Origin of the sequence: Yoonia ponticola, from assembly GCF_014199395.1 — a bacterium.
GTDB classification, from domain to species: Bacteria; Pseudomonadota; Alphaproteobacteria; order Rhodobacterales; family Rhodobacteraceae; genus Yoonia; species Yoonia ponticola.
The window spans coordinates 1-56,128 of the sequence record NZ_JACIJM010000002.1 but is presented as its reverse complement, the minus strand read 5'-3'; the positions used below and the strand labels follow the sequence as shown (position 1 = coordinate 56,128).

General features: G+C 56.5%; 55 protein-coding genes, 1 tRNA gene, 1 other RNA gene and 1 riboswitch (1 of these 58 cut by a window edge). Of the genes, 34 read left to right on the top strand and 23 right to left on the bottom strand.

The window, feature by feature from the left end; all coding sequences use genetic code 11:
- The 5 genes in view from FHS72_RS03190 to FHS72_RS03170 are tightly spaced (at most 21 nt apart) and all read right to left on the bottom strand, a layout consistent with a single transcriptional unit that may run on beyond the window.
- Nucleotides 1-648: the 5' portion of a dipeptidase gene (locus tag FHS72_RS03190; protein ID WP_343042654.1), read on the bottom strand. 519 nt of this gene lie to the left of the window's left edge; only the first 648 of its 1,167 coding nucleotides appear in the window; the start codon lies at nt 646-648; its stop codon lies beyond the left edge, outside the window.
- Nucleotides 642-1,805 carry a lytic murein transglycosylase gene (locus FHS72_RS03185; RefSeq protein ID WP_183525497.1) on the bottom strand — a complete coding sequence of 388 codons (1,164 nt, stop codon included), beginning with the start codon at nt 1,803-1,805 and terminating at the stop codon, nt 642-644. The genes FHS72_RS03190 and FHS72_RS03185 overlap by 7 nt, the downstream gene beginning before the upstream one ends.
- A gap of 21 nt (nt 1,806-1,826) precedes the next feature.
- Nucleotides 1,827-2,723 (bottom strand): adenosylcobinamide-phosphate synthase CbiB, encoded by an 897-nt coding sequence (cbiB, locus tag FHS72_RS03180; RefSeq protein WP_246414457.1) that lies wholly within the window; start codon nt 2,721-2,723, stop codon nt 1,827-1,829.
- Nucleotides 2,720-3,664 carry a threonine-phosphate decarboxylase gene (locus FHS72_RS03175; RefSeq protein WP_183525491.1) on the bottom strand — a complete coding sequence of 315 codons (945 nt, stop codon included), beginning with the start codon at nt 3,662-3,664 and terminating at the stop codon, nt 2,720-2,722. The genes cbiB and FHS72_RS03175 overlap by 4 nt, the downstream gene beginning before the upstream one ends.
- A complete protein-coding gene (locus tag FHS72_RS03170; RefSeq protein WP_183525488.1) occupies nt 3,661-4,044 on the bottom strand; it encodes a DUF1636 family protein in 384 nt (127 codons plus the stop codon). The genes FHS72_RS03175 and FHS72_RS03170 overlap by 4 nt, the downstream gene beginning before the upstream one ends.
- Before the next feature lie 209 nt (nt 4,045-4,253).
- Here FHS72_RS03170 and FHS72_RS03165 point away from each other — a divergent pair, with 209 nt between their 5' ends.
- Nucleotides 4,254-4,646 (top strand): response regulator, encoded by a 393-nt coding sequence (locus FHS72_RS03165; RefSeq protein ID WP_183525484.1) that lies wholly within the window; start codon nt 4,254-4,256, stop codon nt 4,644-4,646.
- Here FHS72_RS03165 and FHS72_RS03160 read toward each other — a convergent pair.
- Nucleotides 4,643-5,620, bottom strand: coding sequence for a glutathione S-transferase family protein (locus FHS72_RS03160; RefSeq protein ID WP_183525481.1), 978 nt, complete (start codon nt 5,618-5,620; stop codon nt 4,643-4,645). The two genes, FHS72_RS03165 and FHS72_RS03160, sit on opposite strands and share 4 nt — an antisense overlap.
- A 312-nt stretch (nt 5,621-5,932) precedes the next feature.
- On the opposite strand from FHS72_RS03160, the gene FHS72_RS03155 reads away from it, so the two are divergent.
- From FHS72_RS03155 to FHS72_RS03120, 8 genes are all read left to right on the top strand, one after another.
- Nucleotides 5,933-6,148 (top strand): DUF6732 family protein, encoded by a 216-nt coding sequence (locus tag FHS72_RS03155; RefSeq protein ID WP_183525478.1) that lies wholly within the window; start codon nt 5,933-5,935, stop codon nt 6,146-6,148.
- Nucleotides 6,145-7,419 carry a sirohydrochlorin chelatase gene (locus FHS72_RS03150; protein ID WP_343042645.1) on the top strand — a complete coding sequence of 425 codons (1,275 nt, stop codon included), beginning with the start codon at nt 6,145-6,147 and terminating at the stop codon, nt 7,417-7,419. Before FHS72_RS03155 ends, FHS72_RS03150 begins: the two co-directional genes overlap by 4 nt.
- Nucleotides 7,420-7,446: 27 nt before the next feature.
- Nucleotides 7,447-8,115 (top strand): precorrin-8X methylmutase, encoded by a 669-nt coding sequence (locus FHS72_RS03145; RefSeq protein ID WP_183525475.1) that lies wholly within the window; start codon nt 7,447-7,449, stop codon nt 8,113-8,115.
- Nucleotides 8,112-9,314, top strand: coding sequence for a precorrin-6y C5,15-methyltransferase (decarboxylating) subunit CbiE (gene cbiE, locus FHS72_RS03140; RefSeq protein WP_183525471.1), 1,203 nt, complete (start codon nt 8,112-8,114; stop codon nt 9,312-9,314). The genes FHS72_RS03145 and cbiE overlap by 4 nt, the downstream gene beginning before the upstream one ends.
- Nucleotides 9,311-10,054 carry a precorrin-2 C(20)-methyltransferase gene (gene cobI, locus FHS72_RS03135; RefSeq protein ID WP_183525467.1) on the top strand — a complete coding sequence of 248 codons (744 nt, stop codon included), beginning with the start codon at nt 9,311-9,313 and terminating at the stop codon, nt 10,052-10,054. Before cbiE ends, cobI begins: the two co-directional genes overlap by 4 nt.
- The gene (cobJ, locus tag FHS72_RS03130; RefSeq protein ID WP_183525464.1) at nt 10,045-11,868 is read left to right on the top strand and encodes a precorrin-3B C(17)-methyltransferase; all 1,824 of its coding nucleotides are present in this window, start codon (nt 10,045-10,047) and stop codon (nt 11,866-11,868) included. The genes cobI and cobJ overlap by 10 nt, the downstream gene beginning before the upstream one ends.
- A gap of 52 nt (nt 11,869-11,920) precedes the next feature.
- On the top strand, nt 11,921-12,685 hold the full coding sequence (gene cobM, locus FHS72_RS03125) for a precorrin-4 C(11)-methyltransferase (RefSeq protein ID WP_183525461.1): 765 nt from the start codon (nt 11,921-11,923) through the stop codon (nt 12,683-12,685).
- 106 nt (nt 12,686-12,791) lie between these two features.
- Nucleotides 12,792-13,139 (top strand): hypothetical protein, encoded by a 348-nt coding sequence (locus tag FHS72_RS03120; RefSeq protein ID WP_183525458.1) that lies wholly within the window; start codon nt 12,792-12,794, stop codon nt 13,137-13,139.
- Here the strand turns inward: FHS72_RS03120 and FHS72_RS03115 are convergent, their stop codons facing one another.
- Nucleotides 13,140-14,309: a MalY/PatB family protein gene (locus FHS72_RS03115; protein WP_183525455.1), complete on the bottom strand. Its 1,170-nt coding sequence runs from the start codon at nt 14,307-14,309 to the stop codon at nt 13,140-13,142.
- Between the two features lie 109 nt (nt 14,310-14,418).
- Here FHS72_RS03115 and def (FHS72_RS03110) point away from each other — a divergent pair, with 109 nt between their 5' ends.
- The 4 genes from def (FHS72_RS03110) to fmt all read left to right on the top strand — a co-directional run bounded on the left by def (FHS72_RS03110) (nt 14,419) and on the right by fmt (nt 16,850).
- Complete coding sequence (def, locus tag FHS72_RS03110; RefSeq protein WP_183525452.1) at nt 14,419-14,940, top strand: peptide deformylase; 522 nt, start codon at nt 14,419-14,421, stop codon at nt 14,938-14,940.
- The gene (gene def / locus FHS72_RS03105) at nt 14,940-15,395 is read left to right on the top strand and encodes a peptide deformylase (RefSeq protein WP_183525449.1); all 456 of its coding nucleotides are present in this window, start codon (nt 14,940-14,942) and stop codon (nt 15,393-15,395) included. The genes def (FHS72_RS03110) and def (FHS72_RS03105) overlap by 1 nt, the downstream gene beginning before the upstream one ends.
- Nucleotides 15,392-15,886 (top strand): peptide deformylase, encoded by a 495-nt coding sequence (gene def, locus FHS72_RS03100; RefSeq protein WP_183525446.1) that lies wholly within the window; start codon nt 15,392-15,394, stop codon nt 15,884-15,886. Before def (FHS72_RS03105) ends, def (FHS72_RS03100) begins: the two co-directional genes overlap by 4 nt.
- Nucleotides 15,887-15,950: 64 nt before the next feature.
- A complete protein-coding gene (gene fmt, locus FHS72_RS03095; RefSeq protein ID WP_183525443.1) occupies nt 15,951-16,850 on the top strand; it encodes a methionyl-tRNA formyltransferase in 900 nt (299 codons plus the stop codon).
- A gap of 1 nt (nt 16,851) precedes the next feature.
- Here fmt and FHS72_RS03090 read toward each other — a convergent pair whose 3' ends face one another.
- Both FHS72_RS03090 and FHS72_RS03085 read right to left on the bottom strand, forming a co-directional pair.
- Nucleotides 16,852-17,475, bottom strand: a complete 624-nt coding sequence (locus FHS72_RS03090; protein WP_183525440.1) for a TRIC cation channel family protein — start codon at nt 17,473-17,475, stop codon at nt 16,852-16,854.
- A 23-nt stretch (nt 17,476-17,498) separates the two neighbouring features.
- Nucleotides 17,499-18,128: a ribonuclease T2 family protein gene (locus FHS72_RS03085; RefSeq protein ID WP_183525437.1), complete on the bottom strand. Its 630-nt coding sequence runs from the start codon at nt 18,126-18,128 to the stop codon at nt 17,499-17,501.
- Between the two features lie 129 nt (nt 18,129-18,257).
- Between FHS72_RS03085 and FHS72_RS03080 the strand changes: the two genes are divergently transcribed.
- Together FHS72_RS03080 and FHS72_RS03075 are read left to right on the top strand one after the other, a co-directional pair.
- Complete coding sequence (locus tag FHS72_RS03080; protein ID WP_183525434.1) at nt 18,258-19,025, top strand: DUF1013 domain-containing protein; 768 nt, start codon at nt 18,258-18,260, stop codon at nt 19,023-19,025.
- Nucleotides 19,026-19,136: 111 nt separating this feature from the next.
- Nucleotides 19,137-19,685: a DUF4453 domain-containing protein gene (locus FHS72_RS03075; RefSeq protein ID WP_183525431.1), complete on the top strand. Its 549-nt coding sequence runs from the start codon at nt 19,137-19,139 to the stop codon at nt 19,683-19,685.
- Here FHS72_RS03075 and recR read toward each other — a convergent pair.
- The 5 genes from recR to ffs form a co-directional block, all read right to left on the bottom strand.
- Nucleotides 19,682-20,275 (bottom strand): recombination mediator RecR, encoded by a 594-nt coding sequence (recR, locus tag FHS72_RS03070; protein WP_183525428.1) that lies wholly within the window; start codon nt 20,273-20,275, stop codon nt 19,682-19,684. The genes FHS72_RS03075 and recR overlap by 4 nt on opposite strands.
- 113 nt (nt 20,276-20,388) lie before the next feature.
- Nucleotides 20,389-20,733, bottom strand: a complete 345-nt coding sequence (locus tag FHS72_RS03065) for a YbaB/EbfC family nucleoid-associated protein (protein WP_183525425.1) — start codon at nt 20,731-20,733, stop codon at nt 20,389-20,391.
- A 69-nt stretch (nt 20,734-20,802) separates the two neighbouring features.
- A complete protein-coding gene (locus FHS72_RS03060; protein ID WP_281378235.1) occupies nt 20,803-22,590 on the bottom strand; it encodes a DNA polymerase III subunit gamma/tau in 1,788 nt (595 codons plus the stop codon).
- A 66-nt stretch (nt 22,591-22,656) separates the two neighbouring features.
- Complete coding sequence (gene rsgA / locus FHS72_RS03055) at nt 22,657-23,697, bottom strand: ribosome small subunit-dependent GTPase A (protein WP_183525419.1); 1,041 nt, start codon at nt 23,695-23,697, stop codon at nt 22,657-22,659.
- 173 nt (nt 23,698-23,870) lie between these two features.
- Nucleotides 23,871-23,969, bottom strand: an RNA gene (gene ffs, locus FHS72_RS03050) — signal recognition particle sRNA small type.
- Between the two features lie 285 nt (nt 23,970-24,254).
- On the opposite strand from ffs, the gene nudC reads away from it, so the two are divergent.
- On the top strand, nt 24,255-25,211 hold the full coding sequence (gene nudC / locus FHS72_RS03045; RefSeq protein WP_183525416.1) for an NAD(+) diphosphatase: 957 nt from the start codon (nt 24,255-24,257) through the stop codon (nt 25,209-25,211).
- Nucleotides 25,212-25,270: 59 nt separating this feature from the next.
- Nucleotides 25,271-25,738, top strand: a complete 468-nt coding sequence (locus tag FHS72_RS03040; RefSeq protein WP_183525413.1) for an SRPBCC family protein — start codon at nt 25,271-25,273, stop codon at nt 25,736-25,738.
- Nucleotides 25,739-25,744: 6 nt separating this feature from the next.
- Here the strand turns inward: FHS72_RS03040 and FHS72_RS03035 are convergent, their stop codons facing one another.
- Complete coding sequence (locus tag FHS72_RS03035; RefSeq protein WP_183525411.1) at nt 25,745-26,584, bottom strand: prephenate dehydratase; 840 nt, start codon at nt 26,582-26,584, stop codon at nt 25,745-25,747.
- A gap of 119 nt (nt 26,585-26,703) precedes the next feature.
- Here FHS72_RS03035 and FHS72_RS03030 point away from each other — a divergent pair, with 119 nt between their 5' ends.
- The 5 genes from FHS72_RS03030 to FHS72_RS03010 all read left to right on the top strand — a co-directional run bounded on the left by FHS72_RS03030 (nt 26,704) and on the right by FHS72_RS03010 (nt 33,142).
- On the top strand, nt 26,704-27,219 hold the full coding sequence (locus FHS72_RS03030; RefSeq protein WP_183525409.1) for a c-type cytochrome: 516 nt from the start codon (nt 26,704-26,706) through the stop codon (nt 27,217-27,219).
- 176 nt (nt 27,220-27,395) lie between these two features.
- Complete coding sequence (locus tag FHS72_RS03025) at nt 27,396-29,306, top strand: extracellular solute-binding protein (protein WP_246414456.1); 1,911 nt, start codon at nt 27,396-27,398, stop codon at nt 29,304-29,306.
- 21 nt (nt 29,307-29,327) lie between these two features.
- On the top strand, nt 29,328-30,407 hold the full coding sequence (locus FHS72_RS03020) for a microcin C ABC transporter permease YejB (protein ID WP_183525406.1): 1,080 nt from the start codon (nt 29,328-29,330) through the stop codon (nt 30,405-30,407).
- The gene (locus FHS72_RS03015) at nt 30,408-31,550 is read left to right on the top strand and encodes an ABC transporter permease (protein WP_183525403.1); all 1,143 of its coding nucleotides are present in this window, start codon (nt 30,408-30,410) and stop codon (nt 31,548-31,550) included.
- On the top strand, nt 31,547-33,142 hold the full coding sequence (locus FHS72_RS03010) for an ABC transporter ATP-binding protein (protein ID WP_183525400.1): 1,596 nt from the start codon (nt 31,547-31,549) through the stop codon (nt 33,140-33,142). The genes FHS72_RS03015 and FHS72_RS03010 overlap by 4 nt, the downstream gene beginning before the upstream one ends.
- 107 nt (nt 33,143-33,249) lie before the next feature.
- On the opposite strand, the gene FHS72_RS03005 is transcribed toward FHS72_RS03010, so the two are convergent.
- The gene (locus FHS72_RS03005) at nt 33,250-34,635 is read right to left on the bottom strand and encodes a D-alanyl-D-alanine carboxypeptidase family protein (protein ID WP_183526500.1); all 1,386 of its coding nucleotides are present in this window, start codon (nt 34,633-34,635) and stop codon (nt 33,250-33,252) included.
- 431 nt (nt 34,636-35,066) lie between these two features.
- On the opposite strand from FHS72_RS03005, the gene clpS reads away from it, so the two are divergent.
- Genes clpS through FHS72_RS02990 form a run of 3 tightly spaced genes read left to right on the top strand, consistent with a single transcriptional unit; the run spans nt 35,067 to nt 37,250 of the window.
- Entirely contained in the window at nt 35,067-35,408 is a 342-nt protein-coding gene (gene clpS, locus FHS72_RS03000) for an ATP-dependent Clp protease adapter ClpS (protein ID WP_183526497.1), read from the top strand.
- A 24-nt stretch (nt 35,409-35,432) separates the two neighbouring features.
- Complete coding sequence (locus FHS72_RS02995) at nt 35,433-36,407, top strand: class I SAM-dependent methyltransferase (RefSeq protein WP_183525397.1); 975 nt, start codon at nt 35,433-35,435, stop codon at nt 36,405-36,407.
- Nucleotides 36,408-36,443: 36 nt separating this feature from the next.
- Complete coding sequence (locus tag FHS72_RS02990; RefSeq protein WP_183525394.1) at nt 36,444-37,250, top strand: SDR family NAD(P)-dependent oxidoreductase; 807 nt, start codon at nt 36,444-36,446, stop codon at nt 37,248-37,250.
- A gap of 1 nt (nt 37,251) precedes the next feature.
- On the opposite strand, the gene FHS72_RS02985 is transcribed toward FHS72_RS02990, so the two are convergent.
- Entirely contained in the window at nt 37,252-37,635 is a 384-nt protein-coding gene (locus FHS72_RS02985) for a hypothetical protein (protein ID WP_183525391.1), read from the bottom strand.
- A 116-nt stretch (nt 37,636-37,751) separates the two neighbouring features.
- On the opposite strand from FHS72_RS02985, the gene hemF reads away from it, so the two are divergent.
- Complete coding sequence (gene hemF, locus FHS72_RS02980) at nt 37,752-38,642, top strand: oxygen-dependent coproporphyrinogen oxidase (RefSeq protein WP_183525389.1); 891 nt, start codon at nt 37,752-37,754, stop codon at nt 38,640-38,642.
- 85 nt (nt 38,643-38,727) lie between these two features.
- Here the strand turns inward: hemF and FHS72_RS02975 are convergent, their stop codons facing one another.
- Both FHS72_RS02975 and hemE read right to left on the bottom strand, forming a co-directional pair.
- On the bottom strand, nt 38,728-39,105 hold the full coding sequence (locus FHS72_RS02975; protein ID WP_183525386.1) for a hypothetical protein: 378 nt from the start codon (nt 39,103-39,105) through the stop codon (nt 38,728-38,730).
- Nucleotides 39,106-39,163: 58 nt separating this feature from the next.
- Nucleotides 39,164-40,195, bottom strand: coding sequence for a uroporphyrinogen decarboxylase (gene hemE, locus FHS72_RS02970; RefSeq protein WP_183525384.1), 1,032 nt, complete (start codon nt 40,193-40,195; stop codon nt 39,164-39,166).
- 93 nt (nt 40,196-40,288) lie between these two features.
- Here hemE and hemC point away from each other — a divergent pair, with 93 nt between their 5' ends.
- Complete coding sequence (gene hemC, locus FHS72_RS02965) at nt 40,289-41,230, top strand: hydroxymethylbilane synthase (protein WP_183525381.1); 942 nt, start codon at nt 40,289-40,291, stop codon at nt 41,228-41,230.
- 3 nt (nt 41,231-41,233) lie between these two features.
- Here the strand turns inward: hemC and FHS72_RS02960 are convergent, their stop codons facing one another.
- Together FHS72_RS02960 and FHS72_RS02955 are read right to left on the bottom strand one after the other, a co-directional pair.
- The gene (locus FHS72_RS02960; protein ID WP_183525378.1) at nt 41,234-42,643 is read right to left on the bottom strand and encodes an FAD-binding oxidoreductase; all 1,410 of its coding nucleotides are present in this window, start codon (nt 42,641-42,643) and stop codon (nt 41,234-41,236) included.
- A 399-nt stretch (nt 42,644-43,042) separates the two neighbouring features.
- Nucleotides 43,043-43,119: transfer RNA gene (locus FHS72_RS02955), tRNA-Met, on the bottom strand.
- 117 nt (nt 43,120-43,236) lie between these two features.
- Here FHS72_RS02955 and FHS72_RS02950 point away from each other — a divergent pair.
- The 4 genes from FHS72_RS02950 to FHS72_RS02935 all read left to right on the top strand — a co-directional run bounded on the left by FHS72_RS02950 (nt 43,237) and on the right by FHS72_RS02935 (nt 49,559).
- Nucleotides 43,237-46,812: a hydantoinase B/oxoprolinase family protein gene (locus tag FHS72_RS02950; RefSeq protein ID WP_183525375.1), complete on the top strand. Its 3,576-nt coding sequence runs from the start codon at nt 43,237-43,239 to the stop codon at nt 46,810-46,812.
- 162 nt (nt 46,813-46,974) lie between these two features.
- A riboswitch (glycine riboswitch) is annotated at nt 46,975-47,070 on the top strand.
- A gap of 33 nt (nt 47,071-47,103) precedes the next feature.
- Nucleotides 47,104-48,354, top strand: a complete 1,251-nt coding sequence (locus FHS72_RS02945) for a D-amino acid dehydrogenase (protein ID WP_183525372.1) — start codon at nt 47,104-47,106, stop codon at nt 48,352-48,354.
- 40 nt (nt 48,355-48,394) lie between these two features.
- Complete coding sequence (locus FHS72_RS02940) at nt 48,395-49,285, top strand: SPFH domain-containing protein (protein ID WP_183525369.1); 891 nt, start codon at nt 48,395-48,397, stop codon at nt 49,283-49,285.
- Between the two features lies 1 nt (nt 49,286).
- Nucleotides 49,287-49,559 (top strand): NfeD family protein, encoded by a 273-nt coding sequence (locus FHS72_RS02935; protein WP_183525367.1) that lies wholly within the window; start codon nt 49,287-49,289, stop codon nt 49,557-49,559.
- A 111-nt stretch (nt 49,560-49,670) separates the two neighbouring features.
- Here the strand turns inward: FHS72_RS02935 and FHS72_RS02930 are convergent, their stop codons facing one another.
- Nucleotides 49,671-49,880 carry an orotidine 5'-phosphate decarboxylase gene (locus FHS72_RS02930; RefSeq protein WP_183525364.1) on the bottom strand — a complete coding sequence of 70 codons (210 nt, stop codon included), beginning with the start codon at nt 49,878-49,880 and terminating at the stop codon, nt 49,671-49,673.
- 315 nt (nt 49,881-50,195) lie between these two features.
- Nucleotides 50,196-50,900 carry an orotidine-5'-phosphate decarboxylase gene (pyrF, locus tag FHS72_RS02925; RefSeq protein WP_183525361.1) on the bottom strand — a complete coding sequence of 235 codons (705 nt, stop codon included), beginning with the start codon at nt 50,898-50,900 and terminating at the stop codon, nt 50,196-50,198.
- A 538-nt stretch (nt 50,901-51,438) separates the two neighbouring features.
- On the opposite strand from pyrF, the gene clpB reads away from it, so the two are divergent.
- The 3 genes from clpB to msrQ all read left to right on the top strand — a co-directional run bounded on the left by clpB (nt 51,439) and on the right by msrQ (nt 55,794).
- The gene (clpB, locus tag FHS72_RS02920; protein WP_183525358.1) at nt 51,439-54,051 is read left to right on the top strand and encodes an ATP-dependent chaperone ClpB; all 2,613 of its coding nucleotides are present in this window, start codon (nt 51,439-51,441) and stop codon (nt 54,049-54,051) included.
- A gap of 213 nt (nt 54,052-54,264) precedes the next feature.
- A complete protein-coding gene (gene msrP / locus FHS72_RS02915) occupies nt 54,265-55,173 on the top strand; it encodes a protein-methionine-sulfoxide reductase catalytic subunit MsrP (RefSeq protein WP_183526494.1) in 909 nt (302 codons plus the stop codon).
- A gap of 15 nt (nt 55,174-55,188) precedes the next feature.
- Nucleotides 55,189-55,794, top strand: coding sequence for a protein-methionine-sulfoxide reductase heme-binding subunit MsrQ (msrQ, locus tag FHS72_RS02910; protein ID WP_183525355.1), 606 nt, complete (start codon nt 55,189-55,191; stop codon nt 55,792-55,794).
- The last annotated feature ends 334 nt before the right edge of the window (nt 55,795-56,128 follow it).

Below are 56,128 nucleotides of genomic sequence, written 5' to 3'. Positions count from 1 at the left end.
GTTATCGAAAAAGTGCTGTAAGCCGATCATCCGGTAGCCTGCGTTTTCAAGATGATCGAGGTTCGTGATGTCGCCTTCGAGCGGGTGCGCGCCTTCTATGCCGAGCAGTCCGCCGACGACCTGTTGACCTGCTGCGCGGTCTGAGAGCAGTTGTTCGAGGTCGGATTTCGTTGTGATTACGCGGAGTGCGTCGCTGTTTTCGGCGAAATTTTGTAGCTTTTCAGCTTGGTACATTGCCCGCTCGAACAGGCTATTCCATGTGCGTGGAGGCCAGAGCTGTGCGACGGCGAGCAGGGTGATGTTGTCGGCCGCGTCACTGTCGTTGCTGTGGTAGTTTTGGCCCGCCGGACTTTTCGTGACGGCGGTGAACATTTGCAGCGCAACGTTACCGGCGATGAGGCGCGGCACGTCGACTTGGCCGCGTGTCCCGTGAGCAAGCAGGTCGCGTTTCCACAGAAGTGAGTCCGCGTGCCAGTCGCCGATGATCAGGCTGTTGTGCAGTGATTGGGCGGCGTCACTGACTGTGTAGGGGGCGTGCGGGCGGACTGCGTTGCGTTCTGCTTCGACGTAGCCGGGGGCAAAGGTGAAAGCCGCGATGAGTGCGATGACGGCTAAGACACCGAACGCTTTCACGATCCGTTTCACAATGCGTTCAATAGGTTAAGTGTCGGCCATGCATCGGCAGGGAGGTCGAGGCGTTGTTGTTCCAGTTGCACCGCGTCGCGTGTTTTTGCGCCTAATATGCCGTCGATCCCGCCGACGTCGTGGCCGCGATTGATGAGCTTTTGTTGGAGCGATTGCATCTGTTCGCCGGAAAGGCCCGGTGCCGGATTGCCTGCGTTATAGGCTGGTCCACCTGCGATGCGTGTTGCGAAATAGGCGGCGGTTGTGACGTAGGTGAAGCTTTGGTTCCATTCGAAATAGACGTCGAAATTGTCGTAGGCAAAGAAGGCGGGCCCGTTGCGGCCCATGGGCAGGACAACGCGCGCGGTTAGGTGTGTGGGCGCTGTGCCGTCGCGGGATGTGACGCCGAGTGCGTTCCAATCGGCCACTGTTTTAGGGTGGTCGAGGCCCGTTTGTGTCCAATCAAGCGTGTCAGGGACACTGATTTCTTGTAGCCACGGCTCGTTTGGTTTCCAGCCTAAGCCGGATAGTACATTCGCGCCGGACATCAATGCGTCGGGGGCTGATCCTTTGAGGTCGATGTGACCGTCGCCATCACCGTCCAAACCGCTTTCGATAATATCGCCCGGTAGCATCTGGACTTGGCCGATTTCGCCTGCCCATGCGCCTGTGGTTGCATCGGGGTTAAAGTCGCCGCGTTGGTTGAGTTCAATCGCGGCGATCAGTTGCGGGCGGAACAATTCGGGGCGGCGGCAATCGTGGGCGAGCGTCACGAGGGCGTTGCGTGTGTTATAGTCGCCTTGGAAGCTGCCGTAGTCGGTTTCAAAGGCCCAGAACGCGAGGATGACTTCGCGGGGGATGCCGAATTGGGCTTCGATCCGGTCAAAGGTGGCGGCGTTGCGCTGGGCTGCGACGCGCCCGTTGTCGATGCGGTTTTGGCTGATCAGGGCGCGGGAAAAGGCGATGAAATCTTTTTGAAAGACGCCTTGGGAGCGGTCAGCGTTCAGCACGCGTTGGTCGATTTGGGCCCCGTTTAGGACGCGATCTGCGGCGGCGGGGGATAGCCCTTTTGCGACGGCTTCGGCTTTGACACCATTAAGGAAATCAGGAAGCGGCCCACCGCAGGATTGCGCCACGGCAGGGCTAGCGAGCAGGGAAAGGGCGAAAGCGAGGCGGCGCATGGCGGCTCCTGTAAGTGGTGGTTAAATCAATGCCACGATAACTGCTGCGGCGAGCGTAATCCACCACGCCGTCCAGAGGGTGGCGATTGTTGACGCAATATCGTGGGGGGCGAGTTGCTGTTTGCCCGCGCTGTTCACGTAGGGAAATTGGGTCATGACACCATCGTAGCTGCGCGGACCCGCGAGGGCGATGTCCTGTTTGTAGGCCATCGCGGATTCGGGCCAGCCTGCGTTGGGGGATTTGTGCAGGGCAGCATCTGTGGCGATTTTTGTCAGCGGCGTGCGTCTGTCGGTCAGCCAGATCAGCAGGGCGGTCAGGCGGGCGGGCACCCAGTTCAGCAGGTCGTCGAAACGGGCTGCGGCCCAGCCAAAGTCTTGGTGGCGCGGGGTTTTATAGCCGATCATGCTGTCGGCGGTGTTGGTGATTTTGTAGACCAGCAAGGCGGGGATGCCCCCGATGGCGAGCCAGAAGATCGGGGCGATCACACCGTCGCTAAAGTTTTCAGAACCGGATTCGATTGCACTGCGGGTGACGGACGATGCGTCCATGTGGCGCGTGTCGCGGCTGACGATCATGGCGACGGCACGGCGGCCTTGGGTCAGTGACATACGCAGGCCGTGATCGACGGCGCGGATGTGGTCGATCAAGGACCGTTGCGCGATCAGCATGGCCCCGAGGAAGACATCAGCCCAGATGCCGGGGATGGCTTGGATGATGAAACCGAGGATAAGGGCTGCGATTGCGAGTGACGCGAAGGCGAGCGTGCCTTTGGTTTTACGGTCGCGGCCTGTGTTATATGTCGTGTCGATGTAACCGACGGCGCGGCCCATCACGACAGCAGGATGCGGGATGCGCGACCAAAGCCATTTGGGTTCCCCGAAGATCGCGTCGAGGAACATCGCGAGGACGACGATCAAAAAGCGGCCTCTAGCTGGTCCCAACGGTCGGGGGCGGGTAAGCCGAGCCGCAACCATGTGTTGTCATAGGGGAATGTGCGCGACCAAACGTGCGATTCTGCGAGATGTTCTTGTGCGGCAAGCGCGTCGTCAACTTTGTAGAGGCGGAAAAGGTCGGTGCCGCCAAGCGTGATCGCACCTTGGTTTTCGAGCAGAGCGTCGAGGCGCTTGGCATCTTTTGCCAGCCGCGCTCGTGCTTCGTCGGCCCACTGGAAATCTGCGAGTGCTTCTGCGCCGATTTGCAATGCGGGGCCGGAGACTTGCCATGGGCCAAGCGCGTCTGCGAGGGGCGCCAAAATTTCGGGGTCGCCGATTGCGAAACCAAGGCGCAGACCTGCAAGGCCCCAAAATTTCCCGAAACTTTTCAGGACGACGGTGCCGGGTTTTGTGGCTTCGCTTAACAGGGATTGGTTTGGTGTGACGTCCGCAAAGCTTTCGTCGATGATCCGCAGGGTGCCGTTGATTTCGGGCGCGGTCCAGAGACGGCCATCGGGGTTGTTGGGATGCACCGCGACCATGGCGTCTGCGTTTGTCGCCTCGGATTGCCAGCCAGCCGCTGAAAACGCAGCGGCATGTTCATTGTAGGTCGGGCCGGGGATATTAACGGTGCCGGGGGCGATGATGCGCGGGAGCTGTGCTATTGTGGCGGACGCACCGGGGGTGGCGATGCAGGCAGCTGATTTCGGGATTGACCAGAACGAGCGGGCTTGGGCCACGATCAACGCAAAAGAGGCGCTGTCGGGCAGGGCCGTCCACGCGTCGTGCGTGAATTTGGGGATCGGGTAGGGGACCGGATTGATCCCAGTCGATAGGTCAAGCCAATCGGCACGCTTGCCGCCGAATTGCACCATGGCTGCATCAAGGCCGCCGCCGTGGTCTCGTTTTTCCAATACCAACGTCATTCGGATTGATCGTCGGATGGGATAGGTTGATGGCGCGTCACAAAGTGTCCTTTGATGGCTTGTGGCCAAGTCCGGTATGGCACTTGGCCTGTCTCTGATGCAGCGTGAGATGTCGCATAGGCGACAATTCCCTCAGCGGCGTCGGTGTCTGGTTCGAAGTCACCCAAGGTGTAGGCTAGTTTGCCGTGTGCTTGTATAGAGACGTTGCACCCGCTCTTGCAGCCCATCAAGCAGGACACGCGCCGCGTCTTCACATCGGCAAGGTCAACTGCTGCCGCCTCGACCATGGCCGCAAGGCGTTCGCCATCGGTCATGCCTGTTTGGGTTTCGGTCCATTCGGGGCGCTTGCAGGTGTCGCAAACCGTGATCCAAGTTGTCATAAACGCAGTGCCTCATCCAATTTTGATGCTTTTCAAGCTGATTTTGGCTCAGTCGGCAAGCGAATAGGCGCGAAGTCGCTAGTTTTGGTGTGTGCCTCGCAATCGGTTAACCATTCGTTAGGAATTAGGGGTCACAACGCGGACAGAGCCGTTAATGAGTGTCCTGGTACATATCTCGCTTTTATACTTAAATTTTAGGAGAGAGCGCCATGCGGGTACTAATTGTCCAAAGCAAATCTGAATTGGGTGCCCTGTGGTCGAGGCACTTGGAACGCCTACATGCGATGGTCACTGTTGTTGAAACGGGCGACGATGCGCTGATTCTACTGCAGAGTGAAACGTTCGATGTGATCGTGCTGGATCTGGTCTTGCGCGAGGGCAGTGCGCTGACTGTTGCGGACTTTGCTAACTTTAACCAACCACGCGCAAATGTCGTCTTTGTGACAGACACTACGTTTTTCTCGGACGGATCGATTTTTTCGCACAGCGCAAACGCCCGCGCCTTTGTTGAAACAAAAACGCCGCCAAGTGATCTGGCGGCGATTGTGCATCACTACGGTCAAACGGCGAGCCGCTTGTCGCGCACGGCGAATGCTGGTTAAGCGCCTCGTCCGTGCGGCGCATCAAAGTCGATGATTGGATTGATCGGGATGATCCGGTTCGGGTTAATCGTGTCGTGGCTGTAGTGATAGTGACGCACGATATGATCCATGTTCACCGTCTCTTTGACTCCAGGCCATTGATATAGCTCGCGGGTGAAACCCCACAGGTTCGGATAGTCGATGATCCGTTTGCGGTTACATTTGAAATGCTGGTGGTAGACCATATCAAAGCGGATCAGTGTCGTCCAAAGCCGCCAGTCGGCTTCGGTGATCGTGTCGCCCGTGAGGTAGCGGTTTTCAGACAGGATGGATTCGATCCAATCGAGGCTTTCGAGTAGCGGTGCGACGGCGTCGTCATATGCGTCTTGGGTTGTGGCAAAGCCGGATTTGTAGACGCCGTTGTTGACCGTATTGTAGATCCGGTCGTTGATCGGTTCGATCACATCGCGCTGGGCTTCGGGCCAGTAATCGTCGGTGTTGCCTGTAATGTCATCAAAGGCGCTATTAAACATCCGGATGATTTCCGAAGATTCGTTTGAAACGATGGTGTTTTGCTTTTTGTCCCACAAGATCGGCACCGTCACGCGGCCCGAGATTTCGGGGTCCGCTTTTAGGTAGATATCACGCAAGAATGGCAACCCGTAGAGCGTGTCACCCGTGGCCCCGTTGCCGTCTGTCTCGAAGGTCCAGCCATCCGAGAGCATGTGGGGATGCACAACTGACACATCGATATGATCGGTCAGGTCTTTGATTGCGCGGAACACCATGGTGCGGTGCGCCCATGGGCAAGCGTTTGATATATAGAGATGATAGCGCCCGCTTTCCGCTTTGAAACCTGCGTCACCTGTTGGTCCTGCCAATCCGTTAGCGGTGATCCAGTTACGGAACTTTGAAGTGGACCGCACGAAAGCCCCGCCAGATTTCTTGGTATCGTACCAAGTGTCGTGCCAAACGCCGTCTACTAGCTGTCCCATTACAGGTCCCTTTCATTCGTCTTCGCTACATACCTAGGTGAAGAACTGTGGCGCACAAATACCTTTTCAAGCGCATGAATTGCGCGCAGATGCACAGGGCCGGCGTCGGTAACAGACCGCTGCTGCCGCATTGGACCATTGCGACCTTGGAAAAGGGTCCATATACCACCCCCAGACGAAGCCCGTTTGGGCCAGAGAGGTTGGTGATCCTGCCGGTTGACCCTAGAGGGGACCATCGGGTCACATCGTCAGACCTCCCCCACGTGTGAGCGCGGGGTTTCTGGTAGCTATGGGCAGAACTTGGAGGATCAGATGCGGAAAACTTTGACACTTCTTTTGGTGAGTGCTGGCACGGGGGCGCAGGCCCATCCGGGGCACTTGGCTGATGTTGCGGGCCACGACCATTGGGTTGCGGGTGCGGCGATCGGCTTGGCCATTCTGACGGGCATTTACGGTGCCTTGAAGGGTCGCAAAAAGACAGACAGCGAACCCGAGCTTGAACTTGAAGAAGAAGGAGAGGCCGCGTGAAAACTGGTGTCATGATTTGCGGCCACGGATCGCGGAGCCAATCTGCGGTGGACGAATTTGCGACGCTGGCGGACAAGCTGCCCGCGCTGCTGCCTGACGATTGGATGACGGATTACGGCTACCTAGAGTTTGCCAATCCGGTGATCCGCGACGGTTTGGATCGCTTGCGCGAGGCTGGCTGCGACCGCGTTCTTGCGGTTCCGGGTATGCTGTTTGCCGCAATGCACGCAAAGAATGACATTCCAACGGTTTTGAATACCTATGCGGCTAAGCACGGGATGACCGTGTCGTATGGCCGTGAATTGGGCGTTGATCCCAAGATGATCGCCGCTGCGGCTGGCCGTATCCAAGAGGCCGTGGATCAGGCGAATGCTGATCTGGGTGACTTGCCTTTGGACCAGACCTGTTTGGTTGTGATCGGACGCGGTGCCTCTGATCCTGATGCGAACGGCAATGTCGCGAAAGTCGCGCGTTTGGTGGCCGAAGGCATGGGCTTTGGCTGGCACGAGGTTGGCTTTTCTGGTGTGACGTTCCCGTTGGTCGAGCCGTGTTTGCAGCATGTGACTCGGCTTGGCTACAAGCGCGTAATTGTGTTCCCGTATTTCCTGTTCTCAGGCATTTTGATTGACCGGATTTACGGGTTTACGGATCAAGTGGCCGCAGAGCACACGGATATCGATTTCGTGAAGGCTGGCTATCTGGGGGATCACCCGCAGGTGCTGGCGACTTTTGCGGAACGGATCATGGAACAGGATAGCGATACGCCGCCGCCGAATTGCGGCACGTGTCAGTACCGGACGCAGGTGCTTGAGGTTGGTAGCGGCGATGTCCGCCAGATCACACCAGAACAGCGCGAAGTTTTGGCGGCAGAGCAGGGCGGGTCGCATCCGGCTTTTGCAAAGGTGCCACCGCCGACATGTGTGCTGTGCAAATACCGTGCTGCTGTCGTTGGTTTTGAGAATGAAGTGGGGGCGGTGCAAGAAAGCCACCACCACCACGTTGAAGGCCAGGGTGCAAATGCGCCGGGTTCAAACGTCGCTGATTGTAACCTGTGTGAAGCGTTCTGCACAGGGATGTGTCGCCTGAAGCTGGCCGACGATCATCATCACGCGCACCATCATCATGACCACGACCATAGCCATGACCACAGTCACGGGCACGACCATGGGCATCACCACCACCATGATCACGACCACGATCATCACCACGCGGAATATCCTCATGCGAAACACCCGCATGGGCCTGAAAGCGCGCGGAAGGGTCGGGCTTGATGGGCGCGAATTTTCTAGAAAATTCGGATGATTTTTCGCGAAAAATCGGGTGCTGCATTGCGACCGTATGAAAAAGACCCAAGCGCGATTTATGCCGCGAGTTTTGCGACTGTGCGGCGTGAGGCAAAGCTGGATCGCTTCGCCCCTGCGATGCAGCCTGTTGTCACGCGGCTGATTCATAGCTGCGGGATGATCGAGATTGCAGATCGGCTTGCGTTTTCGCCTGATGCGGCCGCTGTCGGTCATGCGGCGTTGCTGGCTGGCAAACCTGTCTTGTGTGATTGCGAGATGGTTGGGGCGGGGATTATTCGCCGTTATTTGCCTGCCGAGAATGAAGTGATTGTCACGCTGAACGATCCGTCCGTGCCTGAACGCGCCAAGAACATCGGTAATACGCGCTCTGCTGCGGCAGTTGAACTCTGGGCGGACCATTTGGACGGCGCGGTTGTCGCGATTGGCAACGCGCCGACCGCTTTGTTTCACCTGCTGGAATTGATTGATGCGGGTGCGCCGAAACCTGCGGTGATCCTCGGGTTTCCCGTTGGGTTTATTGGCGCGGCTGAAAGCAAGGCAGAGCTGGCGGCAAATTCGCGGGGCTGCGAATACATCGCGTTGCGTGGCCGTCGCGGCGGCTCTGCTATGGCATCGGCGGCGGTGAATGCGTTGGCGGCTGGATTGCCAGAGGACAAAGTATGACGACACCTTGGTTACATGTTGTGGGGATCGGCGAAGACGGCTTGGACGGGCTTGTGCCTGCGACCCGCGCTGTTGTTGAAGCCGCCGAGGTGATCCTTGGCGGTGATCGCCACCATGAGCTTGCGGGCGCTGTGAGCGCCGAGCGGATTGCGTGGCCGTCGCCGTTTAACGCGATGATCGAGACGATACAGGGCTTGCGCGGGAAGCGTGCGGTGATTTTGGTCACGGGCGATCCGCTTTGGTTCTCTGTAGGTGCGCGGATTGGGCGGGCGATTGATCCGTCTGAGATCGTGTATCACCCGCAATTGTCCGCGTTCCAGCTGGCAAGTGCGCGCATGGGCTGGTCGTTGCCGGATGTTGAGACGTTGACGGTGCATGGGCGTCCGGTTCAGCAGATGATCGCGTTTATCCAGCCGGATGCGCGGTTGTTGGTTTTGACGACTGGGGCGGAAACGCCTGCGCAGATTGCTGCGTTTTTGACCGAACGCGGGTTTGGTCAGTCGCGGTTAACCGTGTTGGCTGCGATGGGTGGCAAGGACGAGCTGCGGTTTGATGGTGTGGCTGAAAGCTGGGACCATGTTGTGCCAGCGTTTAATACGTTGGCGGTTGAATGCATCGCGGCCCCTGATGCGGCTTTGTTGCCGCGTGTGCCGGGCTTGGCAGATGCGTTGTTCCAGTCTGACGGGACGATGACAAAGCAAGAAATTCGTGCGGCGACACTGGCAAAGCTGATGCCGATGCGCGGTGCTTTGCTGTGGGATATTGGTTGCGGTTGCGGGTCTGTCGCGATTGAATGGATGCGGGCCGCACGGTATGCACGTGCGATTGGTATTGAACCAAGGGCGGATCGGCGGGCCATGGCGGGGGCAAATGCGCTGGCGTTGGGCACGCCGAAGCTGGAACTGGTTGAAGGGTCTGTGCCTGAGGCGCTGGATGGCTTGGCCGCACCGGACGCGATTTTCATTGGTGGCGGATTGAGCCGCGAGACGTTTGACGCGGCTTGGGCTGCACTGCGTCCGCTGGGGCGATTGGTCGCGAATGCTGTGACCTTGGAAAGCGAAGCGGAGTTGATCGCGTTGCACCGTGAATTTGGTGGCGATTTGGTGAAACTGATGGTGCACCGCGCGGAGCCTGTGGGCCGATTGACGGGCTGGCGTCCGTCGATGCCTGTGACCCAGTTTAGCTTGGTGAAACGATGACTGGAGACGCGCGTGCGAGCACGACGCCCCTCCCGCCATCCCAAGGCACGTTATATGGTGTGGGCTTAGGGCCAGGTGCGCCGGATTTGATGACATTACGGGCTGCAAGGTTGATTGAGGGCGCAGAGATTGTGGCCTATCCGACTTTGGCTGGTGGCGAGAGTTTCGCGCGGTCGATTGCTGCGGATCTGATTAAGCCTGATGCCGTTGAAATCGTAATGGATGTGCCGATGTCGGTCGAACGGCAGCCCGCGCAGGATGCATATGATGCGGGGGCGCTTGCGATTGCGGATGCCTTGGAGGCTGGCCGCGACGTTGTGTGCCTGTGCGAAGGCGATCCGTTTTTCTACGGATCGTTTATGTATATTTTCGCCCGTCTTGCCGACCGTTTTGATGTGCAAATCGTGCCGGGAGTGACGTCTGTGACGGCCTGTGCCGCGTCTGCGCGGATGCCATTGGCTGCACGGAATGAGCGGTTGACGGTGTTGCCGGGACCATTGCCAGAGGACGAGTTGCGTGACCGGATCGCGGGCGCTGAAAGCGTTGTGATTATGAAGGTCGGGCGTCATTTGACCAAGATCAGAAGCGTGATTGATGCGCTGGGCTTGATGGATGATGCGGTCTATGTGGAACGCGCGACTTTGCCGACTGAAGTGGTGTTGCCGCTGGCGGATGCCCCTGAAAAGGCACCTTACTTTTCGATGATTTTACTGACTAAAGGGGCCGATCCATGGCTGTGAAACCTGTTGTTTTGGCGCTGTCCCGTTCGGGAGAAGCGACGGCCCATCGTGTGGCTGATGTGCTTGGGGCGCAGGTCCATGGCCGTGAGGGGCGTGTAGATCAGGCGGATGCGTTTTTTGCGAATGCGTTGGATCATACGCGGGATTTATTTGCGGCTGGCGTTCCGATTGTGGGCGTTTGTGCGTCAGGGATTTTGATCCGTGGTGTGGCGCCATTGTTGGCCGATAAAACGTCGGAACCGCCAGTGATTTCGGTGTCGGATGATGGCGCTGTTGTTGTGCCACTGCTGGGCGGTCATCGTGGCGCGAACCGTTTGGCGGCGCAGATTGCCGAAGCGCTGGGCGCTGTGGCTGCGGTAACGACGGCAGGTGATGTGGCGATGGGTGTCGCGCTGGATTCTCCGCCTGCGGGCTGGCGTTTGGTCAATCCTGCGGATGCGAAGGACGCGATGGCTGGGATGTTGTCATCGGGCGGTGCCTTGGTTGCCGAGGATGCGGCGTTTCCGGCGGAATGGTTGGACGCGGTGCCGTTCGCGGAAGACGGCACGCGGTTGTCTTGCACGACGGCTGTTTTGCCTGATTTGGGGCCGGATCACCTGCAGTTTGCGCCACAGGTTTTGACGCTGGGCGTTGGCTGCGCACGTAATTGCCCGCCAGAGGAATTGGCCGCATTGGTGCAGTCGGTGCTGGATGAAGCAGGGCTTGCGCCCGAGGCGATCCATTCGGTGAACACGATCACGTTGAAAGGCGACGAGCCTGCGATTATCGACTTGGCCGCTGATTTGGGCGTGCCGATGCGGTTGTTTGAGGCCGAAGCGTTAGAGGCAGAGACCCCGCGATTAGCGAACCCGTCTGATGTGGTGTTCGCCGAAGTTGGCACGCATGGCGTGTCAGAGGCTGCCGCCTTGGCCCAAGGTGGTGCGGATGCCGTATTGACCTATCCGAAACAGAAGACTGCGAATGCGACCTGTGCATTGGCGGTGTCGCCTGCGCCGCTGACCGAACTGCGTGGTCGGTCGCGTGGGCGGTTGTCGATTGTCGGGATTGGACCCGGGCAAGCAGCTTGGCGCACGCCAGAGGTGTCGCGGCTGGTGTCCGAGGCTGAGGAATTGGTGGGCTATGGGCTGTATATCGATCTGCTGGGGCCGTTGGCTGTGGGCAAAGAACGGTCCGATTTCCCGTTGGGAGGTGAAGAGGATCGGTGTCGCTTTGCGTTAGAACAGGCGGCGAAAGGCAAGAACGTCGCGCTGGTCTGTTCGGGTGACGCGGGCATCTATGCGATGGGCGCGTTGGTGTTTGAATTGCTGGATCGCTCGCCCGATCAGATGGGCGTGTCGGATGCGGCGCACCGTGTTGAAGTTGTTTGCTCGCCGGGTGTGTCGGCGTTGCAAGGCGCTGCGGCACGGGCTGGTGCGCCCTTGGGGCATGACTTTTGCGCGATATCACTGTCGGATTTGCTGACCCCACGTGAAGATATTGTGAAGCGGTTGAATGCTGCGGCTGAGGGCGATTTTGTGATCGCGTTTTATAATCCGGTGTCGATGCGCAGGCGCACTTTGCTTGCCGAAGCGCGAGATATTTTGTTGCAGTACCGCCCGCCTGAAACGCCTGTGATGTTGGCGTCGTCCTTGGGGCGGCCAGAGGAGCATGTGCGTTATCGCCGCTTGGACGAATTGGAAGTCGATGAAGTGGATATGTTGACCGTCGTGCTGGTTGGGTCGTCGCATTCGCGTCTTGCCCAGCTTGGCACGGGGCCACGGATGTTCACGCCACGCGGGTATGCTCGCAAGATTGATGGGGATTTGGCTGGGTGACGCTGTTGCTACGCAATGCGCCGCACCCAACCATCCCGTTTGGAGTTCTAAAATGACTGTTTATTTTATTGGCGCAGGTCCGGGTGATCCGGAATTGCTGACGTTGAAAGCTGCACGTGTGATCGGGGCTTGTCCGGTTTGTTTGTATGCGGGGTCGTTGGTGCCCGCTGAGGTTGTGGCCTGTGCGCCCGATGGTGCCCGTGTTTTGGACACTGCACCGATGACGCTGGACGATACGCATGCAGAGATTGTCGCGGCGCATGCGCGTGGCGAGGATGTGGCGCGTGTGCATTCGGGTGATCCGTCATTGTATGGTGCGATTGCAGAGCAAATTCGTCGGTTGAAGGACGAAGGTATTTCTTACGAGATTATTCCAGGTGTGCCTGCTTATGCGGCTGCGGCGGCAGCACTTGGGACCGAATTGACTGTGCCTGAAGTGGCTCAGTCGATTGTTCTGACCCGTATGTCGATGAAATCGACGGGGATGCCTGAAGGTGAAACGTTAGAGAATTTTGCACGGACGGGCGCGACGCTCGCGATCCATTTGGGCATTCGGGCGCTGCGCGAGATCGAACGCCAACTGATTCCTTATTACGGGATCGATTGCCCTGTGGCAGTGATCTACCGCGCATCTTGGCCGGATCAATTGATTATTCGTGGCACATTTGCGGACATTCGTGAAAAAGTGCGGGCCGCTAAAATCACGCGCACCGCGCTGATCATGGTGGGTCCTGCGCTGTCAGATAACCACGGTTTCCCTGATTCTGCGCTGTATGATGCGACAAAACCCCATGTATTACGCCCCAAGGTAAAATAAAAATCCTGAGCGTTTTGGCAGGGTTACGCTGCAATGCGGCGGACGTAGTCACTTGAAATTTACATTGTGAAGTCCATCCTATGGAAGAACGGGAGGAATCGGCGCCATGTTTCATATGCTACCGGATGAAGTTTACGAAGGGCTGAAACAGGCCCGTCAGCAATCGCTCAAGCGGAACGATAGGCTGTGTGTTCACGACGGCGATAAGGCGCATCGTATTTTGCGACTTTGGGATAATGGATTTGCTTTGGATGCTGCGACAGCGCCGCGTTTGCGCGGGCGCGTCGAGATTTATGATGGCGCGCGGCATCTGTACCAATGTCTGGTGATCGATTCCGAAGTGGACGGCACGGAGCGTGTGTTCGAGTTCAAGTGGGTCAGCACGATCCCTGACCGTCCGCCCGCGGATTTTGTCCGCGAGACGGATGCGCCGATTGCATTGCTGCCCCGCTAACTATTGAAGATCGCTAAAGGCTGATTTCAGGCGGGCCACTGCCTCTTCGATTTGTGCGCGTGGTGCGCCAAGATTGAAGCGCAGGAACGTTTCGCCGCCTGTCCCAAAGGTAGGGCCATGGTTGGCTGCGATTTTCGCTTGATTTTGTACCCGTGCCGTAAATTCGTCGCGCGACATGCCTGTGCCTGAGAAATCAACCCATGCGAGGTAGGTTGCGTCGAGTGGCATAGAGGCGAGGCCCGGAATTGAATTGATACCCGCGTCGAATATTTGGCGGTTTTCATCGAGGTATGCCTTTAGTGCATCGACCCATTCAGCCCCTTCGGGGGAATAAGCAGCGGTCGCCATGAACAGGCCAAAGCTGTTGGGTGATAGACCCAGTGCCCCCATGCGTTTCGCAAATTGTGCCCGCAAATCAGGATCTTCGATGATGACGTTGCCGGAATGGCTGCCCGCGATGTTAAATGTCTTGGTCGTCGCGGTCATGGTGATCAGGCGGTCGGTGATCCCGTCGATATGTGCGGTCGGGATATGCGTGTGGCCGGGCATAGTCAGGTCGTGGTGGATTTCATCGGACACAAGGATCAATTCGTGACGTTTCGCAAAAGCCGCGACACCTGCGAGTTCGGCTTTGGTCCACACGCGCCCGCCGGGGTTATGTGGTGAACACAGGATGACCATCCGTTCGTTGCCCGTCATTTGGGCGTCGTAGGCGTCGAAATCCATCTCGTAGCGGCCATTGTTGTTGACCAGCTCGCATTCCACGACTTTGCGGTTTGCTGCTGCAATCACACGCGCAAAGGCGTGGTAGACGGGTGTGAACAAGATGACGCCGTCGCCGGGGGCGGTGTAAGCGTCAACGCACATGCCGGTGCCGTTCACCAAGCCGTGGGTGGTGAAAATCCATGATGGGTCAATTTGCCAATCGTGGCGGGTGTCCATCCACCAGCGGATTGCCTCGCGGTAGGGGCCTTCATCGCCGTAATAGCCGTAGACGCCGTGATCGTGCATTTTCTTGATTGCGTCTTGTACGCATTGCGGCGGTTGGAATTCCATGTCGGCGACCCACATTGAGATGCCGTCATCAGGGGAGACGCCGTAAATGTCTTCCATGCTGTCCCATTTCACAGAGTGAGTGCCGCGCCGGTCGATTTTTTGGTCAAAGTTCATGGGTCTCTCCGCAGGGATGTTTTTCGTAAGGTGCTGCGATGGGCTGTGGGGTGCAAGTCGAAAACGGTCACACTTGCGGGAATGCAGACGAGAGGCTAGATGAACGCGCATGACATTGCGCAAAATCCTGATCCACCCCGACCCGCGGCTGAAAGCCAAATGCACCCCTGTTGTGGATTTCACAACGGACCTTGCTAAGCTGGCTGATGATATGTTGGAAACGATGTACCACGCGCCGGGCGTTGGCCTAGCTGCGCCGCAAATTGGCATTACCGAACGGTTAATTGTGCTGGACTGCGTGAAGGAAGAAGGCGGAACGCCTGAGCCGATCATTATGGTGAACCCCGAGGTCGTTTGGGAAAGCGAAGAGCGCAACGTGTATGATGAGGGCTGTCTGTCGATCCCCGAACAATATGCCGAAGTCGAGCGTCCGGCGGTTGTCGAAGTGAAATGGCAAGGCGTTGACGGCAAAGAGCGCAACGAGAAGTTTGACGAGCTGTGGGCGACGTGCGTGCAGCATGAAATCGACCACCTCGATGGGACGTTGTTTATTGATTATCTGAAGCCGCTGAAACGGCAGATGATCACCCGCAAGATGCAGAAACTAAAACGCGAAATGGCGCGCGGCTGATGGCTGTGATGCCGATTGTGCAAGCGCCTGATGCGCGATTGGCAGCGGTGTGTGCTGAGGTTGCTGTGTTTGATGATGCGCTGATTGCTTTGGCTGACGATATGCTGGCGACGATGTATGCAGCCAACGGGCGCGGGATTGCGGCCCCACAGGTTGGCGTTTTGCAGCGTGTATTTGTGATGGACGCGACGTGGAAAGAGGCTGATCCGCAACCGGTGATTTTTGTGAACCCCGAGATTGTGTCGGTGTCAGACGAGACATCCACGCTGGCCGAAGGATGCCTGTCGATCAGTGGTGATTTGATCGATGTGACACGTCCTGCGTCCGTCGTCTTGCGGTGGCGCGATGTGGATGGCGGGTTCTTGGAAGCATCGTTTGACGGGTTTTCGGCGGCTTGTGTGCAGCATGAAATCGACCACCTGAATGGTATTTTGATAACGGATAAACGCGCATGACCCGACCTTTTGTAATGTGGCCGCATAAGGCGTTGAAAACCGTCGCCGATGACGTGACCGAGATCACGGACGAGACCCGTGCGATCTGGGACGAGATGATCGACGCGATGGAAGCGATGCCGGGTGTGGGACTGGCTGCTGTGCAGCTTGGGATTATGCAACGGTTGGCTGTGGTCGATGCGTCTGAGGCGCGTGGACAGGCGGTGTGTATGGCGAATCCAGAGGTGCTTCATGCGTCGGTAGAGTTGCGCCCGCATGCCGAGGCGTCGCCTAATTTGCCCGGTCAGTCTGCATTGATTAACCGTCCGCGTGCTGTGACGGTTCGGTTTTTGAACCGCGATGGCAAAATGGAAGATCGCGATTTTGTCGGGCTTTGGGCGACGTCTGTGCAGCATCAGATCGACCACTTGGCGGGTAAGATGTATTTTGATCGTTTGAGTAAGATCAAGCGCGATATGCTGCTGCGGAAAGCGCGTAAATCAGAACGGTGACGAATTTTCGCGAAAATTCGATGCCTTCGGCGAGAGTTGTTTTGGCGAAATGAAGGGGAAACCGATGCGTGTGATCTTTATGGGAACGCCCGATTTTTCGGTGCCTGTTTTGGAAGCTTTGGTAAATTCGGGGCATGATGTTGTGGCCGTGTATTCACAGCCGCCGCGCCCTGCTGGTCGTGGTAAGAAAGATCGTCCGTCGCCGGTACAAGCCCGTGCTGAGGCGTTGGGATTGCCGGTTCATCATCCGGTTTCTGTGCGCAATGCTGAGGCGCAAGCTGTGTTTGCCAGACATGACGCGGATATTGCTGTGGTTGTGGCCTATGGTTTGATTTTGCCGCAAGTGATTTTGGATGCGCCGAAGTTGGGCTGTTTGAATATCCATGCGTCTTTGTTGCCGCGTTGGCGCGGTGCGGCACCTATCCACCGTGCGATTATGGCGGGGGATGCCGAGACGGGTGTTTGCATAATGCAGATGGAAGCGGGCCTAGATACGGGACCGGTTTTGTTGCGCGAGGCGACGCCGATTGGGGTGGCTGAGACGACGGGTGCGTTGCATGATCGCTTGTCGGCGATGGGCGCTGCGTTGGTGGTTGAGGCCTTGGCCCGTTTGCCGGAGTTAACGCCTGAGGTGCAGCCGGAGATTGGTGTGACTTATGCTGCGAAGATCGACAAGGCGGAGGCGCGGGTTGATTGGGATCGCCCTGCTGCCGAGGTTGCGAACCACATTTGCGGGTTATCCCCGTTTCCGGGCGCGTGGTGTGATGTCGCGGGAGAGCGTGTGAAGCTGCATGTCGCAGAAGTAATTGCAGGCGATGCGGCCGCTGGCACAGTCTTGGGCGGCTTTGATATTGCTTGTGCGACAGGTGCTGTGCGGATTACCCGCGCCCAACGTCCCGGTAAAAAGGTGATGGACGCGGCGGATGTGCTGCGCGGGCTTGATCTGGGCGATGCGGTCGCTTGATCTAGACCTTTGGTGGCCGTGATTTATAGACTGGAAGCTGCCAGCCGAGTGCCAACGATCCTGCGCGTAGGATAAAGGTAACGGCGGCGCAGGCGAGCGCGACTTGGGTTGACGGGAGTTCTAGCTCGCTGGCTATGACGGTTGCGACTGACCCTGCAAATGTGCAGGTCACGTAGAGTTCGCCTTTGACGAGAACCAGCGGGACTTCGTTCGAGACCACATCGCGCATTAGCCCGCCCATGCAGCCCGTGACCACACCCATCACGACGACGATGGGTGCTGAATGGCCAAGTGTTTGCGCGACGCCTGATCCCGCGGCAACCGCGATGGCCAATGCAAAAGCATCAAGCCAGAGCAGCAATTTGTAGCGGCTTTCAAACAGGTGCGCTGTGAGAAAGACCAAGAGGGCGGCGGCGCAGGCGACCCCGAGGTAGGCCGGATTTTCGACCCAGAACACTGGATGACGGTCAAGCAGCAGGTCACGCAGAGTGCCGCCGCCAACGGCTGTGAGGCACGCGAAGAAGAAAAAACCAACGATATCAAGCTGGGCGCGGCTGGCCACAAGTGAACCCGTCAGCGCAAAGACCAGCACGGCGCTGTAGTCGAGGAATGTAAAAAAGGTCACGTGTGCAGTCCTGTCTCGGTTGGTTAGCGCATTGGCTCAAACTGTGCGCTTTGCATGGTGCAGTCGCGGATCACGTCGGCGCCGCAATCGCGAAACGCGAGGTCTCGGGTCAGGCAGATGCGGGCTTCTTGGATGTAGCCTTGGCGGCAGGTGATTGTGATTTGGTCGGGTTCCAAGTCGGGGTTCGACTGGATAAAGGCGTCTTGGATGAGCGTTGCGGGTAGGGTTACCGGATCGGTGATTTTGCGGAGGACTTCGGGGCGGTTAACCTTGTCGTAGGCCGTGCGGGACAGGGCGTAGTAGTCGGTGCTGTCGAGGCCAGAGCAGACGCCGTGTTTGTTCCATTGGTGCCATGCGAGGCCGGATGTGCCCATAATATCAGTCATTTCGCTGGTCTGTCCGCGTGATGGTGCTGGATAGTTGGATCGGCAATCGGCGGGGAAGCCGCGTTCATATTGAGGCCAGAGGCCGTGCAGCACCCAGCCGTGATCGCGGGCCGGATCGCATTGCGGGGAATTGCGGTCGTCGCCTTCATAAGCGCACCAATTGGCCGACCATGACAGGGACAAAACATAGTAGTCAAATTCGCCTGCGGCGTCTTGTGCTTGCGCCATGCCGGACCACGCCAACAGCCCAAAAACCAATCGCCACATTTTGATCTTCCCTAAATTGCCTTGCATCCTTATATAGGGTTCAAGTTCCCCGACAATGCGAACCCGGCCCCAGCGGTCAGCCCCTTCAAGGGCGCGGGAAAGGCTTGTCATTTTGAGAGGAGACATTTGATGTCCGAAAAACCGATTATGGCAAAAGCCACAGCAGTTTGGCTTTGCGACAACACGACAATGACGTTCAAACAGATCGCTGATTTCTGTGGCTTCCACGAGCTGGAAGTACAGGGAATCGCGGATGGTGATGTGGCGACTGGCGTGAAAGGGTTTGACCCGATTGCCAACAACCAACTGACCCAAGACGAGATCGATGCTGCTGAAAAGAACCCGCTACATAAGCTGAAGCTGAAGTTCTACCAAGCCGCGCAAGGCGAAGAAAAACGCCGTGGTCCGCGGTATACGCCGCTGTCAAAACGTCAGGATCGCCCAGCGTCGATTTTGTGGTTGGTTAAGTTCCACCCCGAATTGTCCGACGGTCAGATTTCCAAGCTGGTTGGCACAACGAAACCGACAATTCAGGCGATCCGCGAGCGGACGCATTGGAACATCAGCAACATCGACCCGATCGATCCGGTTGCGTTGGGCATGTGTAAGCAAGGCGAATTGGACATGGCGGTTCAGAAGGCCAACGCTAAAGCAGCCAAAGAAGGCGGCGGCATGTCGGATGACGAGCGTCGCAAGCTGGTCAGCACGGAGCAATCCCTTGGGATGCCTGCCGAGCCGAAGATGCCAAGCTCGATTGCTGGTCTTGAAACATTCTCGCTGTCTGATGACGACGATGATGACTTGGAAACCAAGTCTGCGTCCTTGGATGTCTCTGACGCGGATAGCTTCTTTAATCTGCCTGATGATGCGGACGATAAAGAAAAAGACGAAGACTAAGGTCTTTACCACGTCAAAAAGTATGGAAATCCCGGCCTTTGTGCCGGGATTTTTCGTTTGTGGGGGTGGGTTTGGCTGCTTAGGTTGCAGCTATTGATATTGGAGATTTTGATGCGCGTTTTAATTGCAACTTTACTGATGCTGACCCCTTTGACTGCTGTCGCTGATCCCTTGTGCGAAGAGCTATGGTTGACGCGGAACACGGTATTTGATCGGGCTGGCTATTGTTTTGGGTCGCCTTTGGGTGAGGCTATATTTGACAATGGCGACTGCACAACGTCGCAACCCAAACTGAGTTCTGAGGGCACGCAAGTCGTTGAGATGGTACGGGAGGTCGAGGAAGAGTTCGCGTGTAAGGTCGATGCATCCGCCGTAAAATTTGAGTTGGATCACGTGTTCGAACGCTTGGTTTTGCAGGATTTACCTGTGCGGACCGGATATGAGAGCGCTTGTGTGGGCTATATAGGGCCTGCGCTGTTGCTGACGTCCGGGCGGCATCCTGACAGTCCGATCTCGGGCGAGATTTTGACGGGCATGGATATTATGTTCGAATATATTCCGGTTGATGGCATGGATTTCATCAACTTGGGCAAGGGTGAGATGGGCTGGGTCGCGACCTCGTTCATCACGCCAGCGGTTTGCACTGATATTGCAGGTTAAATGCTGCGCCGTGCATTCAGGGCGGCGGTGATTGTGCCGTCGTCGAGATAGTCGAGTTCACCGCCCACGGGCACACCTTGGGCCAGCGACGTGACAGTGATGCCGGGTAATTGGTCGGCGATGTAATGCGCGGTGGTTTGGCCGTCGATGGTGGCGGCGAGCGCCAGAATGACCTCGGTGACGTCTTCGGATTTGATCCGGTCGATGAGTTTCGGGATGCGCAATTCTTCGGGGCCGACCGCATCGAGGGCGGACAAAGTGCCGCCCAAGACGTGATAGCGGCCTTTGAAGACCTGACTGCGTTCCATCGCCCAAAGGTCGGCCACGTCTTCGACGACGCAAATCTGGCCAATCGCCCGCTTTTCACTGTCGCAGATGTCGCAAATATCGGTGGTGCCGATGTTGCCGCAGTTCAGACATTCGCGGGCGGTAGCACCCACGCGGTGCATGGCTTCGGCGAGCGGGATTAATTGCAGGCTGCGTTTTTTGATAAGATGCAGGACCGCACGGCGCGCCGATCGCGGTCCGAGGCCGGGCAGCTTTGCGAGCAGCGTAATCAGGTTTTCGAGATCATCAGTGCCAGTATTCATTGCGCGACCCCGCATTTTCGCGAAAATGCGTACGATTTTTCTAGAAAAACCGAGGTTAGGGGCCAGCCCCCAAACCCCCGGAGTTGTTTTGGCGAAATGAAGTGCACAGCCGGTTAGAACGGAAGGTTCATGCCAGCTGGCAGACCTAGTTCTTCGGTCATTTTTTGCATTTCGGACTGCGCCCGTTCGTTTGCTTTTTGCTGCGCGTCTTTGATGGCGGCGAGGATCAGATCTTCGACGACTTCTTTTTCGTCTGGGTCGAAAATGGATGGGTCGATGTCGAGACCTTTGAGTTCGCCCTTGGCGGTTGCTGTGGCTTTGACAAGCCCCGCGCCGCTTTCGCCAGTGACCATCATGTTTTCGAGATCTTCTTGCATCTGGGCCATTTTGCCCTGCATTTCCTGTGCGGATTTCATCATCTTGGCCATATCGCCAAGGCCGCCTAAGCCTTTGAACATCTGAGTTCTCCTTGCATTCGTTTGTTTAGAGATACGGCCCCGACCCTGTGCGGACAAGGGGTGTGCTGCTTATTCGTCGTCGAAGGGGTCCCATTCTTCGTCGACTTCGGGCAGGGCCCCTTCAAAGGCGTCTTGCGTCTTTTCGGCCTCGGTGCGGATGTCGGTGATTTTGGCCTTTGGGAAGGCTGCGATGACGGCTTGCACGAGCGGATGCGCTGCTGCTTCGGCTTTGACGGCATTCTCTGCTGCGTCGCGCAGTTCGGCGATTGTGTCTGCCCCGCCTTCGTCGCGCACGGTGATGACCCAGCGGTTACCAGTCCATGCTTGCAGCCGCGAGCCGAGCCGTCCGACAAGGTCACGCGCTGCGTCAGCAGTTGGTTGCACTTCGATCCGGCCCGGCTGGTAGGCGACGAGGCGGATGCCAGTTTCGACTTCGACGAGCAATTTCACATCGCGGTGGCGGCGGATCAGGTCGACGATATCTTCGAACGTTGCATAGTGTTGCAGCGCGTCGGTGGCGAGTGCGACGGCGGTTTGTGCGCCACCCGATGCGGAAGGGCCTGATGGGCCACTATGCGTTGGGGCGTGTGTGTTGGCCATGGCGTTGGTTGATCCGCCTTGCGGCGCGGGTCGTCCACCGCCGGATGGGCCTGCAGTTGGTGGTGTTGCGTCTTTGAGTTTGCGCACTAACTCGTCTGGTGTTGGCAGGTCGGCTACGTGCGTCAGGCGGATCACGGCCATTTCGGCGGCCATCATTGCGTTGGGGGCGGCGGCGACTTCTTCCAATGCTTTCAAGAGCATCTGCCAGAGGCGGGTCATGACGCGCATTGGCAATTGGTCTGCCATGGCTTGGCCGCGTGTGCGTTCATCGGGGCTGATGGTTGGGTCGTCGGCTGCATCTGGCGTAATTTTGATGACGCTGACCCAGTGGGTGATTTCGGCAAGATCCCGCAGGATAGCGAGCGGATCTGCACCGTCGGCGTATTGCGCAGAAAGCTCGGTCAGCGCCTGTGCTGCTTCGCCGCGCAGGATCATGTCGAACAGGTCAAGCACGCGGCCACGATCCGCGAGACCCAGCATGGCGCGGACTTGTTCGGCGGTGGTTTCACCAGCACCGTGGCTGATGGCTTGATCTAGTAGTGACGTCGCGTCGCGTGCTGACCCTTCGGCTGCACGGGTGATGAGGGCGAGCGCATCGTCGTGGATTTCTGCGCCTTCGGCCTTGGCGATCTTTTGCATCAGCGCGATCATGACTTCGGGCTCAATGCGGCGTAGGTCAAACCGTTGGCAACGCGATAGCACAGTCACGGGCACTTGCCGGATTTCGGTCGTCGCGAAGATGAATTTAACGTGCGCTGGCGGTTCTTCGAGTGTCTTCAAAAGCGCGTTGAACGCGTTTTTGGACAGCATGTGAACTTCGTCGATGATGTAGATTTTATAGCGGGCAGAGGCCGCGCGGTAATGCACCGAATCGATGATTTCGCGGATATCGCCGACACCTGTACGCGATGCGGCGTCCATTTCCATGACGTCAACGTGCCGCCCCTCCATGATCGCCGTGCAATGTTCGCATTCACCACAAGGTTCGGTCGTTGGGCCGCCGTTGCCGTCAGGACCGATGCAGTTCATGCCTTTGGCGATGATCCGTGCGGTGGTAGTTTTTCCCGTCCCGCGGATGCCTGTCATGATGAAAGCCTGCGCGATCCGGTCTGCCGCGAACGCATTTTTCAGCGTGCGCACCATGGCGTCTTGGCCGACGAGATCGACAAAGGTTTCTGGCCGATATTTGCGGGCGAGGACCTGATAGGCGGGGGCGTCGGGCATAAACGAACTTTCGGGTTTTGCGTGTTGGGTCAAACTATGCGCAAGGCTGCGCCGCGTCCACCGTTACGGGCGTGGTTGAGGCCACGCCCGTGAAGGTTATTAACGTTTCTTCTTTTTGACGGCTTTTTTAACAACTTTGGTGAACTTTTTGTTGCGAATGCGGGCTTGGGCCGTGGTTTCCGTGGCTATTGCGTCTTCGCGGCGTAGTTTTTGGAACCGTTTGAGCCGATCTGGTGTCACGTCACCTGCGGCAATGGCGGCGGTCACGGCGCATCCGGGTTCACCGTCGTGTTTGCAGTCGCGAAAGCGGCATTGGTGTTCGAGGGACGAGATTTCAGAGAAAACTTCGTTAATGCCTGCCACAACATCTGCCACGCCGAGGCCGCGCATGCCGGGGGTGTCGATTAGCCAGCCGCCTGAGGGTAAATGGTGCAAGCTGCGGCCTGTGGTGGTGTGCCGTCCACGGGCGTCGTCTTCGCGGATGCCTTGGGTCGCACCGTTTTCGCCGGTTAGCGCATTGGTGAGCGTGGTTTTTCCGACGCCGGATGATCCGGCCAGTGCAACGGTTTGGCCTTTGCCAGTCCAAGGGGTGAGTTTGGTGGTTTCGGTTACATCGCGGGCGTCGACTGCCACAACGGCGAGGTCCGGACCTAACGCTTGGGCTTGGTCGATGTAGTGTTGCTGATCGTCTGTTTGGTCTGCTTTGGTCAACAAAATAACAGGTGTCACGTCCGCATCATAGGCGAGTGCCAGATAGCGTTCGAGACGGGCCACGTTGAAATCCGCGTTGCAGGACGTGGTGATAAACAGCGTGTCGATGTTCGCGGCGATCAGCTGGCGTTCGCCGTGTTGGTAGTCTGATCCGCGTTGCAGCGTTGAAATACGGTCAAGACGGCGGATCATAAGCGCAGATTTCGGATCGCACAGCACCCAGTCGCCAATCGCGATTTCGGCGGTAGACATGCCGGGGTCAAGCGTCAGATCGGTTGTACCGTCTGTCGTGATGACCGAGATTTGGGTTCGGTGTACGCCGCGCACGCGAGCGGGTGTCGTGGTTGTCACCTCGTCGATATCGACTTGGGATTGGTAAAAATTCGTCCAGCCTAGATCGGCTAATGTTGTCTGTGTTGGGTTTGTCAAAGCGAAGTCCCTCGCAATAGATCATCACACATCAATGGCTGACGTGGATCTGTAAGGGAAGCGGGATCGCTCAGCGCTGCCCTGACGGGGTGGAGAAGGATACAGTCATGATGATCCTCCTTGGCTGAGGGATGTGTTTCGCAAACAGCGCTTTTGCGATGCAAAAGACGCTGAGGTGAGAGGCTGGACATCGACCCAAGTGGGGCTCGTTGTGGCTGCTTCCTTCCGGACCTGACCAGGTTGGCGAGGCACTTGCCCGCGCCAACCTCTCACCGTCTATATACGCGGGTGTTTTGCATCGTGCAAGGGCGGGTCAGCCACTGAATGAAAGTGTAAGGCCACGAAACCCGAAATCACCGCCGCCGTTGCCGGTGACTTGCGGATTTGTCGCTGTAAATCAGGCGCCGCGACGGGCTTTGGGCAAGCGAAATTGGCGGATTGTTCAATCTGGCACAGGGGCAAGAGGCACTCGATTTTACCTATTTAGGGCCGAATTTGACAAATCATCAGTCAGCTAGGAATTGAAATTGCACCGTTGACATGACATTGCAGCATTTATGAAACATGCAGAAACAGTAACGTTTGGCGGGTCTGGTCTAGATCGGGCTGCACATGAACGTAAAGTCGCCCGTAGGTTGTGGGATGATCCTGCATGTAGGGTGATTGTTCTATGGCGCGGCAAGCCTCTCGTTGAAAAAGATCGCGCGAGACTCGTTAGGGTTGCAACGGATGACAGCATGCTGGCCGATGCCGCGAGCGGTTATGTCTATCTTGGTCGTGATGCGGGCGCACCGATTTTTGCGGCTGATATTAGTGCTTGGTCGCCGGATGAACTGGACGAAACGATGTTGAACACGTTTCTTGATCCGTCAGAGCAGATTCACCCTGCCGCAACGAACGGTGCTATCTTTGCCGAATTGCGCGCGATCATGACAAACCTTTCGCCACGAGACGCCGAACTTGCAGCGACCGCGCGTGCGGTTTTCGGGTGGCACGAGACGCACCGTTTTTGTAGCAGTTGCGGGCAATTAAGCGCATTTAGCATGGCCGGTTGGCAACGTGATTGCCCGTCTTGTGGACGGTCACACTACCCGCGCACCGATCCGGTTGTCATTATGTTAATAACCAAAGACGACAATGTGCTGGTTGGGCGTTCGCCGGGCTGGCCTGAAGGCATGTATTCACTGCTCGCGGGCTTTGTTGAGCCGGGCGAAACGTTAGAGGCCGCTGTGCGTCGCGAAGTGAAAGAAGAAAGCGGGATTACGGTGGGGCAGGTGTCGTATCTGGCCAGTCAGCCGTGGCCGTTTCCGGCGTCATTGATGTTTGGCTGTATGGGCGAGGCACTGGACGACGACATTGTGGTTGATGCAGAAGAGCTTGAGGATGCGATGTGGGTGAGCCGCGCGGATATGCATATTGTTTTTGCGGGGCAACACCCCGTGATGAAACCCGCCCGACAGGGGGCGATTGCGCATTTCCTTTTGGACAATTGGCTGTCGAATACGTTGGAGTAGTTGAGTGATTCGGGGCGCAGGTTTGCGAATGCCCGCGCCCGATTTTGATTGGATGAGTAATGAAGTTTACCACGCATAAAGATATTGATGCCCCGATTGACTATGTCTTTCAGAAGGTTGCGAATTTCGACGGGTACGAGCGGCAGGCGCTGCGGCGTGGTGCGCAGGTTGATCGCGTCGATGGCATGGGCCCTGTTCGCGTCGGGTCCGCGTGGGATGTTGCATTCACATTTCGTGGAAAGAACCGCAATTTGCGTGCGACTGTGACGACGATTGCGGCACCAGAAGCGCTAGAGATTGATACCGTTGCGACGGGTTTGAATAGCGTGACAAAGGTGGACTTGATCGCTTTGTCGCCAAAGACAACGCGCGTGGCGGTGAGTGTGACAATGACCGCAAAGTCATTGTCGGCGAGGTTGTTGCTGCAGTCCTTGAAGTTGGCCAAGGGTAATCTGAACAAACGCTTTGCTGGCCGCGTCGACGATCAAGTCGGCGGCATTGAAGCGGATTATCGGCGCGGGAGCTGATCCCGATCAGGATGAATGGCGCCGCGTCGCAGCGGGATAGACGCCCATTAAACGCACCATGTCTGTGAAGTAATCCAACTCTTCTAATGCGAGTTTCACATTCGCGTCGTCGGGATGGCCTTCGATTTCAGCATAGAATTGCGTCGCTTGGAATGTGCCGCCGACCATGTAGCTTTCCAGCTTGGTCATGTTGACGCCGTTGGTCGCAAAGCCGCCCATTGCCTTGAAAAGCGCGGCAGGAATGTTGCGCACGCGGAAAACGAGGCTGGTCATCATGCCGTTGTCACCGCGCCGCGTATAGTTCGGCTCGCGAGCCATGACGATAAAGCGGGTCGTGTTGTTGTCTTGGTCTTCGATATTGCGGGCTAGCACGTCGAGGCCGTAAATGTCGGCGGCCAATTCGGAGGCAAGCGCGCCTTGCGTCGGATCGGTGCCTTCGGCCACATCGCGTGCGGCCTTGGCGTTATCAGAGCTGACGACACCGCGAATCGCGTGTTCGGTCAAAAAGCCAGCACATTGCGGAAGAATCACAACATGTCCGTGTGCGTCAGTGATTTGCGCTAAATCCGCGCCTTTTTGACCCAGAAGATTGATGTGAACCCGTACAAACGCCTCGTCAACGATGTTCAAACCGCTTTCCGGCAGCAGTGAATGCACGTCCGCCACGCGACCATAGGTCGAGTTCTCAACGGCGATCATACCCAACGCAGCATCGCCATTGCGCACTGCTTCGATGGCGGAATTAAAGGTGGGGCAGGGCAGCGGAGCGTAATCGGGGCAGGTTTCTGCACAGGCCTGATGTCCATATGCACCAAGTTCGCCCTGAAATGCGATTTTGCCATTCATTGTTAACACCTCCGCCACATGATACCCAAAAAGGGCAATTGGTCGCGGGACTATACCTTGCAACCAAGGTACGGAAGCGGATAGATAGCCGCAAAACTGCGAACGAATTGGAACGCGACATGTTCGACACAATGACTACGACAAAAGCCATCGGCGGCATCTGTGGCACATTTCTGGCCTTTTTGCTTGGCGGATGGGCTGCCGAGACGATCTATCACAGCGGTGGCGGCGGTCACGGCGACGAAGATCAGGCTTATGTGATTCCCGTTGCTGACGGCGCGACTGATGAAGTCGTCGAAGAAGGCCCGCCATTTGCAGAGATTTTTGCTACGGCTGATGCGGCTGCTGGCGAAGGTGCGTTCCGCCCTTGTGCGGCTTGCCACAAACTCGACGGGACAGACGGCGTTGGTCCTCACTTGAACGGTGTCGTTGAGCGTCCGGTTGGCTCTGTAGACGGATTTGGCTATTCTGGCAGCTTGGTTGCTGTGGCAGAGCAGTGGACGCCTGAAAATCTGAACGCGTTCCTTGAAAATCCGAAGGGCTACGCGCCGGGCACTGCAATGAACTTTAACGGTGTGCGTCGGATCGAAGACCGTGCAAACCTGATCGCATATTTGGCATCCGTTGGCGGCTAAGCCCGACTGATCGCTGCGTAATCAAGCCGTCCCAGTGTTTGGGGCGGCTTTTCTGTATCTAAGTGGTTGGAAACAGGCCGATCACGACGTGTTCACGCATTCTCAACTTGAATGTTCGATTTGTCTGGTTAGCTTTCGTATCAATGTCACGTTTGACACCCCCTTCGGAGAATAAGATGCAAAATCGCCACCAAAACCATGCCATTGCCCGAACTCATGACGTCACCGCGTCGCGCAAGGCGGTGTGGATGTCTGGTACTGCGATCTTGGTGGGGATGATGTTGCTGGCGGGTAAAGCGTTTGCGCAGGATAACGTGACGGTTAGCCATGCCTATAACGAATACGGCGATATTAAATATCCGGCGGATTTTGCACATCTGGATTACGTGAACCCCGATGCGCCGTTGGGTGGGGAGATTTCGATTTCCGCGAGCGGCACATTCGACAGCATGAACCCTTTTGCCACCCTCGAAGGGACCCCCGGTGCGTTGTCCTCGATCGTTTGGGAACGGTTGATGACTGCCACCTCGGACGAAGTTGGTACGATGTATTGTCTTGTTTGCGAAACGCTGGAGTATCCTGACGACCAAAGTTGGGTGATCTTTAATTTACGCAAAGACGTCGCGTTTTCCGATGGCCGTCCGATGACGGCAGAAGACGTCATTTTCACACATGAATTGATGCGCGAGCAATCGACGCCGTCATTCCGTCAGGGCATCGTTGCGTTGGTCGACACCTACGAGGCGCTGGACGACTACACGGTCAAATTCACGTTTAACCCTGACGCGCCGACACGTGGCCGGATCATCCAGATGGCCAACGCGCTGGTGATGCAAAAGGCGTGGTTCGAAGAAACCGGCGCACGGATGGATCAATCAGGGTTAGAGGCGTCGCCCGGCACGGCCGAATACGTCACCGCGTCGGTAGATCCAGGCCGTCAGATTATTTACGAACGCAACGCCGATTATTGGGGCAAGGACCTGCCGATTAATGTTGGTCGCGGGAATTTCGACAGCATTCGAATCGAGTATTTCGCGGATACGTCGGCAGCGTTTGAAGCATTCAAGGCTGGTGAATTCACGTTCCGCACCGAGACCAGTTCAATCAACTGGGCGACGTCTTATGATTTCCCAGCGATTGAAAACGAATGGGTCGTGCGTCAGGAATTCGAAGACGGGACATTGCCTGCGGCGACTGGCTTTGTATTTAACTTGCGTGACCCAAAGTTCGCGGATCGGCGTGTGCGGCAGGCGATAGGTCTCGTCTATAACTTTACGTGGACCAACGATAATTTGCAGTACGGGTTGTTCCAGCAACGCGAAAGCTTTTGGGAAAATGACCGTTTGAAAGCTGCTGGCTTGCCCACTGGCCGCGAGTTGGAAATCCTCGAAGCGTTAGGCGACAAGATTGACCCCGAGATTTTGACGACCGAAGCGGTGATGCCGCATAGGTCTGGCGACCGCCCACTTGATCGCGGCAATTTGCGTGCAGCCTTGGCGCTGATGGAAGAGGCCGGATGGGTCACGGGCGACGATGGTTTATTGCGCAATGCGGACGGTAAAACGCTGGATGTGGAGTTTTTAGAGACGCGCCAAAGCTTTGACCGGATTATCAATCCGTACATCGAAAACCTGAAACGACTTGGTGTGAATATCACGTATAATCGTGTTGATCCGGCGCAGTATCAGGCTCGGACCCAAGATAATGATTTCGAAATGTTGTTCGGCTACTGGGTCAACGGACTGCAAGAAGGCACTGGTTTCTCACAGAAATTTGGCTGCGAAGATAAAGACGACGTGTTCAATCCAGCTGGCTATTGTTCCGAAGCGATTGACGCGATCGGTGATCAGATCGCCGCGGCCGATGATTACGACGAGATGGCAGCTCTTGTGCGCGCCGCGGATCGGATCATGCGTCACGAGTATTTCATTGTACCGATTTGGTATCTTGGCAAGAACTGGGCCGCTTATTTTGATATGTATGAGCACCCAGAGAACCTGCCGGAATTCGGTCTTGGGCACCTTGATTACTGGTGGTTCAACGACGAGAAATTTGAGGCTTTGAAATCGGCTGGCGCGCTGCGATAAGCGGCCCAAAAGGAAGACCTCATGGGCGCGTATATCCTTCGCAGGCTACTGCTGGTGATCCCCACTTTGTTGGGGATTATGATCCTGAACTTTGCACTGACCCAATTTGTCCCCGGTGGGCCGATTGAGACTATTATTGCGCGCATGGAAGGCGGCGGTGACGTGTTCGAATCTATCGCTGGTGGTGGTGGTGATGCGAATGTAGGCGGCCAAGAAGATAGTGCTTATCCGGGTGCAAGCGGTCTATCCAAGGATTTCATCGCTGACCTAGAGCGCCAATTTGGCTTTGATAAACCGCCACTTGAGCGATTTTTGAACATGATGTGGAATTACATCCGGTTTGATTTTGGCGAGAGCTATTTCAGGTCGATTTCCGTAGTTGATCTGATCTTGGAAAAGATGCCGGTGTCGATCACGCTTGGCCTTTGGTCCACGTTGATCGCCTACGCCGTGTCGATCCCGTTGGGTATCAAAAAAGCGGTGCGAGACGGGTCGCGGTTCGACACTGTGACCTCGGCTGCGATTGTTGTGGCCTATGCCATTCCGGGTTTTTTGTTCGCGATCTTGCTGATCGTGTTGTTCGCGGGCGGGTCGTATTACCGCCTGTTCCCGCTGCGCGGTCTTACCTCTGCGAACTTTGAAGAATTGTCGATGATTGGCAAGGTGTTGGACTACTTCTGGCACATCACATTGCCCGTGCTGGCATCCACGATTTCGGCCTTTGCGACGCTAACCCTGCTCACCAAAAACAGCTTTCTCGACGAGATCAAAAAGCAGTACGTGATCACGGCCAAGGCCAAGGGATTGTCCGAGAAAAAAGTGCTTTACGGCCATGTTTTCCGCAACGCGATGCTGATCGTGATCTCAGGCTTTCCGGCGTTGTTCATCAGCGTTTTCTTTGGCGGTTCCTTGATCATTGAGACGCTGTTCTCGCTAGACGGCTTAGGGCGTCTGGGCTTTGAGGCCGCAGTTGCCCGCGACTATCCAGTCGTGTTTGGCACGCTTTTCGCATTCTCGCTGATGGGGCTGGTCGTGGGAATTTTAACGGATATTACCTATGTCTTTATCGACCCACGCATTGATTTTGAGGGGCGCGGTTAGATGACTACTCAAGCAATCGCAAAGCCGAAACGCAAACTCCTGTCGCCACTCAACCAGCGTCGCTGGCGGAATTTTAATCGCAATAGGCGTGCGGTTTGGTCGTTATGGATATTTTCGACACTGTTTATTTTGTCCTTGTTTGCCGAGTTCATCGCAAACGACAAACCGATCCTCGTGTCCTACCGCGGCGAATTGCGGATGCCGATCATGACGTTCTATTCAGAGCGTGACTTTGGCGGCGATTTCCCGACAGAGGCGGTTTACGGCGATGTCGAGGTGAAGTGCCTGATCGCGACGGGCGGGCTGGAGGATTGCTTTGACGATCCCGACGGATTGCTTGAAATGGTGGAAAGCGGTGGCAAGCCCGACATTGACGGATTCGCAAAAGGCTGGACGATCTGGCCGCCGATCCCATATTCTTACAATACGATTGTCGACGTGCGCGGCGTCGCACCTGCGCCACCGTCTGACACCAATATCCTCGGCACTGACGACACCAAGCGCGATGTTGCCGCTAGGATCATCTACGGGTTCCGTCTGTCGATCCTGTTCGCGGGCATGGTCACGATTGGATCATCGTTAATCGGCATCCTCGCAGGCGCTGTGCAGGGGTATTTCGGCGGCTGGACTGACCTGATTTTTCAACGTTTCATCGAGATTTGGACCGGCATGCCGTCGCTTTACGTGATTATCATCGTGTTTGCGATTGTGGGGCGAAGTTTCTGGCTGCTTGTGTTCTTAACCATATTGTTTGGCTGGCCAGCCTTGGTGGGGCTGGTGCGGGCCGAATTTCTGCGCGCCCGAAACTTTGAATATGTCCGGGCGGCCAAGGCGCTAGGCGTGTCCGATCGCACGATCATGTTCCGCCACATGTTGCCGAACGCAATGGTTGCGACCGTGACGATGCTGCCGTTTCTCGTGACGGGTGCGATTGGTGGCCTCGCGTCGCTGGACTTCCTGGGCTTTGGCTTGCCATCGTCGGCGCCATCTTTGGGCGAGTTGACGTTGCAGGCGAAACAAAACCTGCAAGCACCATGGCTCGGCTTTACCGCCTTCACCACCTTCGCCGTCATGCTGTCGTTGCTGGTGTTCATTTTTGAAGGCGTCCGCGACGCGTTCGATCCGAGAAAGACCTTTTCATGACCGCCTTGCTTGATGTCCAAAAGCTGAATGTCCGATTTCGCCAAGACGGGGAAACAACCCACGCTGTGCGCGCTGTTTCGTTTCAGGTCCACAAGGGCGAGACCGTTGCGATTGTTGGTGAATCCGGGTCGGGGAAATCGGTAACGGCGCTCTCGACGGTGCAACTGCTGGGCGATAGCGCGCATGTTGACGGCTCGATCAAGTATAATGGCACGCAGATGGTCGATGCGCCAGAAGCCGATCTGCGGCGGGTGCGCGGCAACGATATTAGCTTTATCTTTCAAGAACCTATGACGTCTTTGAATCCGCTGCATACGCTGGAAAAGCAACTGGCCGAGTCGATTGAACTACACCAAGGGCTGCGCGGGACTGCAGTCACGAATAAGATTGTGCAACTGTTGAACCAAGTTGGCATTCGCGACGCGGAAAGCAGGCTAGGGGCCTATCCACATCAGCTATCCGGCGGACAACGGCAACGCGTGATGATCGCGATGGCGCTTGCGAATGATCCTGAACTGCTGATCGCGGATGAACCGACAACGGCGCTTGATGTCACGATCCAAGCACAGATTTTGGACCTGCTTGCCGAGTTGAAGCAAAGCAAAGGGATGAGTCTGCTGTTCATCACCCACGACCTCACGATTGTCCGCAAAATCGCGGATCGCGTGTGTGTGATGAAGAGCGGCGAAATTGTAGAAACTGGCCCGACGGCCGAGATTTTTAGCAATCCGCAGCATCCCTATACGCAGATGCTGCTCGCTGCCGAATCGACCGGCACACCACTGCCCGTGCCCGCTGATGCGCCGATTGTGCTCGAAACTGATGCTGTCAAAATTTGGTTCCCGATCCATCGCGGCCTGCTGAAACGCACTGCGGGCCATATCAAAGCGGTGAACAACGCGACGCTAACGGTGCGCGCTGGCGAAACGGTCGGCGTGGTTGGCGAATCCGGATCGGGAAAAACGACGCTTGCCCTTGCGATCATGCGATTGATCCGGTCAGAAGGGGCGATCACGTTTCAAGGCAAAGAAATCCACGCTCTGAATCAAAAACAGATGCGCCCGTTGCGCAACGCGATGCAGATCGTCTTCCAAGACCCATACGGATCGCTGTCTCCGCGCATGACCGTCGCACAAATCATCGCCGAAGGGCTGTCGATCCACGAGATTGATCCCACTCGGGACCGTCGTGAAATGGTGGCCGAGATCATGGCAGAGGTCGGTCTGGATCCAGCGCTGATGGATCGCTATCCGCACGAATTCTCAGGCGGTCAACGGCAGCGAATCGCAATTGCACGGGCGATGATCTTGCGCCCCAAGCTGCTGGTGCTCGACGAACCCACATCTGCGCTTGATATGACCGTCCAAGTTCAAATCGTTGAATTGCTGCGCGATCTGCAACAGAAATACAAACTCGCCTACCTGTTCATATCGCACGACCTCAAAGTCGTCCGCGCGTTGTCGCATAAGGTCATGGTGATGAAGCAAGGCGACGTCGTCGAGGCAGGGGACGCCGATGCTATTTTTGACGCGCCCCAAACCGATTACACGCGCGCCTTGATGGCTGCAGCATTCGAAGGCCGCACAATTTAGGCACCACGCCGCCCTTCATTTCGCCAAAACAACTCACGGCACATCGTTACAAACAAAAAGGACGCCGCGATTTCTCGCGACGTCCTGTAAATACGTTTTCGGATGGATTAGCTATCAGAGCCGATCATAAAGCAGGACGTTCCGCGTGCCTGCAATCGGCGGCAGGCCAGATCAGCGCCTTCGCGGGTAAGACCCATGAAGTTGGCGTCGAACCCGCCAGAGCGTTGCACGACACGGCGCAATGACCCGTCGAGCGTTGTCATCTCGTTCAGTGCTACTTTCAGCAACACCCGTTCCGCCGCATAGCGCGATGGATACCGTCCGACGTTCACGCCCCAGTGACGTCCGCCGGACGTTGAGATGCGTGTGACGATTTCGGGTGTGGCTTCGATCTGTTGGGATGGTCCTTGTACGGATGCGGTGATCAGTTCTGCGGGACGCGCTTGTGGTGTTGGTGCTGTTAGAATTTCGGTGCTTTCAGCGGTTGGTGAGACTTCGTAGGCGCTTTCCGTAAGGACCGCTTCGCCGAGTGCTTCGCTCAATGCCGTATCGATTGATTCGGTATCGACGCTTTCTGCCAGAAGGCTGGCGATCAGGTCGGTGTTCACATCAAGCTGCGGCGCGTCGGCTGCGGGGCGTTGCTGCGGGCGCATGCTGGCCTGGACCAGACCTGTCACGCGAATCGTTTTCCCAGAGCCGCCGTTTGTTGCAGGCGACACATTGCCGGACACCAATTCATTGGCTGCGGGCGGTGTTGGTTCGTTGACGCGCACGTTGGATGGGGCACGTTGAAAGCCCATGTCCATGAGTTCGGCGATTCGTGCGTTCCGTGCGGCAGTGGATGATCCGCCGAAGACTGTCGCGATGATCCGCTCTTGGCCGCGTTGTGCAGATGCCACGAGGTTAAAACCGGCAGCGTTTGTATAGCCTGTTTTGATGCCGTCAGCACCTTCGTAAGAGTTCAGGAAACGACGGTTTGTGTGGGCCACACGAGCCACACCTGCATCTGCGCTGATCCGCGAAAACAGGTTATAATACTGCGGAAAGTCGTAGATCACATGACGACCAAGCACGGTCATATCACGTGCAGTCGACATGTGACCACTTTGGGTCAGGCCGTGGGCGTTACGAAATGTCGTGTTTGTCATGCCCATCGCAGCGGCGGTGCGGTTCATACGGGTCGCAAATGCGTCCTCTGAACCTGCAATGGCTTCGCCGATTGCCGTGGCAGCGTCATTGGCAGATTTGACGGCTGCGGCCCGCAAAAGGTAGCGCAGCTTGATCGTTTGACCGCTGCGCAGGCCCAATTTCGATGGCGGTTCTGAGGCCGCGTTCGCGCTAATCCGCACTTCGGTATCGAGCGTGATTTCGCCGCGCTGGATCGCTTGGAATGCGATGTAGAGCGTCATCATTTTGGTCAGTGATGCAGGGTGCAGGCGTGTATCGGCATTGCGTGAATGCAAAACCTCGCCGGTTCGCGCATCCATGACCATCGCCGCATAAGGTGCTGCTACGGATTGCACTGGTGCCACGACGGATACCAACACGGATAATAAGAAGAGTGTTACGCTGAACGCGCACTGCTTTAGACGACTTGCCACGTCGCTGCCTCGCTATTTTGATCTGCCTCGTGGTCCCGCTTTTTGACGCGGTGACCTTATTGATTGGAACGACGCTAGCACAGCGAATCCGATGTGGTAAAGAAACTGTTTTCAAAGACTTTCGTGGTGTGAATCCTGCCACACCGCGAGATGTTGTGGTGTGGTCAGGTGGGTCTCGCTAGATCAGCTATGGTATGCTAGATTGTGAGACCGAACCGCGCCTGAAACACTAACATTTTTTTGCCGATGCATGGGGGTTTTCTTGACCGCCACCTGTCTTATATAGAAGGGCAATGGCACTGCCCTTAGGAAACACCCGTAGCATGTTGAGTAACGTCACATTAATGGCCGATCGCAAAGACAACGACGACAATGATGTCGGCGTCGCACTTGACGTGAAACCAAAGACAAAGCGCCCGCCGCTTTATAAGGTGATGATCCTGAACGATGACTTCACGCCGATGGAATTTGTGGTCATGGTGCTGGAACGGTTCTTTGGGATGTCGCACGCACAGTCGTTCGAATTGATGCTCACAGTACACAAAAAGGGGCTCGCCGTTGTCGGTGTCTATAGCCACGAGATTGCAGAAACAAAGGTCGCCCAAGTGATGGATTTTGCCCAACGCCACCAGCATCCGCTGCAATGTACGATGGAGAAGGAATAACGGTTCGCCGTTACTCCGCCGCTGATGTCCGCGTATTCCCGCCTGTCCACCGCCCTGACCGAAGGTTCGCTAACGCTGCCTGACGGTCCCGTTCGTCTGATGCGTCCACCTTTGGACTATGACGTGAATGAATTGCCGCAAGATCGGCTGCACATCCAACATACATTTAAGCCTGATGCGGCTGGTTGGCTGAATGCCGGCTACCCCGTTTCTGATGATTTTGGTCAGGCCGAGACTGCGATTGTGGTTTTGCCGCGTGCTAAGGCGCTCGCGAAAGCCATGATTGCCGAGGCTGCGAGCAAAGCGAAACTGGTCGTCATTGACGGCACCAAGACTGATGGTGTCGATAGTATTTTCAAGATGTGTCGCAAGGCGCTAGGTGATCTGCCCTCGATCCCAAAGGATCATGGTCGGATTTTCTGGTTCGAAGCGACGGACGCCTTTGCTGATTGGACCGCCCCTGCGCCCGCCAAAGGTGACCATGGGTATATCACGACCGCTGGCGTGTTTTCGGATGGTGCGATTGACGCTGGGTCCAAGCTGTTGATTGAAAGCCTGCCTGCGAAATTGCCTGCGCATATGGCCGATGTTGGGGCTGGCTGGGGATATCTCGCTGGTCCTGTTTTGGGACGCGCTGGCGTGCAAAGCCTTGATTTGATTGAGGCGGAGGCGTTGTCGCTGAACTGCGCCCGCCTGAATGTCCAAGATCCGCGTGCGAAATTTCTGTGGGAAGATGCCACAAATTATCGCCCCGCAAAGGGCTATGATGGGATCGTGATGAACCCGCCGTTCCATGTGGGCCGCAGTGCTGACCCGTCGCTTGGGCGCACGTTTATCGCCTCTGCTGCAAAAATGTTGGCGGGGCATGGCAAACTGTGGATGGTTGCAAACCGTCACTTGCCCTACGAGCAAGCCTTGAATGACGCGTTCCGCAATGTTGAGAAAATCGCGCAGAATAACGCGTTCAAAGTGTTTCACGCCACGCGCCCGCTGCGCTGAATAAAGGCCGAACTGGCCTGATCGGAGAATCTGCAGATGTCATTCGCTATCGAAGGCAAAACCGCCATTGTCACGGGTGCGGCCAACGGTGTTGGTCTCGCGATTGCAAAACATTTCCTCAAGATGGGCGCGAACGTTGTGTTTGCGGACATGGACGAAGACCGCCTGAAAGCCGAGGTCAGCGATTATGCCGAGGACGACAGCAAGGCGCGCATTTTCTCGGGCGATTTGCGCCAGAAACTGACGATTGCGAACCTGCTCTCAGCGACGATTGATGCGTTTGAGCGTGTCGATATTCTGGTGAACGCATCGCGGCAGGTGCTGTTGTCTGATCCGTTGAGCGTTGATGATACATCCGTCGAAGATTTGATGGATCAAAACCTGATGACGGCCCTGCGGTTGTCCCAAGCGGTTGCGCGTCGGATGATCAAGCAGGCCGAAGGTAGCGATGAAAATGCCTCTGTCGGGTCGATTGTCAACCTCAGCTCGATTGCGGCACGTCGCACGCATCCTGAATTGCTAGCGTATTCGGTGAGTTCTGCCGCACTGGATCAGATGACACGCTCGATGGCTGTAGCGCTTGCGTCAAAGCGGATTCGCGTGAACGCCGTAGCTTTTGGGTCGGTGATGAGCGCGAGCCTGAAAGGCACATTGCGCGAGCACGATGAAATGCGCGCTGCGATTGTGCAAAGCACACCGTTGCACCGGATTGCCAGCCCGAACGAAGTCGCAGACGCGGTTCAGTATCTCGCTTCTGATGCGGCTGGTTTTGTGACGGGTCAAATTATCACGGTCGACGGTGGCCGGACGTTGATCGATCCGGCGGCCGTATCCGGGCATTAATTTACTCAGGGTATCGCGCAATGCACTGGGCGATACCCGATTCGGCATTCGAGATGTTTTGAACCTGACGCTGCTCAAGCGACACAAGCTTTGCCCGTTCCGCATTCAAATCAATCGCGACAGGAACGTTCCGTTTGATCGTGCTGGTTTTATCGCAGCGGAACCGGAACCGAGAGCCATCGCTGTTGCGGCCAGTACAGAATGTGCGCCGTGTGCGGACTTGCTGACGCTCTTCGACCGCAAAACCACGGGCCAGATTTTCGCGTGTTTCGCCGATCAAAGCGTCAAGAATACGGACTTCACGGTTGACGTCGTTCATGCAGGCCTCGCGTGGGGTCGCACAGGCCGTCAACAGAAGGGGAACAATAAATAAAGCGGTACGCATGAGAATATCCTTCGATTTCGTGACCACTTGGATTGATCTGAATCAAGGGTCTGTGGTCCGGACTATGGCATGCTATAGCACAGAATGTTATGCAATATCAGACTAAAGGAAGATGCATGTCAGACGAGATGAAAACCGAGAAAGAAACCGCTGCTGCGTGGTTTCGGACATTGCGCGACGAGATCGTCGCTTCCTTTGAAGATCTAGAAGATACGTTGACGGATGGTCCGACTGCGGACATGCCTGCGGGCCGCTTCGAGGTGTCTGAAACGACGCGCACAGCGGACGATGGCGGCGACGCGGGTGGCGGATTGATGTCTGTGATGCGCGGCGGTCGGGTTTTTGAGAAGGTCGGGGTGAACATCTCGACGGTCTACGGCAAGCTGGGCGATGCTGCGCAAAAAGCGATGGCAGCCCGTGGTGTGCCGGGCATGGACGACGACCCGCGCTTTTGGGCGTCGGGCATTTCGTTGGTAGCCCACATGCAAAACCCACATGCCCCCGCCGTTCACATGAACACACGGATGTTCTGGACCCCACATGCGTGGTGGTTTGGTGGCGGCTCAGATTTGAACCCGTGTTTGGAGTACGCAGACGACACCGCGCACTTCCACGGCACCCAGAAAAAGCATCTCGATTCGCATGGTGCGGAATTATATCCGGCGTTGAAAGAATGGGCGGACGAATATTTCTATATTCCGCACCGTAAACGCGCCCGAGGCGTCGGTGGCATCTTTATGGATGACCGCAACACGGGGGATTGGGCTAAAGATTTCGCATTGACGCAAGATATCGGGCGGGCATTTTTGCCTGCCTATGTACCTCTGGTCGAAAAACGTCGCGGAACCGATTGGTCCGAAGCCGACAAGAATGCCCAGTTGGTGCATCGCGGTCTCTATGCCGAATACAATCTGGTTTATGATCGCGGGACAAAGTTCGGCTTGGCTACTGGCCATGACGCCGACGCTGTTTTGATGAGCTTGCCACCGATGGCCAAGTGGGTGTGATCTGAGGCGCACGCGATTTTTCGCGAAAAATCGGTGTTGGGGGCCAGCCCCCAATCCCTCGGGATTTAGAGAAAGTCAAAGAAGCTTAATCGGTGCGCGCAGGAATGAACTTTGCGCCCGATTGCACAGATGGTTGCGTTTGAGCTGGGTTGCCGCTGACAGCGATTTGTAGTGCGAGTTGCAACTCGTCGCCTGACATGGCTGCACCAGATTGCTTTGCGATCATGTCGAACGTGCGATCAGTGCCGACGAGCAGCAGCAATTTTGTCATACGGTAATGCCGCAGCCCTTCGGCATCTGCGCTGGCCGTTTGGGGCAGATTGAATCTTGCGATTTCCGTCTCGGACGCCGGCAGAGCGACAATCCATATAGCTGCCACAAGTGCGATGCCGTAGATCGCGGATCTGATGGCGTTCAATACAAAGCGTATGCGCGAGAAGATGCGGCGTAGTGTGCGGAACATATTTGCGGTCGGGGCCTTGTCGTTATGGCCCCGATTATCTTTTGAGAACACGGCTGATTTATGACCGCAGCGTATCAATCATCAACTGTACGTTTTCCGGATCAGCATCGGGAGTGATGCCGTGTCCGAGGTTGAATATATGCGGACCGTTGGCGAACGCTGCTTTGATGCGTTTGACCTCATCGATCAGGTCCTGGCCGCCTGTAACCATGTGCGATGATTTCAGATTCCCTTGGGTGCAGCCGCCGGTTTGCAGGTTTGCAGCGGCCCATTCCGCTGTCACGCCGTCGTCAACTGCGATGCAATCTGCGCCAGTTGCTGCATGCAGGCCTATGTACCGTTCGCCAGCCCCGCGTGGGAAAGCGATGACGGGCACATCCGGGTGCCGTTCTTTGAGCGCTGCGATGATCTTTTGCGCCGGTTTGATCGCGTAGTTGTGGAAATCGTCGCCTTGCAGTGAACCTGCCCAGCTGTCGAACAGTTTCACGACTTCGGCACCTGCGTCGATTTGCATCGACAGGTATTCGATAGTGGAGGTCGTGAGAATGTCGATGATACCTTCGAAAGTTGCCCGATCCGCTGATTTGAGCGCATGTGCGGGCCCTTGGTCAGGCGTTCCTTTACCTGCGATCATGTAGGTTGCGACGGTCCATGGCGCGCCAGCGAAGCCGATCAGCGTCGTTTCCTTGGGCAATTCGCGTGACAGGATACGGACGGTTTCATAAACAGGTGCGAGGTGTTCGTGGATCGCGTCAGCGGGTTTCAGTTTCGCCAAGCCGGATGGATCTGTGATGGTCGACAGGCGCGGACCTTCGCCGGTGACGAACCATAGGTCAGCCCCAAGTGCTTGGGGGAGCAGCAAAATATCCGCAAACAGGATGGACGCATCAAAGCCGTAGCGCTTGATCGGCTGCAACGTGACCTCGGCCGCCAATTCCGAATTGTAGCACAGCGACAAAAAATCACCGGCCTGCGCACGTGTCGCGCGATACTCTGGCAGATACCGACCCGCCTGCCGCATCATCCAGATCGGTGGCGTCTCAAGCGTTTCACCCGCAAGCGCGCGTAGGATGGTTTTTTGTTGGGTCATAGCGGCGTCCTTTATATCTGCGGGTTGGTCCCAATTGGGGGCGTTGATGTCAAGAGAGTTGTCACGCTGGGGTCACGCGACTAAACAGCGCCCATGACATTGCATTTGCCGACACCCGCCCAACCGTTCAACATTGGAACACGTGGTTCTCCGCTGGCCTTGGCCCAAGCGTTCGAGACGCGCGACAGGCTGATGACCGCCTTTGACTTGCCCGAAGCTGCGTTTGAAATCTGCGTGATCAAGGTGACGGGCGACATCATTCAGGACCGTGCGCTGAAGGAAATCGGCGGCAAGGGGTTGTTCACCCGCGAGATCGAAGATGCGCTGCTGGATGGCTCGATTGATATCGCCGTACATTCGATGAAAGACATGCCTGTCTTGCAGCCTGCTGGGTTGCTTTTAGATACATATCTGCCGCGTGAAGATGTGCGCGATGCGTTTATTTCCAACACCTGTACGGGCATCGCGGGACTGGCACAGGGGGCGACTGTCGGCACGTCATCGTTGCGGCGGCGTGCGCAATTGCTGGCCCGTCGTCCTGATCTGAATGTCGTCGAGTTCCGCGGCAACGTGCAGACGCGGTTGAAAAAGCTGGCGGAGGGCGTGGCAGAGGCGACGTTCTTGGCCATGGCGGGGCTGAACCGGCTTGGCATGGAGGGCGTGCCGAAAACCGCGATTGCACCCGAAGATATGTTACCTGCCGTGGCCCAAGGGGCCATCGGGATTGAACGGCGCGGCGATGACACCCGTGCGGCTGAAATGCTGACCGCGTTGCATGACATTCAAACGGGTCAGCGGTTGGCGGCAGAACGCGCATTCCTAGAGGCGCTGGACGGGTCTTGCGAAACCCCGATTGGAGCTTTGGCAGAATTGAACGGTGGAATGCTGCGCCTACGCGGCGAGATACTGCGCACTGACGGGTCAGAAGTTCTAAACGACGACGCCACCGCCCCGATCGAAGACGGCGCTGCATTGGGTCGCGAAATGGCGGCAAAGCTGCTGGACCGCGCAGGCCCCGGTTTTTTACATCACTAAACGTTAAGTCGGGATCACCTTGCCGGGGTTCATGATACCTTTGGGATCGACGGCGGATTTAATCGCGCGCATCACATCAAGGGCAACAGGGTCTTTGCGGCGACGCATTGTGTCCAGTTTCGATTTGCCAACGCCGTGCTCTGCACTGAACGAACCGCCAAATTCCTGAACGACATCTTCCACGGCTTCGATCATTGCGGCCATGATGTCCGGCTCGTTGCGGCTAGGGTAGGACGTGTGGTGAATATTGCCGTCGCCGAGGTGCGCCACGATGATTTCGTGCACGTCCGGGTCAATGGATTGTAGGCGTGTGGTGATCGAGCGCAGGGCAGGGCCTACCTTGCTCAGTGGCACTGCGATGTCAGTGTTCACACAATGGCCAGCATCGAAGAGAATCTCGCCAGCGGCTTCGCGACGGGCCCACATTTCGCGGCGTTGCGCCTCGTTTTGAGCCACAACAGCATCCAGAACACGGCCGTCTTCGAACATCGCTGCAAGCGTTTCTTCAAGTTGGGCAACAACCGGAATTGCCCCATTGTCGCGGGGCGTTGCATCTTTCGGTGCGGTGGCCCCGATTTCGATCATGATATTCACGTCATAGGCGTCATCGAACGGCCGTCGCGCGTCTTTAATCCGCTCGATATGGCGATCAATGTAAGGGCGCGGCATATATTCGAACGCCTCGACAGCACCGCCAGTGGCGTCTTGGATTTGGTTCAGCAAGCGCAAAGCGTCTTCAATCGTCGGGACTGCGACCATTGCGGTCGCGTAGGCGCGTGGTTTGGGAAACAGCTTGAGAACGGCGGCGGTGATAACCCCCAAGGTGCCCTCGGCCCCGATCATCAGGTGGCGCAGATTGAGGCCAGAATTGTCTTTGTGCAGCTCGCTCATCAGGTTCACTATGCGCCCGTCGGCAAGTACAACTTCGATGCCGAGGCAAAGATCGCGAGTATTGCCGTAGCGCAAGACGTTTGAGCCACCCGCATTGGTAGACAGAGCACCGCCGATCATCGCACTGCCACGCGCGCCGAAGATCAGCGGAAAAATCAGATCATGGGCGTCAGCAGCGTCATGGATCGAGGATAGGATTATGCCTGCACCGACAGTCATGGATCGCGCATCAGGGTCGATTTTGCGGACATCGTTCAAACGATCAACGGACAGCATGATCGCGCCATTGTTGGCTGTAGCGCCGGTTAATCCCGTGTTGCCAGACACAGGAACCACCGCAAATTCAGCTTCATTCGCGATCCGCAAAACAGCCGCCACCTCTGCGGTTGTGCCGGGACGGACGACAACCGCTGGGTTGAGCTCGTAATCGCCGGTCCAGTCTTTTTGCCACTTTGCCGTGGCATCGCCAGTCAGCACGTACTCAGCACCAAGCACGTTTTTGAGATCATTCAGAATTGACATACGCTCGCCCTCTATCATCACCAGTCAAGCTACTGGGTGACGCAAGCAGAGGAAAGACCCACTCTGGCTTCTTTGACTTCTTCTAAATCCCGGGGGTTTGGGGGCTGGCCCCCAATATGCGCAAAAAGCCGCGCGATCACGCATCAAATATAGTTGGTATTGCAGGGGCAGGTTGGTGGCGTGGGGGAGACTTGAACTCCCGCACTCAACGTGGCTCGCGCTAGCGAACGCGTCAAGTCGGGCTATCGGGGAGGTGCAAGGGCTCAGCTATAACTGAGGGGTTTTGTGGTGGCGTGGGGGAGACTTGAACTCCCGCACTCAACGTGGCTCGCGATAGCGAACGCGTCAAGTCGGGCTATCGGGGAGGTGCAAGGGTTCAGCTATAACTGAGGGGTGTTGTGGTGGCGTGGGGGAGACTTGAACTCCCGACCTATCGATTATGAGTCGATCGCTCTAACCAACTGAGCTACCGCGCCAACGTGGCACCGATTACGCAATGCGTCACAAGGTGTCAAACCTAAACTGACATTGATCTGCGCTTTCCTTAGGTCTCGCCGCCCCCTACAACAATTTCACAACAAATGAGGGCCGATATGACAGCAAAGCAGTGGGAATTCTGGATTGATCGCGGTGGCACGTTCACGGATGTTGTCGGTCAGACGCCGGATGGACGAATCCTGACCCATAAATTGCTGTCAGAAAACCCTGAGCGTTATGTCGATGCCGCCGTGCAGGGGATCAAAGACCTGATGGAGACGGACACGCCTCCCGCAGGGTCGATTCGTGCGGTGAAAATGGGCACAACCGTTGCCACAAATGCCTTGCTCGAGCGCAAAGGCGAAGACGTTTTGCTGCTCATTACCAAGGGCTTTGGTGATCTTCTGCAGATTGGCTACCAGAACCGCCCGAAGCTGTTCGACCTTGAGATTATTCGCCCTGAGTTGTTGTATCAATCCGTCGCTGAAATCCCCGAACGGTTGGATGCGGATGGCGCGATTGTTGATCCGATGGATGAAGTGGCGGTGCGCGAAGCGTTACAAACGGCCTTTGATGCTGGTTTGCGGGTTGTGGCGATTGCGTTTTTGCATGGATATCTGAACCCGATCCACGAAGACGCCGCCGCTGACATCGCCCGAGACATCGGATTTACCCAAGTTTCGACTAGCCATGCGACCTCGCGCCTCGCCAAACTTGTGTCGCGTGGCGATACGACCGTTGTCGATGCGTATCTGTCCCCGATTCTGCGTCGATATGTGGATCAAGTGGCAAGCGCGCTGGACGTGGGCCGTGTCTGTGGTCGTCTATTGTTTATGCAATCCTCGGGTGGTTTGACCGATGCGGCGCTATTCCAAGGCAAGGATGCGATCCTGTCCGGTCCTGCAGGCGGCATTGTCGGTATGGTCAAAACGGCAGAACTGGCTGGCCACGATAAACTGATCGGCTTTGATATGGGCGGGACGTCAACGGACGTCAGCCACTATGCGGGCAATTATGAACGTAGCTTTGAGACCGAAGTTGCTGGCGTGCGAATGCGTGCCCCGATGATGGATATCCACACGGTGGCGGCTGGTGGCGGGTCGATTTGTACGTTTCGCGATGGTCGTTTTCAGGTGGGGCCTGAAAGCGCGGGTGCCGATCCGGGGCCAGCGTGTTATCGGCGCGGCGGCCCACTGACCGTGACCGATTGCAACGTGATGTTGGGCAAACTGTCGCCTGATCATTTCCCAGCGGTGTTTGGACCGAACGGGGATCAACCGCTTGATCGTGATGCGGTTGTCGCAAAATTCGCGGACCTGATTGAACAGGTCAGCAACGAGACTGGCGAAAGCCCCGGTCGTGCAGAAGATATCGCCCGTGGTTTCCTGCGGATTGCCGTGGATAACATGGCGAACGCGATCAAGAAAATATCGGTCCAGCGCGGCCATGACGTGACGGATTATACGCTGCAATGCTTTGGCGGGGCAGGGGGGCAGCATGCTTGTCTTGTGGCTGACGCGCTGGGCATGAGCCGTGTTTTTGTGCATCCGCATGCGGGTGTTTTGTCCGCTTTTGGCATGGGGCTTGCTGAAATTAGGGCACTGCGCGAAGTGCAACTGGATGCACCGCTTGAGGATATGAAAACGGCAGAGGCTGCATTGGCCGAGCTTCGCAGTGAGGTTGAAAACGAGGTGCGCAATCAAGGTGTGACCGATATCCGTACCGAAGCACGGGCGCATTTGCGCTACGACGGATCGCATCAGCCGTTAGAGGTGCCGTTTGGTACGCCCGCCACAATGCAAGCGGATTTTGAGGCGGCGCATCAGCAGCGTTTTGGCTTCACATCGCCAGAGCGGTCGATTTTGTTCGATATGCTGAGCGCCGAAGCGATTGGCGGTGCCACGACGCCACCCGCACCTGTCGTGAACGGCGATGCTATCGCGACGCCGATAGCGCAAACGCCTGTTGCGTTTGATGATCCGCAGGACGTGCCGCTATACGATCGCACGACGCTGGGTGTCGGTGCGAAAATTCAAGGGCCTGCGATTGTGCTCGAGCCGACGGGCACAAATATCATTGAGCCCGGTTGGTCCGGCGCGATTGACGCGGCTGGCAACCTGATCTTGACCCGCGAAGGGGCCGCACATCGCCCGCCCGCGGCTGGCACAAAGGCCGATCCGATTGTGTTAGAGGTCATGTCGAACCTGTTTATGTCCGTCGCGGACCAGATGGGCGCGACCTTGGCCAATACGTCTTGGTCGGTGAATATCAAAGAACGGCTCGATTTCTCGTGTGCGATCTTTGACGCGCAGGGTGATCTTGTCGCGAATGCCCCGCATGTGCCTGTCCACCTTGGGTCGATGTCGGACAGCATCAAAACCGTCATGCGCTTGAACCCCGATGCGGTTGAGGGTGACGCCTACATGTTGAATTCGCCTTATAATGGCGGGACGCATTTGCCCGACGTGACGGTTGTGACGCCTGTTTTTGTGGATGGTAAAGCGGCATTCTGGCTCGGATCGCGCGGCCATCATGCGGATATCGGTGGGCGCACCCCCGGATCGGGGCCACCTGACAGCACGCATATCGACGACGAAGGTGTGCTGATCGACAATGTGCAGCTTGTGCGCGGTGGCCGTCTGTTGGGTGATGAGGCCGAAGCAGTGCTGGCGTCGGGCAAATACCCTTGCCGGAATATTCCGCAGAACATGGCCGACCTGAAAGCCCAAGTCGCGGCGAACGAGACGGGGCGGCAGGCGCTGCTCAAGGTCTGTGAAACTTACGGTGCAGATGTCGTGACCGCTTATATGGCGCATGTGCAAGACAACGCGGCGGAAAGCGTGCGGCGCGTGATTGATACGCTCGAAGGCGGCGCGTTTGATTATCCAATGGACGAAGGTCAGGTGATCAAGGTGAAGGTCAGCGTTGATCGCGCCACGCGCCACGCGACCGTTGATTTCACAGGGACCAGCGACCAGCACAGCGGCAACTACAATGCCCCATTTGCGGTATGCCGTGCGGTTGTTCTGTACGTGTTCCGCACGTTGGTTGGCAGCAATATCCCGTTGAATGAAGGGTGTTTGGAACCCATCACCATCATCGCCCCCGAAGGATCAATGTTAAACCCGCGCTATCCGGCTGCTGTGATTGCTGGCAACACCGAGGTGTCACAGGCGGCGTGCAATGCGCTTTATGGGGCGTTGGGCGCAATGGCTTGTTCGCAAGGGACGATGAACAATTTCATTTGGGGCAACGACGATTTCCAGAACTACGAAACGATTGCTGGCGGCACTGGCGCTGGACCTACGTTCAATGGCTGCGACGCCGTGCAAACGCATATGACGAATACGCTGATGACCGACCCCGAGATATTGGAAAAACGGTTTCCCGTGCGGCTAGATACCTTTGGCATCAGGCATGGGTCCGGTGGGGCGGGGCAATATCGCGGAGGCCATGGGGCGTTGCGCGAAATGACGTTCCTGACGGATGTGACCGTGACGACGCTGTGTTCGCATCGGATTGTGCCGCCGTTCGGGGTGGCTGGCGGGGACACAGGGCAGGCGGGCGAGAACGCGGCGCGGATGCCCGATGGACGGATTGTTGCGTTGAAAGGCAACGATGAAATCGACCTGCCAGCCGGTGCGACATTCATCATGAAAACGCCCGGCGGCGGTGGCTGGGGGGCTGCGTAGGATTTTTGTCACTCTCACGCGGATGTCTGTCGATTTTCATTGATCGGAACGATTGTTTCCGATACGAAACGCGCAAGACGTCCGCACCGGGAGAGCCGGTTTAATCCGTCGCCGAAGGAGCAACCGCCCCGGTCACTCTCAGGCAAATGGACCGGTGCAAGGGCATAACACGCCGAAGAGAGACCTTTGATGGTCCACCGAAGGAGCAAGCCCTGTTGTTGGGGTGAATCTCTCAGGTCCAAAGACGGCGGGGGCAACGGCGCGCAAGCGTCCAATGGCGGAGATTTTGCCATGCCTCATATTGCTATTCTTGGTGCCGGTATCACTGGCGTTACTACTGCTTATTCGCTTCACAAACGCGGCTTTGATGTGACGGTTTACGACCGTCAGCGCTACGCGGCGATGGAGACCAGCTTTGCCAATGGCGGTCAGTTGTCTGCGTCAAATGCCGAAGTTTGGAACCAATGGTCCACGGTGATCAAGGGTATCAAGTGGATGATGCAATCTGATGCGCCACTGTCCGTGAACCCGCGTCCGCAGTGGCACAAGATTTCGTGGATGGCGGAATTTCTCGGAAATATCCCGCGCTACAAGACGAACACGATTGAGACGACAAAGCTGGCAGTTGCGGCGCGCGCTGGGCTGGCTGAAATGGCGGATCACACGGGCGTCGATTTTGATTTTACGCCAGCGGGGATTCTTCACTTCTATAATGCGCAGAAAGACTTGGATCATGCGCGGCGGGTGAACACATTGCTGGCGCAAGGTGGGCTGACACGGACCGAACTGACGTCCGCAGAGGTGCTCGCCAAAGAACCGACATTGCGCGGCGATGTGATCGGCGGGTTCTGGACCGAGAGCGATAGCACTGGCGATATCCATAAGTTTACCGTTGGCTTGGCGGATTGGCTCAGACGGCAGGGCGTGAATTTCAAGCTTGGCCATGCGGTCACAGATATTCGGTCTGACGCCGATGCAGTGACGATCCGTGCAAAAGACGAAACGCGCTATGATGGTGTTGTCGTCAGCGCAGGTGTCGGATCGCGTAGTATTGCGAAGAAACTGGGCGATCGCGTGAACATCTATCCGGTGAAGGGGTATTCGATCACGGTAAACCTGCCTGATGCCGTGTCCCAAGCTGCAGCACCACATGTGTCGTTGTTGGATGATAAAGCGAAAATCGTGACGTCTCGTTTGGGCGTTGATCGTTTCCGCGTTGCAGGAACTGCCGAATTTAACGGTGAAAACCGCGATATTCGGGCGGATCGGGTCAAGCCGCTGACCGATTGGGTCGAAAAACACTTTCCAGATGTCAGCACCGAAAGTTGCGTGCCGTGGGCTGGTTTGCGCCCGATGATGCCAAACATGATGCCGCGTGTTGGTCGTGGACGGTCCGAGCGCGTGTTCTACAACACAGGCCACGGACATCTTGGTTGGACGCTGAGTGCGGCAACCGCTGATATCATTGGCGGGACTGTCGCTGATGCGTTTCAGAAGACACAGATCGGGACGACGAACAGTAGTGAATTGAAAATGAGCTAAGGGACGATTATGTGAATACCATTCACAAAAGGGTGTTCACATGTCTTTAGAAGACTTCATTTTCTCATTATTGAACGAAAACCTCGTTTTCGTTTTGTTAGCCGTATTCATTGTCGTCTGCATCATGGCTGGTGTGCGGATCGTACCGCAGTCTGAAAAGTATGTCGTTGAACGGTTAGGCCGTTTGCGGTCTGTTCTTGGGCCTGGCATCAACTTCATCGTGCCTTTTCTGGATCGTGTGCGCCATCAGGTCAGCGTGTTAGAGCGTCAGTTGCCCACCGCGACCCAAGATGCGATTACGTCGGATAACGTGCTGGTGCAGGTCGAAACGTCGGTGTTTTACCGCATTATCGAGCCTGAAAAGACGGTTTACCGGATTCGCGACGTTGATGCCGCGATCTCGACCACTGTTGCTGGTATCGTGCGGTCCGAAATTGGCCGGATGGAACTGGATCAGGTGCAAGCTAACCGTGCCACGTTGATCGACGCTGTGCGCGATCAGGTCGCCCAGCAGGTTGATGACTGGGGCATCGAAGTGACGCGGGCTGAGATACTGGATGTGAACCTAGATGCCGCTACCCGTGCGGCGATGTTGCAGCAGTTGAACGCGGAGCGCGCGCGGCGTGCGCAGGTGACAGAGGCAGAAGGCAAAAAGCGGTCTGTAGAGTTGCAGGCAGACGCCGATCTTTATGCGGCGGACCAAGCAGCCAAAGCGCGTCGTCTTGGTGCTGACGCCGAAGCTTATGCTACGCAGGTTGTAGCCGTGGCGATAGCGCAAAACGGCCTAGAGGCCGCGCAGTACCAAGTCGCGTTGAAACAAGTCGAAGCGTTGAATGCCTTGGGTGCGAGTGAAGGTAAGCAGACGATTATTCTGCCAGCTAATGCAATCGAGGCCTTCGGGAATGCGTTTAGCATGTTGAAAGGTAAGTAAAATGTTGCACGAACAATGGTGGGTCTGGATGTCCGCAGCATTGCTGCTGGCAACTGCCGAGGTAATCATCCCTGGATGGATTTTCCTTGGTTTCGCAATGGGCGCGCTGGTTATGGGTGCGTTGCTACTGATCGGCGTTGCGGGCATGTCATTGCCAATTACGCTAGTGATCTTTGCTGTGCTATCGCTGGGATCATACCTCGGGTTGCGTTGGATGTTCGGATTGAAAACGGGCCAAGTGACCTTTTTCGACACTGATATTAACGACAACTGAGCCATAAAAAATGCCCGACGCGTGAAGCGTCGGGCAGTTCGCGGTCAAATCCTTGGGGCAAGTTTTACGAGGGACAGATGTAGCGCTTGCGATTTGACCAGCAGGGTTAGCCTAGTTGTGCGAGAGCAGGTCTGGGCTGCTATCGGACATATGCACGGCGCGCCGCTTCAGGCTTTCACGCACGTGCGCCATATCCATCGTAACGGGACCAGCAACTGAACACGGATAGCGGTACGTTGCTTCTTCACGTGCGATATCGACCCGTGCTTCAAATGCACCGGCTGTTGCGTTGTAGTGGACGTCTCCGAGGCTGATGTTCATGGCGTATCTCTCTTATTCTGGCCGCGCAGCGCGGCGATCTTGATCGTTGTTCGTTTGGGGTGTTGGACTGGTTTCGCCGATCCGACTTGCGCTTCATCCACCGTTTGGTTTCTGTGCTGTAAGTCTTTGATCTGCCTTGCCATCTCCTACACATTTCTTGTGTAGATAACGTAGGAACGGCGATTTAGTTCCCGCAGACGGGTCACACTGACGTGAAACTACGTGAGTCTTGCGAATATGCTATAAAAATAAGGATATTGGCTGGCGAGAAAATATCGCCAACTTTGGGTCGCTCTGCAGATTTAGTGCTACTTTTTAGGCGGTTGTCATTTCAGACAGGATGCTTTGCGCCGCTTGCAACGGGCTTTTCGCGCGCCAGATTGGGCGTCCGACGACAACATGGTCCGCGCCGTTCGCGATTGCCATCGCAGGGGTCGCCACCCGTTTTTGATCGCCATGGTCCGCCCCAGCAGGCCGCACGCCCGGTGTGACGATCAGTTTGCCGTTTGATTGTGGCAAGGCGCGGATCAACGCGGCTTCATGTGGTGAAGAGATGACGCCGTCGGCGCCAGCTTCTAATGCACGACCAGCCCGTTCTTGCACGAGATCAGGGATAAGCCCGTCTTTTATGCATGCCCCGTCCAGATCGTCGCGATCGAGCGAGGTCAGGATGGTCACGGCGAGAATTTTCAGATCACTTCCCGCAGCGCCTTCTTTGGCGGCTTTCACAACATAGGGGTCGCCGTGGACGGTTAGGAAATCGAGGTCGTATTGGGCGATGCCGCGCACGGCTGCCTCAACGGTTGCGCCAATATCAAAAAATTTCATGTCCAGAAAAATGCGTTTGCCGCGTTCTTGCTTCAGCTCATTGGCAAGTGCTAGCCCGCCGCCTGTCAGCATCCCCAACCCGATCTTGTAGAAACTAACGCTGTCGCCCAACTGGTCGGCAAGCGCCATGCCAGCCACCACATTCGGCACATCCATTGCAACAATCAGGCGGTCATCTGCGGGCAGGGTCATGGGGGAATCCTTACATCTGGTTTCACAGCGAGTGACCCAAATGGCCGCGATGGTCAATATTTGCGCCTGAAAATAGAGAGCCGGAATAGAAAAAGGTGCGACCTCTTGGGAAGGACCGCACCTCTTTCGACTTTAACAAAGTAATCGTTATAACCGATCACCCAACGTGGGAACCGATCGGAACTGTACTTTACGCCGCCCTGCTGTGACCGTTACTTTCGGCTTTTCGCAGGTCAGAGACGTCATCATTAAGCAGTTGCCGCACCATTTCTGGTGAGAGGGGGAATATCCGACTTGGGGTCGAGGCAATCGAGAGTTGGCTTGTGCTTTGCATAATGACGTCCTCCTGCACTCAATGTGCCATCTGGGGTTGTGGGATGTTATGGGAAAGGCATTCGCAGTTTCCCCCTGAGCAAAATTTACGTGGAAATCTTGTAAGCGATGCCAGTGCTACCCATCTTAATAACGAGGCCCAAACAGGGGTGTGCCGCAATGTCGGGCACCTCGAATGTCAGGGCGCTTATCAAAGGAGAAGATGATGAATCTTGACAAATTCACAGAACGGTCGCGCGGTTTTGTTCAAGCTGCACAGACTATTGCGATGCGGGAAAGCCATCAGCGGCTTGCACCGGAACACTTGCTCAAAGCGCTCATGGACGACGGCGAAGGGCTGGCGGCAAACTTGATCAACAAGTCCGGCGCTGATGCGGCTGCTGTACGTCAGGCCGTTGATGCCGCGGTCAGCAAAATTGCTGTCGTTGGCGGTGACGCTGGGCAAATTTACATGGATACTACAACTGGCAAGATCTTGGCCGAAGCTGAAACGCTGGCGGAAAAGGCTGGCGACAGCTTTGTCACCGTTGAACGCCTGTTGATGGCGCTCGCGATGATTAAGTCAAAGGCGAAAGACGCGCTTGATCAAGGTGGCGTTGATGCGAAAGCGTTGAACGCCACGATCAATGACATCCGCAAGGGCCGCACTGCTGATAGTGCGTCGGCTGAGGATGGATTTGACGCGCTGAATAAGTATGCCCGCGATCTGACCGAGGCTGCGCGCGAAGGTCGGATTGACCCTATCATTGGCCGCGACGAGGAAATCCGTCGCTCTATGCAGGTGCTTTCGCGTCGGACCAAGAATAACCCTGTTTTGATCGGTGAACCTGGCGTTGGTAAAACAGCGATTGCCGAGGGTCTTGCCCTGCGAATCGTCAATGGCGATGTGCCGGAAAGCCTGCGCAATAAACGTCTGATGTCGCTCGACATGGGTGCGTTGATTGCTGGTGCGAAATATCGCGGTGAATTTGAAGAACGTCTGAAAGCGGTGTTGAAAGAGATCGAAACCGCAGCGGGCGAAATCATTCTGTTCATCGACGAGATGCACACGCTTGTCGGCGCTGGTAAAGCTGACGGCGCGATGGATGCCGCGAACCTGATTAAACCTGCGCTCGCACGGGGCGAGCTGCACTGCATTGGTGCCACAACGCTGGATGAATACCGCAAGTATGTAGAAAAGGACGCGGCGTTAGCCCGTCGATTCCAGCCGATCATTGTCGAAGAACCGACTGTTGAAGACACGGTGTCGATCTTGCGCGGCATTAAAGAGAAGTACGAGTTACACCACGGTGTGCGGATCTCGGATAGCTCTTTGGTCGCGGCGGCGACGTTGTCGCATCGCTATATCACGGATCGGTTCTTGCCTGACAAAGCCATCGACTTGGTTGACGAGGCTGCGTCGCGGTTGCGGATGGAAGTGGATTCCAAGCCCGAAGAATTGGATCAGTTGGATCGTCAGATCATGCAGTTGCAGATCGAAGCAATGGCGCTTGAGAAAGAAGACGATGCCGCGTCTGTGGACCGTCTTGATAAGTTGCGCAAGGAATTGGCAGATTTGCAGGACCGCGCGTCAGAGATGACCGCGAAATGGCAGGCCGAGCGGGACAAGCTTGAAGGCACCCGTGAGGTGAAGGAAAAGCTAGATCGTGCGCGGGCGGAGCTGGATATCGCGAAACGTGAAGGGAATCTCGCGAAGGCGGGTGAGCTATCTTATGGCGTGATCCCTGATTTGGAACGCAAACTGTCCGAGGCCGAAGCGTCCGAAGACATGATGGTCGAAGAGGCCGTGCGCCCCGAGCAGATCGCGCAGGTGGTTGAACGCTGGACCGGTATCCCGACATCCAAGATGCTGGAAGGTGAACGCGACAAGCTGCTGCGCATGGAAGACGAGCTTGGCCGCCGCGTGATCGGTCAGAAACAAGCCGTGCGTGCTGTTGCGAATGCTGTACGTCGGTCCCGTGCTGGACTGAACGACGAGGATCGCCCGCTTGGGTCGTTCTTGTTCCTTGGGCCGACAGGGGTCGGTAAGACAGAGTTAACCAAAGCCGTGGCAGAGTACCTGTTTGACGATGACAACGCGATGGTTCGGATTGATATGTCCGAATTCATGGAGAAACACGCGGTGTCCCGTCTGATTGGTGCGCCTCCGGGCTATGTTGGCTATGATGAAGGCGGCGTTCTGACCGAAGCTGTGCGGCGCAGGCCGTATCAGGTTGTCCTGTTCGATGAGGTCGAAAAGGCGCACCCTGATGTGTTCAACGTGTTGTTGCAGGTTCTTGATGACGGTGTGCTGACCGATGGTCAGGGCCGGACCGTGGATTTCAAGCAGACGTTGATCATTCTGACGTCGAACCTTGGGGCGCAATCGCTCAGCCAACTGCCCGACGGGGCAGATGCGTCTGGCGCAAAGCGGGATGTGATGGATGCTGTGCGTGCGCACTTCCGGCCAGAGTTTCTGAACCGCCTCGATGAGACGATCATCTTTGACCGCCTTGCCCGTGAAGACATGGCTGGCATCGTTGAAATCCAGATGCGGCGTTTGCACAAACGTCTCGCGGATCGGAACATCAATCTGTCGCTGGATGATGGTGCGCTGAAATGGCTCGCCGACGAAGGCTACGATCCGGTGTTTGGTGCGCGTCCGCTGAAACGGGTGATCCAACGGGCCTTGCAGGACCAACTGGCCGAAATGATCTTGGCCGGTGATGTGCTGGACGGATCAGAGGTGTCGGTCAGTGCCGGTGCGGATGGTCTAATTGTTGGGGACCGCGTGTCGGGCACCAAACGGCCCAAACCGAATGATGCCGTCGTCCACTAACTAACGCGATATTAAGCTACATTTATCCCCCGTTGTCTCAGGCAGCGGGGGATTTTTCGTTTCCGACTGCGTGCGACCACACCCCGCAAGCCCCGCAAAACAGGCGTATTTCCCATATGTTTCAGGAATTGGCGGCAATGTGAGAAACTTATCTTAGGAAACGACGTATATACCCCTAAGTAAGATGCAACACGCATGATGATCGGAGACACTATGGCTTATCGCTGGACCAACGACCTCACACACGCAGATGTAACGCCCAAGGCGGCATTCCTGAACCGTCGCCAGATTTTGGCTGGCACTGCTGGGCTTGGCGCGATCGGCTTGGTCGGCACATCTGCCAATGCCGCGGGCGAAGAGTTGACGCCGAACACGCTTGAGGAAATCACCAGCTACAATAACTACTACGAATTTGGCACCGGCAAGAGCGATCCTGCTAACAACGCCCATCAGCTTGAAACGGCTGACTGGAAAATCACGATTGACGGTATGGTCGATAATCCGGGCGAATACGCCTTGGCTGACTTGATGGATGGTCTCGATATCGAAGAACGCATCTACCGGTTCCGTTGTGTCGAGGCGTGGTCGATGGTCGTACCTTGGAATGGTGTCGAACTTGCGGACATCCTGAACAAAGCTGGAGTGCAGTCGGATGCCAAATACGTGGCCTTCGAAACCGTCGTGCAGCCCGACAACATGATCGGCGTGCGCCGCGGTGTGCTAGACTTCCCATATGTAGAGGGTCTGCGTCTGGACGAGGCGATGAACCCGCTGACATTGATGGCCACCGGAATCTACGGCGAGCCGATAGCGAACCAGAACGGCGCGCCGATCCGGCTGGTCGTGCCGTGGAAATACGGCTTCAAGTCGATCAAATCTATCGTGCGTATGACGTTGACCGATGAAGAGCCGGACACAAGCTGGAACAAAACCAACGCCCGCGAGTACGGCTTCTATTCCAACGTGAACCCGGAAGTCAGCCACCCGCGTTGGTCCCAAGCGTCAGAGCGCGTGATCGGTGGCGGTCTGTTTGCCGCACGTCAGGACACGTTGATGTTCAACGGCTACGAAAAAGACGTCGCCAGCATGTACGACGGCATGGATCTGTCCGAGAAATTTTAAGCCAAAGGCGCCACGATGATCGACACGATAAACACCACGCTGCGCCGCATTCCTGCATGGACTATATACATGGTTGGTGCTGCATGGGCGGCGTGGTTGTTTTACCTCGGTCTGACTGGCGGCCTTGGGCCTGAGCCGATCAATGCGCTGGAACGTGAATACGGCGCGCTTGGGCTAAAGCTGCTTATTGCGGGTCTGGCTGTGACGCCTCTGCGAAAATACGCGGGAATCAATTTGTTGAAGTTCCGCCGTGCGCTCGGCGTGACGACCTTCTTCTATATCCTTGCGCATTTCTGCGTATGGGCATTGTTGGATGTCGGTACATTCGCACGGGTCTGGCAGGAAATCGTGAAACGCCCCTATGTAACAGTCGGGATGGTGTCGTTTGTATTGATGATTCCACTGGCGATCACATCGAACAACCGATCACTGCGCAAACTAGGTGGAGCTGCGTGGCGCAAGCTGCACAAGCTGACCTACCTCATCGCGATATTGGGCGGGGTGCACTACCTATGGCTCGTGAAAGGCTTTCAAATCGAGCCGATCATCTACATGATCGTGATTCTTGCGCTGCTGGCGGCACGGTTAAAGTGGAATCGCCGAAAATCTGTGATGGCTTAAAGCAAATCACTACGACATCTACGTGGTTTGCCCCGATTGAGTCGCAGAGATTGGCCCCTCACTGGCGTACAAGGCCATCTGAACACGCGGGCTTTGAGATTGATAAAGGCTGATTTCACATTCCGCCTAATGATCTTGCACCGCGACCTAGGGTCCGCGAACGGAAATTACCCTAAGCCGCTAAAAACATGGAGATTTTAGGTTTTTTATAAAAAGTTCGTAAAAGCCGAAAAAAGCACTTGCGGCCTCAGTGTACTATCCTTAGAAGCCCCTTTACCGGAGACGCAGACAAGCAGACACGGTGCAGCGGACGGAACGAAGCGGAGACGCGGAG

Coding starts and splice junctions, on each gene's coding strand:
- FHS72_RS02990 (WP_183525394.1), top strand. CDS start 36,444: ATGTCATTCGCTATCGAAGGCAAAACCGCCATTGTCACGGGTGCGGCC.
- FHS72_RS03175 (WP_183525491.1), bottom strand. CDS start 3,664: ATGACGTTGGTATTGGAAAAACGAGACCACGGCGGCGGCCTTGATGCA.
- FHS72_RS03010 (WP_183525400.1), top strand. CDS start 31,547: ATGACCGCCTTGCTTGATGTCCAAAAGCTGAATGTCCGATTTCGCCAA.
- def (WP_183525449.1), top strand. CDS start 14,940: ATGGCTGTGATGCCGATTGTGCAAGCGCCTGATGCGCGATTGGCAGCG.
- recR (WP_183525428.1), bottom strand. CDS start 20,275: ATGAATACTGGCACTGATGATCTCGAAAACCTGATTACGCTGCTCGCA.
- pyrF (WP_183525361.1), bottom strand. CDS start 50,900: ATGACCCTGCCCGCAGATGACCGCCTGATTGTTGCAATGGATGTGCCG.
- FHS72_RS03005 (WP_183526500.1), bottom strand. CDS start 34,635: ATGGTCATGGATGCGCGAACCGGCGAGGTTTTGCATTCACGCAATGCC.
- def (WP_183525452.1), top strand. CDS start 14,419: ATGACATTGCGCAAAATCCTGATCCACCCCGACCCGCGGCTGAAAGCC.
- hemF (WP_183525389.1), top strand. CDS start 37,752: ATGTCAGACGAGATGAAAACCGAGAAAGAAACCGCTGCTGCGTGGTTT.
- cobM (WP_183525461.1), top strand. CDS start 11,921: ATGACTGTTTATTTTATTGGCGCAGGTCCGGGTGATCCGGAATTGCTG.
- nudC (WP_183525416.1), top strand. CDS start 24,255: ATGAAACATGCAGAAACAGTAACGTTTGGCGGGTCTGGTCTAGATCGG.
- FHS72_RS03075 (WP_183525431.1), top strand. CDS start 19,137: ATGCGCGTTTTAATTGCAACTTTACTGATGCTGACCCCTTTGACTGCT.
- hemC (WP_183525381.1), top strand. CDS start 40,289: ATGACATTGCATTTGCCGACACCCGCCCAACCGTTCAACATTGGAACA.
- FHS72_RS03170 (WP_183525488.1), bottom strand. CDS start 4,044: ATGACAACTTGGATCACGGTTTGCGACACCTGCAAGCGCCCCGAATGG.
- FHS72_RS02995 (WP_183525397.1), top strand. CDS start 35,433: ATGTCCGCGTATTCCCGCCTGTCCACCGCCCTGACCGAAGGTTCGCTA.
- FHS72_RS02975 (WP_183525386.1), bottom strand. CDS start 39,105: ATGTTCCGCACACTACGCCGCATCTTCTCGCGCATACGCTTTGTATTG.
- FHS72_RS03165 (WP_183525484.1), top strand. CDS start 4,254: ATGCGGGTACTAATTGTCCAAAGCAAATCTGAATTGGGTGCCCTGTGG.
- cobJ (WP_183525464.1), top strand. CDS start 10,045: ATGGCTGTGAAACCTGTTGTTTTGGCGCTGTCCCGTTCGGGAGAAGCG.
- FHS72_RS03040 (WP_183525413.1), top strand. CDS start 25,271: ATGAAGTTTACCACGCATAAAGATATTGATGCCCCGATTGACTATGTC.
- clpS (WP_183526497.1), top strand. CDS start 35,067: ATGTTGAGTAACGTCACATTAATGGCCGATCGCAAAGACAACGACGAC.
- def (WP_183525446.1), top strand. CDS start 15,392: ATGACCCGACCTTTTGTAATGTGGCCGCATAAGGCGTTGAAAACCGTC.
- FHS72_RS03145 (WP_183525475.1), top strand. CDS start 7,447: ATGATTTTTCGCGAAAAATCGGGTGCTGCATTGCGACCGTATGAAAAA.
- FHS72_RS03030 (WP_183525409.1), top strand. CDS start 26,704: ATGTTCGACACAATGACTACGACAAAAGCCATCGGCGGCATCTGTGGC.
- FHS72_RS03115 (WP_183525455.1), bottom strand. CDS start 14,309: ATGAACTTTGACCAAAAAATCGACCGGCGCGGCACTCACTCTGTGAAA.
- FHS72_RS03020 (WP_183525406.1), top strand. CDS start 29,328: ATGGGCGCGTATATCCTTCGCAGGCTACTGCTGGTGATCCCCACTTTG.
- FHS72_RS02930 (WP_183525364.1), bottom strand. CDS start 49,880: ATGAACATCAGCCTCGGAGACGTCCACTACAACGCAACAGCCGGTGCA.
- FHS72_RS03120 (WP_183525458.1), top strand. CDS start 12,792: ATGTTTCATATGCTACCGGATGAAGTTTACGAAGGGCTGAAACAGGCC.
- cbiE (WP_183525471.1), top strand. CDS start 8,112: ATGACGACACCTTGGTTACATGTTGTGGGGATCGGCGAAGACGGCTTG.
- FHS72_RS03080 (WP_183525434.1), top strand. CDS start 18,258: ATGTCCGAAAAACCGATTATGGCAAAAGCCACAGCAGTTTGGCTTTGC.
- FHS72_RS03025 (WP_246414456.1), top strand. CDS start 27,396: ATGCAAAATCGCCACCAAAACCATGCCATTGCCCGAACTCATGACGTC.
- FHS72_RS03160 (WP_183525481.1), bottom strand. CDS start 5,620: ATGGGACAGCTAGTAGACGGCGTTTGGCACGACACTTGGTACGATACC.
- FHS72_RS02985 (WP_183525391.1), bottom strand. CDS start 37,635: ATGCGTACCGCTTTATTTATTGTTCCCCTTCTGTTGACGGCCTGTGCG.
- FHS72_RS03035 (WP_183525411.1), bottom strand. CDS start 26,584: ATGAATGGCAAAATCGCATTTCAGGGCGAACTTGGTGCATATGGACAT.
- FHS72_RS03155 (WP_183525478.1), top strand. CDS start 5,933: ATGCGGAAAACTTTGACACTTCTTTTGGTGAGTGCTGGCACGGGGGCG.
- FHS72_RS02940 (WP_183525369.1), top strand. CDS start 48,395: ATGTCTTTAGAAGACTTCATTTTCTCATTATTGAACGAAAACCTCGTT.
- msrQ (WP_183525355.1), top strand. CDS start 55,189: ATGATCGACACGATAAACACCACGCTGCGCCGCATTCCTGCATGGACT.
- msrP (WP_183526494.1), top strand. CDS start 54,265: ATGGCTTATCGCTGGACCAACGACCTCACACACGCAGATGTAACGCCC.
- FHS72_RS02960 (WP_183525378.1), bottom strand. CDS start 42,643: ATGTCAATTCTGAATGATCTCAAAAACGTGCTTGGTGCTGAGTACGTG.
- clpB (WP_183525358.1), top strand. CDS start 51,439: ATGAATCTTGACAAATTCACAGAACGGTCGCGCGGTTTTGTTCAAGCT.
- FHS72_RS02945 (WP_183525372.1), top strand. CDS start 47,104: ATGCCTCATATTGCTATTCTTGGTGCCGGTATCACTGGCGTTACTACT.
- FHS72_RS02950 (WP_183525375.1), top strand. CDS start 43,237: ATGACAGCAAAGCAGTGGGAATTCTGGATTGATCGCGGTGGCACGTTC.
- FHS72_RS03065 (WP_183525425.1), bottom strand. CDS start 20,733: ATGTTCAAAGGCTTAGGCGGCCTTGGCGATATGGCCAAGATGATGAAA.
- FHS72_RS02935 (WP_183525367.1), top strand. CDS start 49,287: ATGTTGCACGAACAATGGTGGGTCTGGATGTCCGCAGCATTGCTGCTG.
- FHS72_RS03185 (WP_183525497.1), bottom strand. CDS start 1,805: ATGCGCCGCCTCGCTTTCGCCCTTTCCCTGCTCGCTAGCCCTGCCGTG.
- fmt (WP_183525443.1), top strand. CDS start 15,951: ATGCGTGTGATCTTTATGGGAACGCCCGATTTTTCGGTGCCTGTTTTG.
- FHS72_RS03085 (WP_183525437.1), bottom strand. CDS start 18,128: ATGTGGCGATTGGTTTTTGGGCTGTTGGCGTGGTCCGGCATGGCGCAA.
- hemE (WP_183525384.1), bottom strand. CDS start 40,195: ATGACCCAACAAAAAACCATCCTACGCGCGCTTGCGGGTGAAACGCTT.
- FHS72_RS03015 (WP_183525403.1), top strand. CDS start 30,408: ATGACTACTCAAGCAATCGCAAAGCCGAAACGCAAACTCCTGTCGCCA.
- cobI (WP_183525467.1), top strand. CDS start 9,311: ATGACTGGAGACGCGCGTGCGAGCACGACGCCCCTCCCGCCATCCCAA.